The following is a 56,586-nucleotide window of genomic DNA, read 5'->3' as shown; positions in this document are numbered from 1 at the left end:
TCTTCGGGCAGCGATTCGGCGTCGCTGAGACCCAGAATGCGCTTGTCCCCGGTGTCCGCGATCGCGGCGGTCACCGATCCCCGAGAGTCACCCTCGGGGCTCTCGACGGTCACGGTCGTCGTCTCGTAGTCGGCGTACGTTCCGGTGGGCCATGCGGTGTCGCCGCCGCCGCCGTCGCCGGTCCCGAGGCAGCCCGCGGCGGCGCCGAGCGTGGCGGCCGCGGTCAGCCCGAGGAGTCGCCGCCGTCTCATGGCCGCGACGAGGGACGCCGGGTACATAAGCGACCGCGTCGGGGTCGCGCCGGGGCGGACCTCGCGGGCGCCCGGCTCGGTCTCTCCGACGCGGCGCGGCGCAGCTGTCGCCCTCGTGCCGGGAAGGACGCGCTTTTATCGCCGCCGGAGCGTAGCCTGGGACATGGCGAAAGTGAGCATCGGCCTCCGCGGGTGGCGCTTCGAGGAGGACGAGATATTCACCGACGACGAGGAGCTGAAGCCCCTCGACGAGATCCCGGAGGACCCGCGAGAGCGACTCCTGCGGCTCGTCGGCCTCGTCGAGGAGCCCTGCGACGTCTGTTACCTCGACTACGGCGAAGACGAGATCCACCGCTGTAACGAGGCCGAAATCGTCTACGGCGAGCCGGACGGCGAGGTACTCCTCTGTCCCGAGCACGAGCGCGAGCTGCTCTACTGGTTCCGCGAGGCGGGCGGCAGCGACCACAAGGGATCGGTCGAGTTCGCGGACCGCTTCCACGAGTGGGTCGCCGCCGGCAACGAGGCGCCCGAGGGGTACGGCTCCGTCGAGCACGTCGAGGAAGACCCGGACGGGCTGCCGGACCTCCCGGACCAACAGGAGGTCCAGGACCGGCTCGAGGAGGGGTTCGACGGCGACCGGATCGACATCCTCGAACTCGCCGGCGAGGAGGACCCCGAGCGCGAGGAACTGACCGAGGCGGACCTCACGGAGTCCGACCTCGACCTCTCGACCGACTACCCGTCGGACCGATGAGCGACGGCGAGGACGGAGACGCGGGCGAGGAAGCGACCGAGGCCGCGGCGGCAGCGAGAGCCGCGGAAACCGCAGAGACGGTGGCCGATCGCCGCAAGCCCGTCGTCGTCGTCGTCGAACCGGAGACGCCGGGGAACGTCGGCACGATCGCACGAGCGATGAAGAACTTCGGCCTCACGGACCTCAAGCTCGTGGATCCGCCCGAGATCGAGGAGGACGGCGAGGCGTACGGCTTCGCCGGCCACGCCCGCGAGGACGTGCTCCCGAACGCCGAGGAGGTCACCTTCGAGGAGGTGGTCGCGAACTACCACACCGTCGGCACCACGGCGATCACCGGCGAGGACGACCGCAGCCACGAGCGGTTCCCGTTCAAGACGCCCGTCGAACTGCGCGAGTCGCTGAAGGCGGTCGACGCCCCCACCGCCATCGTCTTCGGCCGCGAGGGGCGCGGGCTCAACAACGAGGAGCTCTCGCGGCTCGACGAAGTGTGCTCGATCCCGGCCGACGACGACTACCCCGTCTTGAACCTCGGGCAGGCCGCGACGGTCCTCCTGTACGAACTGCGCGATCTCACCGTCGACGAGACCCAGTTACCCGACACCGAGGTGACCCGCGCCCCCGAGGCCGACGTCGAGCGCTTCCACGACTTTTTCGACGAGTTCCTCGCGGCGACCGGGCAACGGGAACACGTCCGCGAGAAGAACGCGCTGCTGATGCGCCGGCTGCTCGGCCGCGCGCACCCCACGGAACGCGAGGTCCACTCGCTGCTCGGCACCTTCCGCAAGGCGAACGCGAAGCTGGAGCACGCCGACCACCTCGCGGCGAAGTACGACGAGCCCCCGTATCCGAAGGAGCAATAGCCGTGTCCCGGTCCGTTCTCGACGAGGACCTGCTGGCCGGCGTACGGGACGTGTCGCCGCTAATGTTAGGGATCGCGCCGTTCGCGCTCGTCGCCGGTATCGCGACGGTCGACGCCGGACTCGGCCTCGCGGAGGCCGTCGGGATGTCCGTGATCGTGTTCGCGGGCGCCTCCCAGCTGGCGGCGCTGGACCTGCTCGGCGAGAACGCGCCCCTCGCGGTCGTCGTCGGCACGGCCGTCGTGATCAACCTCAGAATGCTGATGTACTCGGCGTCTATCGCGCCGCACTTCGCGGAGTACGGGCGGCGGCTCCGAGCGGGGCTCGCGTACCTCCTCACCGACCAGGCGTACGCGCTCTCGGTCGCCGAGTTCGACGAGAACCCCGAGCGCAGTCGGTGGCGCTACTACCTCGGCGCGGCCGCGTCGCTGTGGGTCGTCTGGCAGATCGGCACCGTCGCGGGCGTCGTCCTCGGCGCCGGCGTTCCGGACGCGTGGGGTCTCACCTTCGCGGTCCCGCTCGTGTTCCTCGCGCTACTCGTCCCCGCGATGAAGGATCGCCCGACGACCGTCGCGGGCGTCGCCGGCGGCGCGACGGCGGTCGTCGCAGTCGGCCTCCCGCTCAACCTCGGCCTGCTCGTCGGGGCGCTGTCCGGGATCGCGGCCGGGCTCGTGACGGAGGTGACGGCCTCGTGACCGACGCGGTCGACTCGGGGGCGGTCGCGTCGTGACGGGCGCCCTCGGCGCGGCCGTCGCCTCCCCGCGCGCCTGGGTTGCCATCGTCGCGATCGGCGTCGTCACCTACGCGATCCGGCTCTCCTTCATCCACCTGTTCGGGCGGATCGACGGGGTCCCGGCGCGCGTCCAGCGACCGCTACGGTACGTCCCGCCCGCGGTCCTCGCTGCGCTCGTCCTCCCCGACCTCGTGACGCTGCGCCCGTCGGTCGCCGCGACCCTCCTCGACGAGCGGCTGATCGCCGGCGCCGTCGCCGGCGCGGTCGCGTGGCGGACGGAGAACGTGTTCGCGACCATCGCGACCGGGATGGGAACGCTGTGGCTGTTCCGGTTCGTCGTGTTCGCGTGAGGTGCTGCGGGGCTTCCGACCTCTGGTCAGTCGAACCGGTCCGGTCGGCGCCTCGCGATCGCGAAGGCGGCGACGCCGACGAGGAGCGCGACGGCGAGGGCGCTCTCGACGCTCACGAACCCCCGGACCGACGAGATCGCGTACGAGGCGGCCGCGAGGGCGACGACGGCGTAGCCGACCGCCGCGGCGCCGAGCAGCGCGGGGCGAGCGCCCGGAGCGTTCCAGAGTCGGAGCCACGTCGCCGTCGCGGACGCGCCGCCGACGAGGATGCCGACCGGGAGCCCGACGAGCGCCGAGAACTCGATCCGCAGCGCGAGTAGTTCCGTGACGGCGGCGACCGTGAGCAGGAACGCGCTCACGCCGACACCCACCGTCGCGACGAGTCGCCAGTTCATGCCCTCCTATCGCAGCGCGCGGAGATAAAGCGTCGCGCCGAGACTCGCGGGAGCCGAGATCGGTCGGCTTCGCCGTCGACCCGGGCGGTTCGGTCAGCGCTCGCGCTCGGTCGCCCGCTCTCCGGAGCGCTCGCGCGTCTCGGCGGCGTCGCGGTCGACGGGACGGTCGAACCGCGCCTCGCCGTCGCCTCGGGCCTCGCGCTCGCGGGCGTCCGCCATCCGCTGAGCGCCGTCGGCGAGCGAGTCGAGCGCGGCGAACAGCCGGTACGAGAGGTACGGCCCGACCGAGAGCGCGAGGACGACGACGACGCCGAGCAGGATCTGCGCGGCGATCACGAGCGAGTAAACGAACACGAGCAGGCTCACCGCCGCGAGGACGGCACCGAGCGGCGTGCGGAGGGCCTCGGAGGGCGAGAGCGGGTCGTGCGGCATGGGCCACGCTACCGGCGGCGTTCACTTAAAAATAAACGGACCGTGCGGATGGGCCGCGAGCGCGAACCGGGTCGCGCCCGCGACGCAGGACCGATCAGTCGTCGGCCGGGGCCGCGGAATCGCCGGACGAGACGCCGGTTCCGGGCCCGATATCGATGCCGAGTTCGCCGAGCTTCTCGTCGGGCACGACGCCGTCGACCCAGTCGCGGGTCTCGTAGTACTCGGCCTTCAGCTGGTCGAGCTCGACGAGTTCGCCCTCGCTGGCACCCGTGCCGGGAACCGCGTCCGGGTGCCCCTCGACGAACCGGTTCGGCAGCGTGTCGTCCGCGCCGTCGAAGCCGACGAGGTTGTTGTAGTAGCGTTCGAGGTTGTAGACGCGCTCGCCGGCCTCGAAGAGGTCGTCCTCCGAGAGGTCGCGGCCGGTCATGCCGTTGTACTGGAGCACGTACTCCTCGATCCCCTCCGCGAACGCGCTGAACTTACAGATGTCGAACGAGTCCGACACCGCGTGGAGGTTCTGGAAGGTGGCGGTGAGCTCGCCTTTGCCCTCCCACTCGTACGGGTCGACCTTCTCCGGGATCCCGAGGATCTCGGCGGCCGGCGTGTAGCCGCGCAGGTGGCAGGCGCCGCGGTTGGAGGTCGCGTACGCGATCCCCATGCCCTTCATACAGCGCGGGTCGTACGCGGCCATCGTCTGGCCCTTCACGGAGAGCTTGTTGCCGTGCGCGTCCTTCGCGTCGGCGACGCGCTCCGGCCCCTCCGCGAGGAGGTCGCCGAGGTCCGACGAGCGGTGACCGATCTCGTCGATGAGGTCGATCATCGTCTCGGAGTCGCCCCAGTCGAGGTGGCCGACGCCGTCGAGTTTGCCCTCCTCGCTCATCTCCATCGCCATCGCCATCATGTTGCCGGCCTCGATGGTGTCGATGCCGAGATCGTTACACCGCTGGAGCATCACGGCGATCTCGTCGCGGTCGGAGTGACCCGAGTTCGGGCCCAGCGCCCACGCGGACTCGTACTCGTACGACTCCGTGCGGACGTTCATGTCCTGACCCTTGTGGGTGACGTCGACCTCGACCTCCTTCTTACACGCCACCGGGCAGGAGTGACACGTCGGCTCGTCGACGAGGATGTTCTCGCGGACGTTCTCGCCGGAGACGCGCTCGGCCTCGATGTCGACGCCCTCGGTCTCGTTGTACGCCTCCGTCGAGGTGTACTTCGCGTTCTTCGTCGGGAGCCCGTCCATCTCCTCGGTCGCGTTCATCAGGACGTTGGTCCCGTACATCGAGAGCCCGCCCTCGTTGGGCGCGGTGACGTCGGACTCGCGGATGACCTCCATCGCCTGCTGGTAGCCCTCCTGGAACGTCTCGGGGTCGGCGGGCTTGGGCATGTCGGTGCCCGACTTCACGACGACCGCCTTCACGTTCTTCGCGCCCATCACGGCGCCGGTGCCGCCGCGGCCCGAGGCGCGGTCGTCCTCGTTGATCACGCAGCCGTACCGCACCTGGTTCTCGCCGCCCTGTCCGATCGCCATCACGGAGACGTTGCGACCGACCTTCCCGTCGACCTCCTCGCCGATCTGGTCGATCGTGTCGTGGACGCCCTGGCCCCAGAGGTGGGAGGCGTCGCGTACCTCGACGTCGCCGTCCTCGACGAACAGGTAGACCGGCTCGTCGCTCTCGCCGTCGAGCAGGATACCGTCGAGCCCGGCCCACTTGAGCCGCGCGCCGGACCAGCCGCCGTGGTGCGAGTCGGTGACGGTCCCCGTCAGCGGGGACTTCGTCACTAAGGCGATCCGGCCGCTCATCACGGTCTGGGTCCCCGTGAGCGGCCCGGTCATGAACGCGAGTCTGTTCTCCGGTCCCAGCGGGTCCACGTCGGGCCCCTTGTCGAAGACGTACTTGACGCCAAGCCCGCGCGCGCCGATGTACTTCTCCGCGTCCTCGTCGTCGATCCCGCGGTAGCTGACCTCGCCACCGCCGAGATCGACTTGTGCCACTCGGTCTCTGTAGCCGCCCATTTCAGTCATGTAATGCTCGTTCATTATAGAGGGACCACAGCGTGTTATGTGTTCACCTCTCGATGAAACCGATACCCATTACGCGATCGGACGAGGTCGGCGGCGACGTTCGGCCGCGGAACGACCTGGGCGGCACCGGGTTCTCAACGCGGTCGATACTCGATACCCGTTGACCCGCCGGCCGGTTAGACGATCCGAACGCCTCCGGTCACCGTGCCCGTCTCGGCGCGTCGGATCGGGGACGGGTCGACCTCGAGTGACCGCCGAAGCCGCCCGTCTGTGACCGGATCCGCTTGATCGGCGAGCCCGATCGCGGTCGGCGTCTCGTGTCGAGCGCGCCGCCGTCACCCGAGGCAATCGGCCCCGTCGGAGTCACCGAACCGGGGTAATCGGCACCGCCGAGATGGCCGGTTAGCCCGACGCGCGAAAGGTCCGCGTGGTGTCCCTGTCGCCCCGGACGATGTCGACCTCGACGAGGCCGAGCGAGGTGAAGATGCGGCTCCAGTCCCGGTAGTACAGCGGCGTGTCGCCGTCGACGTAGTTCACGTCCGGTTCGGACGACGACCCGCGGACCGGCCCCTCGATCTCGGCCGTGACGAGGATGTCGTCGGTGATTCGGGCGATCTCCTCGAACGCCCACTCGACGTCGGGATGGAGGTGTTGAAGCGTTTCGACCGAGTAGACCGCGTCGAACTGTCCGTCGTCGAACTCCCCGACGAGGTCCTCTATCGGGGCGCAGTAGAAGGTTCCGTCGGCGGCGAGGTCGGGGTAGGTCTCCCGCATCGTGTCGAACGCCTCGGCGTTGATGTCGACGCCCGAGAGGTCCTCGAAGCCGTGGTCGGCCAAGTGTTCGAGGTGGCGACCGGAACCGCACCCGAGTTCGAGGATCGCCGCGTCGCGGTCGAGGAACTCGTCGAGGCTCTCGCGGATCACCGCGCTCGTCTCGTTCGGCCCGTAATGGGCGTAGTACGCCGGTGAGTATTCGCCCGCCCGGTTCGTCCACGTGTCTCGGACGGAGTCTGGTTCCACGTGTGTGAACGGACGCAAAGATGTAAAACGCCGTCGACAGCCTCCGATCGGAGAACTGACATCTCCCTCTCGGTCCTGCCGCCTCGCGTCGGCCGGTCAGGACGTGGACCGACGTATCGCTGAAGCCGGCGTCTGTCGGGGAGAGACGCCTTCGAAGACGTCTCCACCCGATCTTCGAATTCCCCGGAGTCGTGACGCATAATTGCCCGCGAGTCGAACCGACGGCGTGAGCGATCCGAACGGTCGAAGCCGACCGACCCGACGCGACCGGGGGATCCGACGCGACCGGGAGATCCGACGCGACCGAGCGAGAGCGCTCGCGGTGTCGCTCGCGCTGTTCGTCGGATCGGTGGTCCCGGTCCCTCTGGAATCGCCCGGGGGAGGCGGAGGCGCTTTCGACCGGATTCTCGACGCTCTCCCCGCCGGAGTCGGCCTCACCGATCCGTTTCACCTCGTCGGGTACGCGGTCCTCGCCGTCCTGCTCGTTCCGGTGACGCGAGGGAGGCGGCTCGGGGGTGTCCTCGCGGTGGTCGGCGCGGTCGCGTTCGGCTTCGGGATCGAACTCGTTCAGGCGCCGATCCCGTGGCGCTCGTTCGCGTGGCGCGACGCCGGTGTCAACGCGGTCGGGGCGATGGGCGGGGGAGTGATCGCGGTCGTTCGCCGGAGCGTGTCATCGACGAACGACCGCGACGGCGATCGCTAGCGGGGTCGGTGTGTACTCCTCGCCGGCGTCAGTTGCCCGGCGGACCGACACGACCGCGACCGCGCCCTCGGCCACGTTCTCGCACGGTCGCCGTCACGTCGGCGTTGAGCCGAGAGCGCTCGAAGTAGATGTGGTCGAACTCGCTCGACTCGTACTCGGCGTAGAGGTTAAGCGGGATCTCGTCGCCGTCGTCCGCGTCTTCGATCGTGTCCGCCAAGTCGCCGTCGTCGACACGGACGACGAGGGTCTCGTCGCCCTCGCCGAAGGCGACGTGCTCCGCGTCGAGGTGGTCACCCTCCGGCGTCCACACGGCGACGGTGTCCTCGGCGACCGACCGGACGTCGTCGGGCGCGTCGAACTGCGTGACCACCTTGCCGTTCCCGTCGACGGTCACCGACGCGTCGGGGAGGTCTCGGTCGACGCGCTGCATCCGGCCTTCGACGGTCGGCGCGATCGTCTCCCGGGGTTCCAGGTAGTCGACGACGGTCGTCGCCTGAAGTTCGCCCGTGTCGTCGATCACGGGCTTGTCCTCCAGCGGGTACCCGCTCCCGCCGTTGGCGATGAAGCTGTTGACGGCGACCTCGTACGTCTCGTCGAGGTCGAGCGGCTCGCCGCCGACGTACACGTCACGGATCAGTTCGTCGGCGTCCTCGTGGGGCACCCACTCGAAGCGAAGGCCGCTGGTCTGCTGGGAGATCTCCTCGCCGAAGCTCTGTCCGGTGGCGCTCTCCAGCGTGACGACCTGGCTCTCCAGCGTCTCGACGAGCTCCTCGCCGGTGAGCTCCAGCGAAACGACAGTGTTCGGGAACGGAAGGGTGTTGAAGATGTCCCCGCCGGTAATCTCGCCGGGGCCGTACACCGAGTCCGAGCGGATGCCGCCCGCGTTCGTGATCGCGACGTCGGCGTCGGTCCGCTCGCGCATCGCGTCGGTGATCAGGTTGCCGTAGTTGGTCTCGCGGTGGTAGTTCGAGGAGAACGTGGCGTCGAGTGGCACCGCCGATTCCACGACCGGCGAGTCGAGGCTCACCTCCGCGCGGTACTCGTTGATGATCCGCGAGGCGTCGGGGTCCTTCTCGATGTCGTCCGTGACCTCGAGTAGATCCCCCTCCCACGAGGTCACCGACCCGTCTTCGACCGTCAGCTCGATCTCGCTGAGGTAGTTCGCCCGTGCCTCCGCCTCCGAGACGATCGTCCCGCTCTGTTCCGTGGGCCGGTACACGATTTCGTCGTCCCCGACCACGAGGACGTCGATGTCGTCGTCGGTGTCGGCCTCGGCAAGCGCCTCGGCGTCGGGGACGCCCGTGTGCGCGAGCGCGACGACGACATCGACGCCCTCCTCCTCTCTGAGTCGCTTCGCCTCGGCCGGACCGGTCTCGGTGTAGTCCTCGATGGTGATACCCTCTGCCTCGAAGTCGATGTTCGTCTTGCCGGTCGTCGCGCCCTTGTCGGCGAGTCCGATGATACCGACCCTGACGCCGCCGCGCTCAACGATGTGATTCGACTTCGTCCCGTCGAAGGCCTCGCCAGTCTCGCTGTCCACGAGGTTCGTCGCCAGCCAGGGGAACTTAGAGTCGGCCGTGACGTCCGAGATGGCGTCGAGCCCGTAGTCGAACTCGTGGTTACCGATCACGTCCGCGTCGGGCTGAACGCCGTTGAGTACGTCGACCGGCGCGCGCCACTGCGAGATGGGGCTGAGAGCGTGCGGGCCGATCTGATCGCCGCCGCCGACCACGACGACCGGGCCGTCGGCCGCCGCCCGGCGCTGTTCGATGAGCGTCACCAGCCGCGGGAAGTCCTTGTCCTCTGCGGCGGCCGTCTGAACGTCGTTGTACGATAGCAGCGTCAGCGTCGTCGGTCCGTCGCCGTCTGCGGCCGTCGTAGACCCCGAGACCAGCGATCCGCCGAGAACGATTCCACCCGCACGCAGCACCTCACGCCGTCCGTAGTCACGGTCTCGTGACATCGATTTCTTTGACTTAGCGATACTTATAAAATCTTTCTGTGAATCGGTATGTATTTATCAATATATCTCTCTTGAGAAGGTTTCCCGAACGGTCGGTCCGGGTCCCGCGGGTGAGGCTCTGGCGTCCTAGTCGCCGGATCCCGCTGGCGAGCGACCCCGCGATGACGACACGGCTTTACGCGCTCGCCCGCTCCTCTCGACAATGAGCCGGACGAGCCCCGAGGCGTACGAGCAGGGGCGCGGGATGGACGCGCACAACGCCGTGATGCGCGACATCCGCGCCGAGCGCTCGGAGACGTACGACCCGACGGAGCCCACCCGCGTCTGGATCGACGAGGACAACACGCCCGACGGCGTCGTGAACTCCCTCACGATCATCCTGAACACCGGCGGCTGCCGGTGGGCCCGCGCCGGCGGCTGTACGATGTGCGGCTACGTCGCCGAGTCGGTCGAGGGCGGCAGCGTCGCCCACGAGGACCTCATGACGCAGGTCGACGCGTGTCTCGACCACGAGGCCGAGGAGACCGACGAGCCGGCCGATCTGATCAAGATCTACACGTCCGGCTCCTTCCTCGACGAGCGCGAGGTGCCGGCGGAGACCCGCCGGGCGATCGCGGAGACGTTCGCGGACCGCGACCGGATCGTCGTCGAGTCCCTGCCGGACTTCGTCGACCGCGAGAAGGTCGCGGACTTCGCGGACCACGGGATCGCCACCGACGTGGCGGTCGGGTTAGAGACCGCGACCGACCGCGTCCGTCACGACTGCGTGAACAAGTACTTCGACTTCGCAGACTTCGAGGACGCCTGCGCCGAGGCGGCCGCCGCGGACGACGAGTTCGACGCCGACGTGGGGATCAAGGCGTACCTGCTCATGAAGCCGCCCTTCCTCGCGGAGCCGGAGGCGGCCGCCGACATGGTCGACTCGATCCGCCGCTGCGCCGACGTCGACGGCTGCCACACCGTCTCGATGAACCCCACGAACGTCCAGCGGTACACGATGGTCGACGAGCTGTTCTTCGAGGGGGGCTACCGCCCGCCGTGGCTCTGGTCGGTCGCCCACGTCCTGGAATCGACCGCCGACGTCGACGCCATCGTCGTCTCCGACCCCGTCGGCCACGGCTCCGACCGCGGCGCGCACAACTGCGGCGAGTGCGACGACCGCGTCCAGACCGCGATCAAGGACTTCGATAAACGGCAGGACCCGAGCGTCTTCGAGCAGGTGTCCTGCGAGTGCGAGGCCACCTGGGAGCACGTGATGGACGAGGAGACGAGCTACAACATGCCGCTGGCGCGGTAGCTCCCGTTCGACGGAAACGCCGAGGAAAACAGCCGGATCCACCGGAAACGATCCAGCCGAATTCCGATCACCATTTTTCTACTTTTAGAAACGAATGATCCGTTTTGTCCCGATTCGCGTGACGAGTACGCGTGACACTCCCGAACATACTGAACGATCAGGTCGAAAAAGACCCTTATAGCTCCGGGCCCTCCCTTCGAACATGAACGCAGACGCCAGCGGTTCCCCGCCCTCCCGCGGGAAGTCGGTCCTCTTCTGTGCGGAGTGTCGCTTCGAGAGCGCCCTGTCGGACGGGTGGCTCGTCGTCAGCGACGGCGACGAGCGCACCGTCGTCTGTCCGGAGTGCGGCCACGTGGCCGACCACCGACCCGAGCGGTCCGCGCCGGCGCCGCAGCACGCCGACTAGTCGCCGTCGACCACGCGGACCGACCCGCCCCGTCACGTCTATCCGGCCCAATTACCACCTGTCGCGGCGATATCGGGCCGCCGTCCCCTGCTGACCGTAGACGATACAACTTTCACTCGAGACTGAATCATATCCGTCATAATGGGTCACGGGACGAGAGTCGGATTTGTCTGTCGCGGTGCGCCGTCGGACGAACAGCGGGCGGCGCTGGCGTGGCTAGAGGCGCAGTCGTTCGAGACGGTGCGGGTCTCTCCCGCCGAGGTCGGCGCGGCGACGGACGGATGCGACGTGCTGTGGTGGCACCGCGACGCGCCGCTCGGGGACGACGTCCTCTCACCGGGTTCCGTGGAGGCCTTCGAAGCCTTTCTCGAAGACGGCGGCGGGCTACTGCTCACGCTTCGGGCGATGGGCGCCGTCGATGACCTCGGGATCGATCCCGTCGCGCCGGACGTGGTCGGGACCCAGAGCGTCGCCGAGCCGACCGGCGTGCTCTGGCGGACGCTCTACGACGACCATCCCGCGATAGCGGCGTTCGATTCGATCCGGATCCCGATCTGCGACAGGGGAGCGGTTCCGACGGCCCGTTACGAGAGCGCGGTGCCGACGCACGGCGAGGTGCTCGCGTCGACCGTCCGCGGTGGTCGGGACGTGCCGAACGAAATGACCGTCGTTTCGTGGGACCGTGGCGGCGGCGTCATCGGTATCGGTGCGCCGTTAGCGTTCGACGAGCCCGCGGACGAGTCCGTCGCCGACGCGCGCTCCGACCTGGCTTCGGGGTGTCTGTCCGCGGTCGGCAGCGGCGACCAGCCCGCCCGGCCGAAAACGGCCGACGAGTTGTCAGCGATGCGAGAGGCGTTCGCGGGCGATCCCGCTCGGCCACGCTATCACTTCACCCCGCCGGCGAACTGGCTGAACGATCCGAACGGGCTGATCCGCTGGAACGGGCGGTATCATCTGTTCTACCAGTACAACCCCGCGGGGCCGTTTCACAACGCCATCCACTGGGGTCACGCCGTCAGCGACGACCTGCTTCACTGGACGGACGAACCGATCGCGCTTGCGCCGTCGCCGGACAGTCCCGACCGCGACGGGTGTTGGTCGGGGTGTGCGGTCGACGACGACGGGACGCCGACGATCCTCTACACGGGCGGCGACGGGCGCTGGCAGCTCCCGTGTCTCGCCACGAGCGCGGACCCGGACCTCCGAAGCTGGGAGAAGGACCCGGGCAATCCCGTCATCGAAGAGCCGCCCTCCGATCTCGATCTACTGTCCACGGAACACTGGGAGATAGAGTTCCGCGACCACGCGGTCTGGCGGGACGACGGCACGTGGTATCAGGTCATCGGCAGCGGCATCTCCGATCGAGGCGGGACGGCACTCCTGTACGCCTCACCGGATCTCCGCGAATGGGAGTACAGAGGCCCCCTGCTGACCGGTGACGACGGCCACGGGGCCGTCTGGGAGTGTCCGGAACTGTTGGATCTCGGCGATCGATCCCTCCTCCACGTCTCCAACTACGAGGACGTCGTGTATTTCATCGGTGGGGTCGACGACGGGGAGTTCGACGTCGCCCACCGGGGCGTGCTCGACCACGGCGATTTCTACGCCCCGCAGTCGCTCCGGGACGGCGATCGGTATCTGACCTGGGGGTGGCTTCCGGAAACACGCGGGACGGCCGCTCAGTGGGACGCCGGCTGGTCCGGAGCCCTGTCGCTACCGCGGGTGCTCTCGCTCGGTGCGGACGGGCGACTCCGGCAACGGCCCGCCGCGGAGGTGGATCGACTCCGCCAGCGCCGACTGTCGACCGCGGTCCCGTCCGTCCTCGACGAGGCCCGTCACGCGCTCGAGGCGGGCGGCCGAACGCTGGAGATCGAACTGGAGGTGTCGCTGGAGGACGCCTCGGCGTTCGAGCTCTCGGTGTTCGAGTCGGCCGACCGCGAGGAGCGGACCGCGGTCCGATACACGCGCGAGAACGAGCTGATAGTCGACCGCTCGGAGTCCAGTCGGGAGGGGGTCGGCGCGACGGACGCCCAGCGGATGCCCGTGACGCCGTACGACGAGCCGCTGTCCCTCCGGGCGTTCCTCGACGGGTCCGTGATCGAACTGTACGCCAACGACCGGCACTGCCTGACCAGCCGGGTGTATCCCGCCGCGAACAGCACGGGAGTATCGGTGGCGGCTGAAGGCGGACGAGCGACCGTCTCCGCCTTCGAGGCTCGGGAACTCGAATCCGCGATCACGCCCGCGACGCGACCCGCCTCGGCGGCGGCCGGCACGGAGTCTCAGTAGCCGCCCCGTCGGTCACCGACGACGGAAGCCGCAGGCTTCCGCCCTCGGGATCAGCGTGAGTACCCGCCGGTCTGGTGCCGGTCCATCCGGGAGTTCGGCCGGCCGTCGTAGCCGTCGTCGGAGCCGACGTCTTCGGGGGGCTGATACCCGTCAGTGTTCGGGAGCCCCTCTTCCGACGTGGGGATGTGCCAGTGAGCGAGCCGGCCGTGGATGCGCGTCCGATCGCCCCCCACGTCGAGTCTGAGCGTCGGACTCAGCGTCCCGCCGAACAGGTGGCGCTGTTCCGATTCGGAGAGGTCCGCGATGCCGTCGAGCGAATCGCCGGCAAACTCGCGGTAGTTGTAGAAGCTCTGAACGAGTATCTCGTCCCGGTAGGGAAACGCCATCCAGGAGTACGCCTGGAAGGGAACGCTCGCGGGGTTAGTCACGACCAGCCCGGAGCCGTTCAGCGGGTCGTACTCCCCGCGGAGCGAGTCGGCGACGAACCCGTAGAGACCGTCGAAACCGCGAAGGCCGGGCGAAAAGGTGTGCATATGGCTCGAGAAGAAGAGGTAGTATCGCTCGTCGTGGATCACGATGTGGGGACGTTCGAGTTCCTGGTTGACGCAGACGCCGTCGAGGAGCGGCGGTTCGAGTTCCCATTCGAGCGGGTCGCCGCTGTGTGACGTGGCGACGCCGACGCTCCCGTTGAACTCCTGTCGGGCCTCGTCGCCGTCACACCGGTCGCTGTCGGTCGAGACCGGCGTGTTCGCCTCGAACAGGAGGTTCGTCTCACCGGTCTCCGGATCCTCGAAGAACCAGGGATCGCGGAACGTGTAGATCATCCCGCGCGACTGGTCCTCGCTCTCGTACCACCTCCCGTCGGGTTCGAGGATGGTCTCGTGGGTCCAGGGCCCCTCGCTCCACACGCCGTCGTCGTCGGCCTCGAAACGGCCGCCGTGGGCGACCGCGATGCGTTGGGTGTAGTTCAGTTCGTCGACGGACTCGTCCCCGGCAGCGGTGTAGTACAGGTACAGGTCGCCGTCGTCGTACAGCGCGGAGCCGGCCCACTGGCGCTGACCGAGAGCCTCGGCTTCGAAGACGGGTTCGCCGCCGTGCCACTCGGTTCCGTTCCGGGAGTAAAAGAAGCGGATCTCCGCGACGTCGTGGCGCTTTCCCGGGAGCAGTTCCTCCGGAGCGGTCAGCGAGAAGAGCACCCGCCAGCCGTCGATCTCGGCGATCTCCCCGTGGCGGTCCCGGAGCAACCACGTGTCCCAGATGTGGAGATCCGCGGCGGGATCCTCGGAAGGCGGTTCGATGACCGGCGCCACGGTCTCGGGCGCGCGTTCGATCCGCATCGCCTGGGACCTCGTCCACCGCGGCGGGCGCCCGCCCTCCGGGTTCCGGCGGTCGCCGACGTTGTTCTCAGTCATTTTGGGTTACGGGCTCGTCTGTCGCAAATTCACTTATTCGTCCCGGTCCGCGTGTTGGCGGCCACGCGTCGGTCTCCCCCGGTTCGAAGTCGACTCTCTCACAACGGTTAGTACGGGACGGCAGTGAACACAACTTTCAGTCCAACTATGCGTGAACGCAATTGGTGGACCGAGACCGTCGTCTACCAGGTCTCCCCGCGGAGCTTCAGCGACTCGGACGGCGACGGTCTCGGAGCCGTCCCGGGCATTACGGAAGACCCGAGGCGAAAGCCTCGCCCTTCAGGGCGAGGACGAAGCCGACCGACGGTATTCGACCGCCGACGAACCGGGGAAGTCGCTGGATCCACGCCCCTACGAGACGCGCCTGTCCGCGCAGTCGCGCCGAGACTAATCGAAGGTGTATATCCGCGCCTCGCACTCTCGACAGACGAGCGTCTCGGACGGCTCGTCCCCGGAACCGGTGTGACCGCCGCAACACGACATGTCCGTCCCCCGTTCCAGCGGGGTCCCGCAGTCGGGACACGAGTCGAGGAACAGCCGATTCGTCCGCGCGGCCGCCAGCCGGGTCTCGTCGTCGGAGAGGAACGACTCGGCCGCGCGGTAGCCGGCGATCTCGGCGATCGCCACCGGACGGCTGAGCCAGGTCTCGTCCACCACGCCGGCGTCCTCGGGGGAGAGCGCGACCCACTCGTCTTCGATGGGCCTCGCCTCGGCCGCCGGCGAGACCGCGAGCGCGGCGCGGGCCAGTTCCCCCGTGGTGCTGTCCCGGAGGCGGTCCATCTCCGCGTGCCACCGTTCGTCGAACGCCGCCGTGGGAGCGACGGTGTCGCCGTCGACCTCGAGGACGCCGCTCTCGACGAGGCGGCCGAGCAGGTCCTCGGGGTCGCCGGGAGCGTTCTCGGTGCCCAGCGACCCGCCCCCGTCCGGCGGCCCGTTCTCACCCGCCGGGGGCTCGTCGAAGAGCGCCGCTCCACCGGGGACGGCGGCGACCAGCCCGGGGGCGAACCGCGGCGTGCCCGGGATCAGATACCCCCGGAGCCAGACCAGCGTTAGGCCGCCCACCGCGGCGGCGACGCCGATCGCCGGCGTGCTGACGGCTCCGAGCGCCACACTACCGGCACCGACGAGCGCGACGTTGACGAGCGTACACGGCCAACAGCGGTCGTCGCCGGTGTGTTCCGACCGGCGGAGTCCGGAACTGTATGACGGGGGCATCCCGACCAGATACCCGCTACCACGGCATCAACTTTCCGCCGACACCGTTCGGCGTCGGCGGTCGGAACCGACGGTCGTCCGCGCGATCCGCTCGGCGTAGTTTTTTGTCGCTCGCTTCGGTATCACGAGCGATGACCGAGATGGAGTACACCACGCTGGGCGAGACGGGGATGGAGGTGTCGCGGCTGGCGCTCGGGTGTATGAACTTCGGGACGGAAGCGCCCTGGATGATCCACGAGGAGTCGGATTCCCGGGCGATCATCGACCGTGCGTTGGAGCTCGGGATCAACTTCCTCGACACGGCCAACGTCTACTCGCGAGGTGAGAGCGAGGAGATCGTCGGTCGAGCGATCGAGGGGTACGACCGCTCGGAGCTGGTCATCGCGACGAAGGTGTACAACCGGATGCGCGAGGGGCCGAACGGGCAGGGGCTCTCGCGGAAGCATATCCTCGATCAGGCCGAGGCGTCGCTCGACCGGCTCGGGACCGACTACATCGACCTCTATCAGATCCACCGCTGGGACGACGACACGCCCGTCGAAGAGGTCCTCTCGGCGCTGGATCACCTCGTGACCGAGGGGGTAGTCCGCTACGTCGGGGCGAGCACGATGCCGGCTTGGAAGTTCACCCGGGCGCTGTACGCCGCCGACGTCGAGAACCGCGAGCGGTTCGTCTCGATGCAGCCGGAGTACAACGCCGTCGACAGGCACGAGGAGGCCAACGTGTTACCGGTGTGCGCCGCCGAGGGGATCGGCGTCCTTCCGTGGTCCCCGCTCGCGGGCGGGTTCCTGACGGGGAAGTACTCACGGGGCGAGGACCCCGAATCGGGGAGGGCAGCGAGCGACGACTACACCGCACAGCGGTTCACCGACGAGAACTGGGCGGTGCTAGAGGAGATCCGCGACATCGCCGACGCGAACGGGGCGACGCCCGCGCAGGTGAGTATCGCGTGGCTGCTCCACAAAGACGTCGTTGACGCGCCAATCATCGGACCGAGGAGCGTCGAGCACCTCGAGGAGAACGTCGGGGCGCTCGGCGTCGAGCTGACCGACGAGGAGCTGTCGCGGATCGAGGCTCCTCTCACGCCGCAGTGGCCCGCCCTCGGGAAAGACTGATAGAGGACCTCGGTGCGTTCCGGTACCCCGCGTGGGTTCGCGCGCGGTCGGGTAGACGGTCGGACCCCGATGCTTGCCGCCGATTCTCGCGAGAGATCTTATTTACAACACCGGTAGTACACTGCCGTAACTATATTAATGATTGTTCCTTATACCCGGATGATGTCAGAAGATAGCACACCGAACGGCGTCTCGAGACGGCAGTATCTCGCGGCAACGGGCGCAGTGGGGGCGGCCGGTCTCGCGGGCTGTTCCGGCGGGGGCGGAAACGGCGGGACCTCGTCGGGCTCGTCGGGCGACGGGGAGATCGGCGGTACGGTCACGGTCTTCTCCGGACCGCAGTTCGTGGATGCCGGGTTCCCCGAAGTCCTGCACGAGGCGGGCGTGCCCGACTCGATCACCATCGAGATGACTCGGCCCCCCCAAGACACCGGCAGCAAACAGCAGCAGCTCCGGACCGCGATCAACGCGGAGGAGTCCAACCCGGACCTGGTGTTGACCGACAACGGGTGGACGATCCCGTTCATCGTCCGCGGCGACCTGGTCAACCTCGAACAGGAGATGGACGACGCGTTCATCTCCCGGGTCAAAGAGGAGGGCGTCCAGTCGATGCTCAACACGGGGACACACCCGGAGACCGGCGACCTGTACTCGGTCCCGGTGTTCCCCGACTTCCCGACGATCACGTACCGCAAGGACCTGCTCCGGGACGCGGGCTACGGCGACTCGGACTTCGATACGTGGCGGGGAGACCCGCCGACGTGGGGCGAGTTCTCACAGATCGTCACCGAGGCCATGGGCGGGGCCGACGTCGAGTACGGTCACCTCTGGCAGGGGAACAACTACGCCGGGCTGGCGTGTTGTACGTTCAACGAGTTCCTCACGAGCATGGGCGGCGCCTTCTTCGGCGGCCGGGACAACCTCTTCGGGCCGATCGGTGACCGGCCCGTCACCCTCGATTCGGAGGAGTCCATCGACGGGATCGAGGCCGCGGTCGACACCATCCACGGCACGGGCAGCGCCCCGATGGATATCGCGAGCATCTCGCCTCAGGAGGTTGCCGGCTGGGCCGAACCGGACACGAAGAGCGTCTTCGAGGACGGCAGCGCGGTCACCCAGCGCAACTGGACCTACTCCATCGGCGGGGCCTTGACCGCCTTCGAAGGGACGGACATGGAACTCGGCGTGATGCCACTGCCGAAGGGACCGAACGGGTCCTGGCACGCGCAGGGCGGGTGGATCATGTCGATGAACCCCTACACCGACAACATGGCGTCCGCGAAGGAAGTGATCAAGGCGTGGTGGGAGGACTCGGTGCTCAAGTACCAGTTCGACACGGCGAACTTCATGCCGCCGAAGCCGTCGCTGTACAGCTACGTCGAGCAGAGCGACACGTACGGACCGTACTTCGAAGCGCTCCAGTACTCGGCGGAGAACCTGATCCCCCGTCCGACGACGTCGGTGTGGCCGAGTCAGCGTAGTATCGTCGCCGACGAGGTCAACGCGGCGCTCCGTCAGGAGCAGACGCCACAGGAGGCGGCGACGGCGATGCAACAGCAGATCTCCGCCATCGAGGAGCAGTCGGGGTGACGGAGTCCGACTGACGGTTCCTCCCTGAGGGCGTCTCGGGTCCACCGAATTCGAACGATATATAAAACAAACAATAATGATAAATATTCGTAACAAAAACACGTGGTCGATGTTCGTACCACAACAGCGGGCGGTCGCACAGGGAGGTGTCAGCCACCATGGCCGTTGAACAGGCGGGCCCGGAGGTGTCCGACGGGATACTGACACGGATCGCGACGCGGACGGAGAATTTGAGCGAGCAGGCGTACGCGTACCTGCTGTTGGTGCCGGCGTTCCTCGTCCTGCTTCTGTTCGCGTTCTGGCCGCTGGCGTCGGCGATCAGGATGTCGTTTTTCGCGGACGTGATCACCGGCGGTAACCTGGGAGGGTTCGTCGGGGTGGAAAACTACGTCCGGCTGCTCACGAACAGCAACGCGTTGGCACCGGCGGCGTTCATCGACCCGTCGTTCCAGACGCCGATCTTGGAACAGGCGCTGTTCATGACGATCCTGTTCGCCGTGTTGAGCGTCACGGGCGAGACGCTGCTCGGCTTCCTCTACGCCATGCTGATGAAAGCCGAGTACAAGGGGCGGCGGCTCGTTCGGTTGCTCATCATCCTGCCGTGGGCGATCCCCATCGTCATCCAGGGGATGATCTTCTTCCTGCTGTTCCGACCCGGTTACGGGCTGTTGACCGAGCCGCTTCAGCAGCTCGGGATCTTCTCTTCGCTTCCCCTCAACACGACGTTCGACAGCTTCGTCATCGTGACGGTCGCGGACATCTGGAAGACCTCGGCGTTCATGGCCCTGCTGATCCTCGCGGGCTTGGAGAGCGTCAACCAGGACCTCTACGAGGTGGCCGACGTGATGGGCGCCTCCCGGTGGCAGCGGTTCCGCTACATCACGTTCCCGCTGGTGTTCCCGGTGTTGATGGTCGCGATGCTGTTCCGGACGATGGGCGCGCTGCGGGTGTACGGCATCATCGAATCGACCTCTGTCGGCTGTTCGACGGTTCCGTCGATGACCTGTCTCGTCACCCAACTGATGTTCGGCTCCGCGACGCTGTACGGGTCCGCGGCCGCCGTGAGCGTACTCATCGCCATCGTCGTGGGGCTGTTCATCATGGTGTACCTCCTGTTCATCCGACAAAGCAACCAGAGCCTGGGGTTAGCCTGACATGAGCATCGACGCACGCAACCACGACGACGCGGAAACGTTCGACGGATCGGGCGACGACACCGGTGACGACGGGGAGAACAAGTCCCGCGTCGCGCGGTGGGCGGACGACTGGATCAGGAACCCGGAGAAGGCGTACGCCGTGATGTTAGTGTTCCTCGGCGGCGTCCTGTTGACCACGTCGCTGTTCCCGTTGTACTGGCTGTTCAACGTCGCGATGGCGCCGCCCGGACAGCCCGACATCCCGCTCGTTCCGGCGAGCATAGACCTGTCCGTGTTCGTTCAGGTGTTCCGGCAGGTCCCGTTCGCGCGGTTCATGTTCAACAGCCTGTTTTACGCGTTCACGGTGACGGTGTTCGTGCTCCTCGTCGGGAGCCTCGCCGGGTACGCGTTCGGTCGCCTGGAGTTCCGCGGGAAGACGCCGCTTCTGTTCTCGCTTCTGGTGCTCAGCTTCTTCCCCCCGGCGACGCTGTTCATCCCGCTGTTCCGGGCGTTCAACCAGCAGGTCCCGATGCTCGGCCTGTTCACCCTCCCGGTGGAGGTGTACGGGACGCCGGCCGCGGTCGTCACGCCGCTCAGCGCGTTCACTATGCCGTTGGCGATCTTCATACTGACCACGTTCTACGGCCAGATCCCGGACGGACTCGAAGACGCAGCGAGAGTCGAGGGGACGACCCGGATCGGCGCGCTGTTCCGCGTGATCATGCCGCTGTCGGCGCCCGGCGTCGCGACCGCCGGCATTCTCACTTTCATCACGGTGTACACGGAGTTCTTCTTCTCGTACCTGATGACCGGAAACAGCGCCGCGGACTGGGCGCCGGTGGTCGACGGCGTCCTCGCGTTCCAGACGCAGTACACCGTCCGGTACGACCTCCAAGCGGCGGCGAGCCTGATCGCGATCGTCCCGGTCGCGATCCTCGTCGTCATCGCACAGGACAAGATCATCAGCGGCCTCACGCAGGGTGCCCTCAAGGAGTAACCATGTCACGAGTCAAACTCACGGACGTCACGAAACAGTACGACGACGTAACGGCGGTCGACAACATGAACCTCGACCTGAACGACGGCGAGTTCATCTGCCTCGTCGGTCCGTCGGGCTGCGGGAAGTCCACGACGCTCGAAACGATCGCGGGACTCACCAAGCCCACCTCGGGCGAGATCCTGATCGGCGACCGAGAGGTGACGAACCTCCCGCCGAAGGACCGCGGGATCGCGATGGTGTTCCAGAACATCGCGCTGTTCCCGCACATGGACGTGTACGACAACATCTCCTTCGGGCTCCGGCTGCGGAGCTTCCCCCAAGACGAGATGGACGAGCGCGTCGAGGAGGCCGCGCGGATCGTCCGGATGGAGGGGATGCTCGACCGGATGCCGAGCGAGATGTCCGGCGGGCAGCGCCAGCGCGTCGCGATCGCGCGGGCCATCGTTCGCGACCCGGAGGTGTTCCTGATGGACGAGCCGCTGGCGAACTTGGACGCCAAGCTGCGCGTCAACATGCGGACCGAGCTACAGCGGCTCCACAAGCAGTTAGACACGACGATCATCTACGTCACGCACAACCAGGCGGAAGCGATGACGATGTCGGACCGCATCGCCGTGCTCAACAAGGGCGAACTCCAGCAGATCGCGCCGCCGCTGACCTGCTACAACCAGCCGGCGAACAGGTTCGTCGCCGGTTTCATCGGGTCGCCCTCGATGAACTTCTTCGACGCCACCGTCGGCGACGACACGCTCGACGCGAACGGCTACTCCATCTCCTTCGACGCCACGGCGATCGACGGCGTGGCGAGCGGCGACGCGGTAGACGTCGGCATCCGTCCGGAGGACCTCTACCTCACGACCAACAGCGCCGAGGCCAGGGACCCGAGCGCAACGTTCGCGGTCGAGACGGACGTGCTCGAGCCGATGGGCGACGAGATCTTCGTCTACCTGAAGCCGATTCTCGATCCCGACGACGGCGGGGAAGCGGCCGACTTCGAGGAGCGACAGGGGCTGCTGATGAGCGTCGACCCGGCGACCGACATCGGCGAGGACGAGGACGTCGAGATCGTCTTCGACCGCGCGCAGATTCACCTGTTCGACGACAGGACCGGCGACGCGATCTCGCACGGCGTCGTCGCAGACGCGAACGTCGAAGCCGTCGACGACGGCGTCCAAGCCGACTGAGCCGCTCGCCCGTCGCCGACTCTTTTCAGATTTGGTACACGGCGGCCTCGTACGGCCGGAACGCACTGCTCATCGGGTCGGTCGGCGACTCGTCGTAGTTCCCCGCGAGCGTCTCGACGTCGGCCGGTTCGATCGCTTCCGGTTCGATCGCTTCCGGTTCGAAAGTTGCGGCGGCGTCGGACCAGTTGAGCACGACCAACAGGCGCTCGCCGCCGAGGGTTCGGGTGTACGCGTAGACGCTGGGGTGGTCCGGCAGGAGGAGGTCGTACTCGCCGTACACGAGGGCGTCCGTATCGTGTCTGAGCTCGATCAGTCGGCGGTAGTAGTGCCAGACGGAGTCCTCGCGGCTCCGCTCTTTCTCGACGTTGATCTCGCCGTAGTTGTCGTTCACCGGGAACCACGGGTCGCCGTCCGTGAAGCCGGCGTGCGCCTCGTCGGACCACTGCATCGGCGTCCGGGCGTGGTCCCGGCTCCAGTAGTTCACGAGGTGCGCGACGTCCGCGAAGGAGTCGACGCCGTCGCGGCGGGTGAGCGCCTCGACCGCCCCGATCGTCTCGACGTCGTCGATCTCGTCCAGGCTCTCGAACGCCGCGTTCGTCATCCCGATCTCGTCGCCCTGGTACACGTACGGCGTGCCGCTCAGGGTCAACAGGAACGTCGCCAGGAGCGTCGCGCTCTCCCGTCGGTACTCGCCGTCGTCGCCGAACCGGGAGACGATCCGCGGCTGGTCGTGGTTCCCGAGGAAGACGGCGTTCCACCCGCGGCCCCGCAGCCCCTCCTGACAGCGGTCCATCACGCGCTTGAACGTCGGCAGATCGAACTCCCCCGGGCCGCTCGGGTCCCAGATCCCGTCCGGGCCGGCGTCGACCTCCATGTGCGCCGACTGGAAGAGCATCCCCAGCCCGACCCCGTCGTCGCCGAGGTAGCTCGCCGCGGTGTCGACGTCCGTGTGCGACATCTCGGCGACGGTCATCGCGTCGCGTCCGGACGTCGTCTCGACGATCTCGCTGAGGTACTCCTCCAGCCGCGGCCCGTTGAAGAACTGTTCCTCGCCGACGACGTCGCCGTCGGGGTCGCCGTCGGGATACCCCGCCGGCTTCGAGAGGGGGTTCAGGGCGTCCATCCGGAAGCCGTCGACGTCCTTGTCCAGCCACCACCGGATCAGCTCCGTGACGGACTCGCGGACCCGAGGGTTCCGCCAGTTCAGGTCCGGCTGGTTCCCGTGGAAGAGGTGGAGGTACCACGCGCCGCGGGTCTCGTCGTAGCTCCACGCCGAGCCGCCGAAGAACGACTCCCAGTTGTTCGGCGGTTCGTCGGGGGAGCCCTCCACCCAGTGGTAGTAGTCCTCGTACCCCGCTTCCTCGCGTCGCGACCGCTGGAACCACTCGTGTTCCGCGGAAGTGTGGTTGACGACGAGGTCCATCACGAGGCGGACGTCGCGGTCGTGAAGCGCGTCTCGAAGCGCTTCCCAGTCGGCCATCGTGCCGAACTCCGGGTCGATCGCGCGGTAGTCTCGAATGTCATAGCCGTTGTCCTCCTGCGGCGAGTCGTACACCGGACAGAGCCAGACGACGTCGATTCCCAGCTCGTCGAGGTAGTCGGCCTTCTGCGTGATCCCACGGAGGTCGCCGATCCCGTCGCCGTCGGAATCGTTGAAGCTCCGCGGGTAGATCTGGTAGACGACGCTCTCCTTCCACCAGGACCGATCCGGGTCTGCGGCGTCCCCTCCGGAGGTCATCGGCGGGGAGACGCGCCGCGATGACTCGGTGTGGATCGCTCCTCGCGCGAAGCCGGCGTGTGGTCGACGGTGCGACGTCGGAGAGAACACATACAACTCACATCCGAGTATATTTGTAAAAACATATCGGTCGCGGGGGGAGCGCCCCCGGACCGTCCCGATCGCGACCGTGCCCGAATTTTTATTATTTTCATACTCCTGACTCCGAGTATGGTGGCGCATGACGCGTGACGTCCTTGTCGCCGGCGAGACCCTGATCGATTTCATTCCTGACCGCCCCGGACCGCTCGCGGACGTGGAGTCGTTCTCCAAGCGAGCGGGCGGAGCGCCGGCCAACGTGGCGGTCGGGCTGGCGCGGCTCGACCGGACGCCGTGGTTCTGTACCGCGCTCGCCGACGACCCGTTCGGCTCGCATCTCGCGCGGGTGCTCGACCGCGAGGGCGTTCCGGACGACTTCGTCACGGAGGTTCCGGACAGCCGGACGGCGCTGGCGTTCGTCTCGCACGGTCCCGACGCCGATCGAGAGTTCACCTTTTATCGCTCGAACACGGCGGACAGACACCTCGACACGAGCGTCGTCGGCGACGACACCCTCGAGTCAGTCGATATCGTCGTCGTGGGAGGCGTCACTCTGACCGTCGAGCCGGCGCGGTCAGCGACCTTCGATCTCGTCGAGCGGGCCCGCGACCGCGGCTGCCGCGTCGTTCTCGATCCGAACGTTCGCCCCGAACTGTGGGAGACGGAGCCGACACCCACGATCGAGCGGATGCTCTCCGAGACGGACGTTCTCAAGGCCACCCGCGAGGACCTCGAGGGGGCCGGCCTCCCGACGACGCCACCGGACATCCTCGCGGCCGGACCGGACGCGATCCTCCTGACCGAGGGGAGTTCCGGCGCGCGTCTGATCACCGACAGCGACGCCCGATGGGGGGCCGGTGAGTGGCACCACCCCGGATACGACGTCGACGACGTCGTCGATACGACCGGCGCCGGTGACGCCTTCGCCGCGGGGGCGGTCGCGGGGCTCGTCGCCGGCGACGAACCGAACGCCATCCTCGCGTTTGCCAACGCCGTCGCCGCCGCGTCGACGACGCGCCGCGGCGCGATGGCTGCGCTCCCCGACCGGCGGACCGTCGCGAACGTACGCGACGGGTCGTGACCCGTTCCGGGCAGCGGGTCCGCGGAACGCTCGTGGTTCGTGATCACTCGGCGGGTTCCGTCCCCGCGCGCAACGACGGATAGCTATCGACGTCCGCGACGTCGGTAACGACGATCCGCGTCGCCTCCACGTCTTCGACCACGGCGTTCCATCCGCCGATACGGACCCGTTCGTGACCGGTATCGACGATCAGCGTCACCTGTCCGGCGATCTGCGGATCCGATTCTTCACCCCCCACGACGGACTGGACGCCCTCGACGGTGCCCGTGACCGTCCGCGGTTCGCCGGTGGCGAGATCGGTCCCTTCGACCCGGACCGTCACCGTCGCCTCGGACTCGAACAGCGGTCGTGCCTCGCGTATGAACTGCCGGATATCGACGTACTCGATCGGCAGGGTCTCCTGCCGCTCGGAATATATCGGCGTTCCGTGCGCCCATAGACACGTCATAAAGAACCAGTGGAAGACGAAGGTGTACTCCTCATCGTTGACGAGGACGCCGTACTGGTTGACCGCGTCCGGGTGGTGGGAAAAGCAGGCGCTCTGTCGGTCGACCGACGCGACGAACGGGGCCGGAAGTCCGCGGTACCGGGCCTCGTGACAGATTCCGGACACCGATTCGGCCGTCGGCGGATCGCCGGCCGATTCCGTGTAGACGAGTACGTGGACGGCGACGCCGCGCTCGTGTGCCCGTTTCAGCGGTTCACGGAGCTGTTCGAGCTGTTCGGGCGTCACGGAGACGTACACGCGTGTCTCCGCCTGTTCGATGAACAGCTGCGCGCGGTCGATGACCGTCTGGAACTGCTTGACGATGCTGGCCGTGGATTTTTCGAGCGGCGGCTGTTCCCACCGGTCTTCGATTTCGTCGGCCGCCGATTCGAGTCGATCGGCCCTGTCTCGGAGGTCGTCGAGCACCACGGCAGGGCTGTGTGCCCGCGCTTTGAGCGTGCCCTGCTCGTACTTCTCGATGTACTCTCGTTCGGCTAAGGCGTCAATCACGTCATAGACGCGCGCATTCGGGATGTCGCTCGCGTCGGCGACCGAGGTCGCCGACGCGGTCCCCAGATCGAGGAGCGCGACGTACACCGCCGCTTGGTACGGCGACAGGCCCGCGTCTTCGAGCGTACTTATCAGAGCGTCCGTCTCCATAGCCGCCCCTTACGCAGGTAGTGAATAAGTATTGTCGTGCCGGAACGGCCCGGTGGGCGGGCGCTTCACGACTGCCGCCAGCGCCGCGGCCACGCCTTATCGGACTGAGACGCCGATCTCCGCGACGATGTCACGCGCAGAGCGGCCGACGAAGAGCGCGTTCTCCCCCGATGCGAGAGTCCAGCCGGTCTGTTCGTCGTAGTACTCGAACTCCGAACGCGCAACCGACACCTCCGGCGTCCGCCGTTCGCCCGCTTCAAGCGTCGTCGCCTCGAACCCGACGAGTTCGCGCTCCGGCGTTGGGACCGGCGCAGCGGCCTTCTGAGCGTACACCTGTACGACGGTTTTGCCCCGACGATCCCCCGTGTTCTCCACCGGGACTGCCACGGCGAATCCGTCGCCGTCCTCGGTCACCGACGGCTGCCCGTACGCGAACGAGGTGTAAGAGAGGCCGTGTCCGAAGGGGAACGCGGGGCGAACGTCGCGTTCGTCGAAGTACCGATAGCCGACGAAGACGCCCTCGTCGTATCGGGCCACGTCGTTGACCCCGGGGAACGCCGTCTCATCGCTCGCGGGATAGTCGGCCGCACTGCGTCCGAAGGTCGTCGGGAGGCGCCCGCCGGGCTCGGCGTCACCGAAGAGCAGGTCGGCGAGCGCGTCGCCGTCGGCCTGCCCGGGGTACCACGTTTCGAGCACGGCGTCGACCGCGTCCAGCCACGGCATCTCGACGGGTCCGCTCGTCCGGAGTACGACGACTGTCCGGTCGGCGACACCGGCAACCGCTTCGACCAGATCGTCCTGCCGGCCGGGGAGGCCGAGATCCGGGCGGTCCCGGAACTCCGTCGCGTCGTCTTGGACGACAACGACGGCGCAGTCAGCGGCTGCGGCCGCGTCGACTGCGTCGTCGATGCTCGGATCGGGGCCCTCCTCGTCCGACTCCGCGCCGAACATCCGCGACTCCGAGACGGGGGGGACCCCGCGTTCGACGGTGACGGAAACCTCCCTCGCCTCGAGCCCCTCGACGGGCGAGGTCCGGGTGAACGGCGAGACCTCCGAGGAGCCGCCACCGCCCAGTTTGGCGCGGTCCGCGTTCGGGCCGATCACCGCGAGTGAACCGACGTCCCCCAGCGGGAGCGTGCCGTCGTTCCGCAGGAGGACCGCGCCCTCCGTGGCGATTTCCCGTGCGAGTTCCCGGTGTGCCGCCGCGTCGAGTTCGCCCGCCGGCTCCTCGTCGAAACGGCCGATCGAAGCCGTGCCCCGCAGGACGCGCGCGACCTTCTCGTCGACGACGGCCTCGTCGAGTTCGCCGGACTCGACCGCCTCTCGGAGGGGGTCACCGAACAACGCCGGAACGTCCGGAACCGGTGGCATCGCCTCGGGAACGTCGTCGACGTCGATGTCGGTGGGGACGAACTCCTCGGGGTCGATCCCGGGCATTTCGACGTCGAGACCGGCACGGGCCGCCGCGACGGTGCTACGAGTGCCCCACCAGTCCGAGACGACGAAGCCGTCGAAGCCCCACTCGCCCTTCAGAACGTCCGAGAGGAGGTACCCGTGGTCGCTCATATGCGTCCCGTTGACCCGGTTGTAGGCGGTCATCACCGACGTCACGTCCGCCTCCTCGACCGCCGCGCGGAACGCCGGCAGGTAGATCTCGCGGAGCGCTCGCTCGCTGACCGCCGCGCTGACGTCGTAGCGGTTCGTCTCCTGATTGTTCGCGACGAAGTGTTTGACCGTCGCGGCGACGCCTTCCGACTCGAGGCCGTCGATCACGGCGACGCCGGTTCGCGCGGTCAGATAGGGGTCCTCGCCGTAGTATTCGAAGTTACGCCCGCCGTGCGGCACTCGGGCGATGTTGACTCCCGGCGCTAAGACGATGTCTTGGCCGTGGGCGGCCGCCTCCCCGGCGAGGGCTCGTCCGAACCGTCGAGCGAGCGAGGGCCGCCACGACGCTGCGAGCGCCACCGAAGCGGGGAACGCCGTCGCGCGCTCTCCGCTCGCTCGGACGCCGAGCGGCCCGTCGACGAGCGACAGCGGCGGGACGCCGACGCGATCGACGCCCGGGAGGTACCCCGTCGCCTTCCCGTCCGGATCGACGGCGCCGTGGACGAGTCGGAGCTTCTCATCGAGCGTTAGCCCGCCGGTAATCTCGCTGATGTCTCCGTCCATGGCGACCACGTTCTCCGCGGATCGCCTTCGGTGTTTCTCCGGTCGTCCCCGCACGGACGGACCGCTCCCGACGAGTAGCCGCCGTCGCGACGCGCCTTTTAACCCGTTCAGGCGCGCACGGTCGGACATGTTCGAAGACCGGCCGGACCGCGACGCCGAGGTCGTCCTCGTGGGGCGCTCGAACGTCGGCAAGTCCACGCTGATGCGCGAGCTGACGGGCCACGACTTCTCGACCGGCGGGAAGCCCGGAGTCACCCGTCAGCCGAACCACTTCGACTGGGCCAGCGAGGGCTTCATGTTCACGGACCTCCCCGGCTTCGGCTTCATGTCCGGCGTCGAGGAGGAACAGCGCGAGCAGATCAAGACCGACATCGTCCGCTACCTAGAGGACAACGCCGACTCGATCCTGGCGGGCGTCGTCGTGATGGACGGGAAGGCGGCCGTCGACATCATCGACCGCCACGCCGAGCGCGGGAACGTCCCCCACGACGTGGAGATGTTCGGCTTCCTCGAGGACGTCGGCGTCGAACCCATCGTCGCCGTCAACAAGACCGACAAGATCGACGACCTCGACGAGCGGCTCGACGCGATCTGCGACCGGCTCGGGCTGTACCCGCCGTGGCAGCAGTGGTCCGACCGCGTGGCGCCCGTCTGCGCGAAGCGCGGTGACGTCGAGGCGTTGGAGGACTGCCTCCGGACGCGCTTCCACGACCACAACCGCGACGACCTGCTGAAGTTCGTCTCCTGACGCCCGTCCGAGGCCTCACCCTCGCTTGACGCCCCTCCGAGGCCTCACCCTCGCTTGACGCACCTCCGAGGCCTCACGCTTCTCCGACATCGCCGGTCGCTCCGCTCCGGGTCCCGGGCCGAATCGCCGGCGAGCGCGTCGGGTACTCGCCCCGTTTATGTCGCTCGCGCCCGTGGGGATCGTATGCGAAACGTGGACGCCGCGGGGCTCGGGATCGGCGACGACCACCCGCCCCGGATCATGGGCGTGCTCAACGTCTCGGAGGAGTCGCCGTACGACCCGAGCGTGTACGACGACCCGGGCGAGGCCGCCGCGTACGTGGACGAGGAGCTGATCGGCGAGGGGGCCGACATCGTCGACGTGGGCCTCGAATCGGCCAACAAGGACCTCGACGTGCTCTCGGCCGAACAGGAACTCGATCGCCTCGACACCGCCGTCGAGACGCTGGAGTCGACCTCGGGCGACGCCGTCTGGTCGATCGAGACGCGCTACCACGAGGTCGCGGACGAGGCGCTCTCGCGCGGCTTCGACATGGTCAACGACATCTGCGGGTTCGCGGACCCCGAGATGCCCCGCGTCTGCCGCGAGCACGACGTCGCCGTCTCGAAGATGGCCTCGCCGCCGGACCTGGAGCGACCGGGGGCCGTCGAGGCCGTGGACGACATCTACGAGGCGCTCTCGATGAACGGCTTCACCGACAAGACGATCCTCGACCCCGCCTTCGGCGGCTGGTCCGAGGCGAAGACCCACGACGACGACCGCGAGACGCTCCGTCGCCTCCGGGAGTTCCGCGGCTACGGCCGCCCCCTGCTCGTCTCGATCAACCGCAAGAGCTTCCTCAAGACCATCGCGGGCCGCGGTACCGAGGAGGCGCTGCCGGTCTCGCTGGCTGCGACGTCGATGGCGGTCGAGCGCGGCGCCCACGTGATCCGGACCCACGACGTGGCCGAGACGCGCGACGCCGCCCTCGTCGGCGCCGAGTTCGCCCGCGACCGCTACCGGTTCGGCCCCGCGTCCGACGCCGTCGCCGTCGAGGAGCTCGACGTGACGACGGTCCGGGAGGCGGAGCGCCACCTCGACCGGATCGGTGCGGCGGAGGTAACCCAGGGCGATCGGCCGGTCGCCGACGGCGCCGTCGTTCGCACCTACGAGCTCTCCGGGCTCGACGAGCCCGCGGTCGGCGCCCTGCGCGCCGCGACCGTCGGCGGCGACGCGGGCGCCGCGGCGTTCGCGCTGGGCGACCCGAACCGAGCGGAGGCCGTCGCGGCCCGCTCGGCGACCGACGGGGGTGCCGGGGTCGACGGTGACACCGGTAACACGGCCGGGAGCGACCGACGCGGACTGCTGATCGGGACGCCCGCCGCGATCGCCTCCGTCAGAGACGCGGTATCCGGCGTTTCAGACGCGCTCGACCACGCGCTCGACGGTATCGGCCGACACGTGAGTTAAGAGAAAGTTTATGCCCTCGTGTAGACAACCGATCGACCGGACGCCGGAGGGGCACGCGGGTAGGGGTACTCTGTGCCACTCCGGTCCATACCATATCTTGACCGCCGAGCGGCGCCGCCGCTCCGCGGCGCGTGTGGCGACCCCGCGGGGCGTGATCCGCGCGTGAACTTCGCGACGTTCGAACCCGTCTACGAGGCGGTCATCGCGGACTTCGGCTTCGACCGTGCGGCCGACGAGCGCGCCCGCGACGCAGCCGCCGACCTCGCGACGCCGTTCCCGCTCGACCGCCTCGGCGACTGGCGAGGGGAAACGGTCGCCGTCGCTGGCGCGGCGCCGTGCCTCGCGGACGAGGTCGCGCTCGCCCGCGACGCCGACGTCGTCGTCGCCGCATCCACGGCCGCCGACGTCCTCGCGGACCGCGGCGTCGCCGTCGACTGTCTGGTGACGGACCTCGACAAGAACCCCGAGACCGCCGCGGAACTCACCCGCGACGGGGTCCCGGTCGCCGCCCACGCCCACGGCGACAACCTCCCGGCGGTCCGCGAGTGGCTCCCGCGCTTCGCCGACGAGTGGACGCTGGCGACGACGCAGGCGGCTCCCGTCGGTCCCGTCCGTAACACGGGCGGGTTCACCGACGGCGACCGCGCCGCGTTCCTCGCCGACCACGTCGGGGCCGCCGAACTCGTCTTCCCGGGCTGGGAGTTCGACGATCCCGCCGTCGACCCGATGAAGGCGCGGAAGCTCGACTGGGCCGCCCGGCTGCTGAGATGGCTCGAACGGCGTCGCGACGAGCGGTTCGCGGTCTTGGACGGTCGTCGAGAGGCGGCCGACGCGGCGCTCCGGGAGACCCTCGGCGACCGGTTCGACGACTAATTCGACCCCTGCTCTACGCGCGGTTCCGGGAACAGCTCGCCCTCATCGCGCTCGCCGATCCACTCCGCCAGCCCGACGAGCTGGTCCGCGGCGGCCTCGAACAGGCGCTCGCTCTTCTCCGGGGTCACGTCGGTCGGGTCGCCGAACGCGCCGTTCGCGGAGTTGTCGATCGAGTCGTAGAACGTCCGGGCGCCGTGGACGGTCGTCTCCGCGCTCTCGAGGTCGACGAGCCCGCCGTCGCGGGCGTCTTCGAGCCGGTCCTCGCGGACGAGCTCGGGCGCGAGGTGAGTGATCATCGCGGTCTCCTTCGGGCCGGCGTGGGGGCCGTTGCGCTCGAAGAGCTCGTCGACCAGCTCCGGGATCGACTCGTCCCACATCCACTCAACCGCGTAGGCGACCTCGTCCTCGTGGAGCCGGCGGCCCACCTCTCGGAGGTGCTGGACGTTGCCGCCGTGGGCGTTCACGAACACGATACGGTCGATGCCGTGGTACGCGAGGTTCCGCGCGAACGACTCGACGTAGTCGCGGAACTCGGGCGGGTCGACCCACATCGTCCCCGGGAACTGCCGGTGGTGAGGGCTGACGCCGACGTTGATCGTCGGCGTGCGGAACGCGTCCGAGCGGTCCGCGGCCGCCGTCGCGAGCCCCTCGGCGATCAGGTGGTCGGTCGCCAGCGGGAGGTGCGGGCCGTGCTGTTCGGTCGAGCCGAGCGGGATGAGCGCGACGGAACCGGGGGACAGCGCGTCGCCCAGCTCCGGCCAGGTGTGGTCCGCGAGGTACATACCGCCGACTCGCGCGCGACACGTATCAACCCCGTCGTCTCGGTCGGGTTCGCCGGGATCGCGTTGGGCGGACGCCGCCGGGATCGCGTTGGGCGGACGCCGCCGGGATCGAACGCGTCGCCCGTCGCCGCCGCGCCGGCCCTGCGGCCCGTGTCGACACCCTTTTTGTGTCGTCCGGCCGAACCGAGGACCATGTTCGGAGGCGGCGGCATGAACCCGCGGAAGATGAAACAGATGATGAAACAGATGGGGATCGACGTCGAGGAGCTCGACGCCGAGCGGGTCGTCATCGAGACGGCCGACGGCGACGACCTCGTCTTCGACGGCGCCCAGGTCACCAAGATGGACGCTCAAGGGCAGGAGACCTACCAGATCGTCGGCTCCCCCGACGCGGTGGCCGACGCTGGCGCGGGCGGCGGCGCGACGGCGGTCGAAGGGGGCGACGAGCCCGCGCTCGACGACGCTGACGACGCGGACGACGGAGACGACGGCATCCCCGAGGAGGACGTGAAACTGGTCGCCCAGCAGGCCGGCGTTTCGAGAGAGGCCGCCCGCGACGCCTTGGAGGCGGCCAACGGCGAGCCGGCCCGGGCGATCTCGGACCTCCAGTGACGGACGCCGCGTACCTGCTCGTCCACGAGGACCGCGAGTACTTACTGGAGCCCGGCGAGGAGTTCGGCACCGACCTCGGCGTGCTCGAGGTCCCCGACGACGTCGCGGCCGGCGACACCGTCGAGACCCATCTCGGCACCGTCTTCGAGGTCCGCGCGCTCCGCGGCCCCGACCTGTTCAACCACCTCGAACGCACCGGCGCGCCGATGATGCCGCGCGACGTGGGCCTCGTGATGGGCCACACGGGCGCCTCGGGCGGCGACCGCGTCCTCGACGCCGGCACCGGGACGGGGATCCTCGCGGCGTACCTCGGCCGCGCGGGCGCCGACGTGACGACCTACGAGGTCGACCCCGAGTTCGCCGAGGTCGCCCGCGGGAACATGGCGACCGCGGGCGTCGCCGACCGCGTCGAAGTCCGGACCGGCGACCTCACCGAAGAGCTGGACGCGCTCGCCGAGGGCGAGCCGTTCGACGTCCTGACGCTCGACACGGGAGACGCCCCGGCGGTCGTCGAACGCGCCGCCGACCTGCTCGCGCCCGGCGGTCACCTGGCCGTCTACTCCCCGTTCGTCGAGGGGACCCGCGACGCGGTCCTCGCCGCCCGCGAGGCGGGCCTCTCGGAGGTCGAGACGCTCGAAACGATCCAGCGCGAGATGGACTTCTCCGACCGCGGCTCCCGCCCCTCCACGGCGGGCGTGGGGCACACGGGGTACCTCGTGTTCGCGCGAGCGCCCTGAGTTCGGCGCTCACGACGTTTCTCTCCCGTCGCTTTCTCTCCCAGTGCTTTCCTCCCTCAGCGGCGCGCCCCCGTGACCGGCGCAACGCTCATCCGGATCGCGGTAGTCACCGATCGGTGTGACCGCGGACGACGCCGGAACCGAGGCCGACTCCGAGGCCGCGAGCGACGACTTCGACGGGGCGTCCGAGGTCTCCGACGTCCTTCCGCGTCCCGACGACCCGCTCGCCGAGGCGGTCGAGGCCGCGCTGGCGGGGCGGTCCGCGGTCGTCGCGGTCGGCGTGCCGATCCGGCTGCTCCCGGCAGTGCTCGCGGCCCGAGAGCGCTCGTCGGGGGACCCGTGGCGGATCGCGTGCCGCCCCGGCGTCGTCGACGCGCTCTCACGGGCGCTCGTCCTCGGCAGCGCGGTCGCCGAGGCGGTCGAGGGCGGCGAAATCCGGATTCGGACCGGCGAGCCGCTCGGACACGGGACGGGCGGGACGCTGTTCGCGAGCCCGGACCGCGTCGACGCCCTCGTCGGCCCCCGGGGAGGTCGGACGCTCGCGACGACGGCGGCCGACGCTCAGGTAGCGGCGGCCGGTTCGGAGGCTGTCGACGGCACCCGCGCGACGGCTGAGTCGCGGTTCGACGCGGCGTCGGCGGCGACCGTCGGGATGCCCTCGCGGACTCGGCTTCTCGCCCATGCGCGCGAGGTCCTCGACGACCGGTTCGCGGACGACCTGGCGGCCCTACTGGCGTCGCTCGCTCCCGGCGAGTTCGGCCGCACGACCGGGGTGACGGACCGGACGCTCCTCGTCGCGCTCGCGGCGCGCCACGACCACCTCTTCCGAGACCTCCGCGCCTGGGTCGGGACCGACGGCGTCGGGATCGCCCCGGCACAGGAGTTCACCCGGGACCGCCGGGCCCTCGTCGACCGGGAGCTGATCGAGTCGATCAAGGTCCCGATGGGACCGGGTCGGCCGATGTTCCGGCTCCGCGCGGTCGACGACGCCCTGTTGCGCGCGCGACCGGAGGAGGTGCCGAGCATCCTCGACGGGCGATTCGCGCTGCCGACCGACGCGGACGGGCGGATCAGAGACGACGCGAGCCGCGGGGGGCGACGACCCGTCTGGGAGCGTCGGCGGTGGTGACTTCGCGATCCCGGTCGGAGGGTCCGGACCGTCGGCCGACCCGACGTGGCAAGAACTAACTCGCGGCGGCGCCCCCACACGGATATGACGACGTTCTCCGACAGGGTCGAACGGATCTCGATAAGCGGGATCCGCGAGGTGTTCGAGGCGGCCGGCGACGACGCGATCAACCTCGGGCTGGGCCAGCCCGACTTCCCGACGCCGGACCACGCCCGGCGGGCCGCGGTCGACGCCATCGAGGCAGGGAAGGCCGACGCCTACACCGAGAACAAGGGGACTCGGTCGCTGCGCGAGGCGATCGCCGAGAAGCACCGCGCCGACCAGGGAATCGACCTCGACCCCGGGAACGTCATCGCGACCGCGGGCGGCAGCGAGGCGCTTCACGTCGCCCTCGAAGCGCACGTCGACGCCGGCGACGAGGTGTTGATCCCCGACCCGGGATTCGTCTCCTACGACGCGCTGACGAAGCTGACCGGCGGCGAACCGGTCCCGGTGCCGCTCCGCGACGACCTCACTATCGACCCGGCCGCCATCGAGGACGCGATCACCGAGGACACGGCGGCGTTCGTCGTCAACTCCCCCGGCAACCCCACGGGCGCGGTCTCCTCCGAGGAAGACGTCCGGGAGTTCGCCCGCATCGCCGACGAGCACGACGTGCTCTGTGTCTCCGACGAGGTGTACGAGTACACCGTCTTCGACGGGGAACACTACTCCCCGATCGAGTTTGCCGAGACGGACAACGTCGTGGTCGTCAACTCCGCCTCGAAGCTGTTCTCGATGACGGGCTGGCGGCTCGGCTGGGTGTACGGCGCCGACGAGCGCGTCGAGCGCATGCTGCGCGTCCACCAGTACGCGCAGGCGTGCGCCTCGGCCCCGGCGCAGTACGCCGCGGAGGCCGCGCTGCGGGGGGACCGCGGCGTGGTCGACGAGATGACCGCCTCCTTCGAGCGCCGCCGCGACATCCTCCTGGAGGGGTTCGCGGAGATCGGCATCGACTGTCCGACGCCGCAGGGGGCGTTCTACGCGATGCCGCGCGTCCCGGACGGATTCGTCGAGGCGTGTATCGACCGCGGCGTGGTCGTCGTGCCCGGCGAGGCGTTCGGCGAGGGCGGCGCCGGCCACGCGCGGATCTCGTACGCCACCGACGAGGCGGAGCTGCGCGAGGCCCTCGACGTCATGGCCGAGGCGTACGCGGCGACGCGCTGACGGCGGGGAACCGCGACGCGGCCGCAACATCTGCCGAGCCATAACCCGAGAGCATTACCCCGGCCCGGGAGGTTTCCGCAAGTTATACCGTCGCCCGCGGAGTATCCGGCGGCAATGGACCGGAACATACAGGTCAGTCGCCTCGACCGGCAGGCGGTCGAGGACCAGGAGGTCGAAATCGTCGAGCGAAAGGGGATCGGTCATCCCGACTCCATCTGTGACGGCGTCGCGGAGTCGGTCTCGCGGGCGCTCTCGCAGCTCTACTTAGACCGCGTCGGGAAGGTGCTCCACTACAACACCGACGAGACGCAGCTGGTCGCCGGCCGCGCGGCCCCGGCGTTCGGCGGCGGCGAGGTCGTCGAGCCCATCTACATCCTCATCGTCGGCCGCGCCACGAAGGAGTACGAGGGCGAGCAGCTCCCCGTCGACTCGACCGCGCTCGCGGCCGCCCGCGACTACCTCTCCGAGGCGATCCCGGAGCTGGAGTACGGCACCGACGTCGTCGTCGACGTCAAGCTGGGCGAGGGCTCGGGCGACCTCCAGGACGTCTTCGGCGAGGAGACCCAGCAGGTGCCGATGGCCAACGACACCTCCTTCGGCGTCGGCCACGCCCCGCTCACCGAGACGGAGACGATCGTCTACGAGGCCGAGCGCGCGCTCAACACGACGTACCACGACGACCACCCCGAGCTCGGGCCCGACGTGAAGATCATGGGCAAACGCGAGGGCGACCGGATCGATATCACCGTCGCCGCCGCGATGGTCGATCGGTACGTCGACGGCCTCGACGAGTACGACGACGCGGTCGAGAGCGTCCGCGAGTACGTCGACGACCTCGCCCGCGGGTACACCGACCGCGAGGTGGGCGTCGATGTCAACACCGCCGACGACTACGACGAGGGCTCCGTCTACCTCACCGTCACCGGCACCTCCGGCGAGCAGGGCGACGACGGTTCGGTCGGGCGCGGCAACCGCGCGAACGGCCTCATCACGCCGAACCGACCGATGTCGATGGAGGCGACCTCCGGGAAGAACCCCGTCAACCACATCGGGAAGATCTACAACCTCCTCTCGACGCGGGTCGCCGAGTCGGTCACCGAGGAGGTCGACGGGATCAGGGACCTCCAGGTCCGGCTGCTCTCGCAGATCGGCCGCCCGATCGACGAGCCGCACGTCGCGGACGCCCAGATCGTCACCGAGGGCGACGTGACGTTGGCCGACATCGAGGCCGATGTCCTCGAAATCGTCGACCGCGAGCTGGCCGATGTGACGGACGTGACCCGCAGCGTCATCGAGGGCGACGTCTCGACGTTCTGAGCGCGGACACGGTCGGACCGTGAACCGGGGCGAGCCACACCGGCCCGAGGTTTCTACAGACGAGGCGCCGTACCGGACGGCATGGCAGACACGCCGACGGACGTCGAGCTCAAGGCCGACCTGACCGACGACGCCGCGCTCGTCACCGGCGCGACGCGCGGGATCGGCGCCGAGATCGCCGCGGAACTCGCCGATCTGGGAGCGACCGTCTACGCCGGGGCGCGCGACCCCGACGACGTGACCGCGGCGGACCAGCGCGCGGTCCGGTTGGACGTGACTGACGACGCCGAGGTTCGCGCCGCGGTCGACCGGATCGAGCGCGAGGCGGGCTCGCTCGACGTCCTCGTGAACAACGCGGGCGTGTTCCCGCGGTCGGGACCGCTCCACGAGATGGACGTCGCGGACTTCGACCGCACGACGGCCGTGAACCTCCGCGGGCCGGTCGTCCTGACCAAGCACGCGCTGCCGCTGCTCTTAGAGGGGACCGGGGGTCGCGTCGTGAGCCTCTCGTCGGGGCTGGGCCAGTTCACCGAGGGGGAGATGGGCGGCGGGTATCCTGCCTACCGGCTCTCGAAGGTCGGCGTCGGCGGGCTGACGGCGTACCTCGACGGCGAGTACGGCGAGCGGGGGCTCATCGCGAACGCCGTCTCGCCGGGCTGGGTCCGGACCGACATGGGCGGCGACGAGGCGCCCCGAACCCCCTCGAAGGGCGCCGAAACGCCGGTCTGGCTCGCGCGGTTCGCGCCGGGGAGCCCCGCGGGGCACCTCTGGAAGGACCGCGAGCGGATCTCGTGGTAGGGCCGACCGCAACCGATTTCACCGCTCCCCGCGACCGCCGAGGTGTGACGCGGGTGTGTCTCCTCGGCGACCCCGACGTGGAGCTCTCCTACGAGCTGCTCTCCCGCGAGACCGCGCGGGACGCGCTCGCCACCTACCGGATCGAGGAGCCCTTCGAGAACAGCGTCGCCGTCGACACCGTGAGCCTCGGCGCCGCCGTCTCCCTGCTCAACGACCTCGACTGGTACCTCGTCCGCTTCGTCGCGGAGGCGCTCGTCCTGGAGCCCTCGGTCGCGACCGACGAGTGGCTCTCGCGCGACCTCGCCCGCGAGGTCCGCGACGGCGACGTGCCCCCCGAGGAGACCGACCAGCGACTGAAGGTGTTCGGGCTCGTCGACGGGCGCCCGGTCGAGCCCCTCTTCGTCCGGCGGCGACAGGGCGAGAGGCCAGAGTACGACCTCCGCGACGTGGACGAGACCCTCGTCGTCCGCGTGAGCGAGTCGGAGTTCTCCGGATGAAAGCGGAGACCCCTCCTCACTCGTCGACTTCCGCGAGGATCCGCGTCCGGACCGGGTCGACGTCGACCGGCGCCCACGCCTCCACGTCGTAGGTCACGTCCGCGAGCGTCTCCAAGCGGTCGTCGTCGCCTTCCCCTATCGCCTCGATCGCCTCCTCGCGGAGCCGGTCGAGCACCGCGTCCGCGAGTGCCTCGCGGTCGACGCCGCGGTCGGGCACGTCGAGGATGTGCGGGAGGTCCTCGGCGCCCTCCGGGAGCGTCGAGAACGCCGCCGGACCGACCGCGAGGGCGGTCGACTCCTCGGCGTGCTCGGTTTCGGCGTCCGCTAGGTCGCCCGCGTCGCCCCCCGAGAGCGCGTCGGCCGGCGCCGGCACGAGCGCGTACTCGGCGACCGCGAGGTCGATGGCGGCGTCGATGGCGTCCTCGTCGACCTCGGCGCGCTGCTTGAACGCAAGCTCGGAGAGCGCCCGCGACAGCTCCGTGCGGGTGAGCCACCCGAACAGGTCGACGACGCCGGCGAGGTCGTCGCGCGCGGCGACGCTCGGCCCGCTTCCGTCCGCCATCTCAGTCCTCCCCCGGAGCGGGCTCCGCCTGCCCGTCGTCGGTCGCCTGAGCGCCGGCGGCGTCGATCCCGCCGGTCGCCCCGTCGCCGCGAACCGCGTCGAGGTCCGCGCGCGCGGCCTCCCGGACCTCATCGGGGTCGACCGGCGCGTCCTCCCACGCCGGGAGCCGGGTGTCGGGACCGGGCTCGCCGAGCGCCTCGGCATAGGTCGCCACCTGCGACCGCTCGTCGGCCGCGTCGTACGAGAGGCCGTTGAACCCCGCGTCGGTCGCGTAGCCGTCGACCAGCGTCTCCGCGGCGTCGCGGTACCGCTCGGCGAGGCCGTCGTAGTCGACGTCGACGCCGGCGTCCTCGACCGCGCGCAGCGTCGCCGCGCCGACCGCCCGGCTCATGTCCGCGAGGCCCGTCGGCCCCTCGACGGAGCGGTGGTCGTGCTCGTAGCGCCCGAGGTCGACCTGCGCGCTGTCCGCGAAGCCCGCGTGGCCGAACGCCTCGCCCAGCGTCCCGACCTCCAGCCCCCAGCCGCGCTGGACGCGGAGCCGGGAGACGAGGTCGCTCGTCGCCGCGAATTCGCCCGCGAGCGCGTAGCGGAACGCGGAGAGGTACTCTAAGACGTCGGGCATTCGGCCGGGCGCGGCATCGGCGAGCGCGCGGACGAGCGGTCGGAAGAAGAGCCTGAACAGCCGCCCGTACAGCGAGCCGTCCTCGACGCGGGCGTAGTACCCCTTCGAGAAGTCGTAGCCGCGCCCCAGCGGGAACAGCAGCCGGTTCACGAACGCCGGCGAGTACGTCTTCGTGTCGGCGTCGTGGACGACGACGAACTCCTCGTCGAGCGCGCGACCGAGGGCGAGCCACACGTCGCGCCCCTTCCCGCGGTCGCCGTCGAGTCCCCGCGCCTCCAGCAGCGACGCGAGCCGGGGGCCGTCGCACCACAGCGTCTCGACGTCGAGGTCGAACCCGTCGAGCCACTCCGCGAACGCCCCGGCGCGGTCGGCCGACGCTCGCAGCGGGACGATCACCCGAGCGGGGTCGACGGTCTCCAGCGACGAGAGCACACGCTCGGCCGCGAGCGTCCCGTACTCGCGCTCGGTCATCGGCACGACGACCGCGGCCCGGTCCGTGGGGGCGTCGGGCCGGTGGTCGGTCAACGCGTGAAGGGTCGTCACGCGCTCCTGAACGTACTCCATTTACCGATCACACGGGCGGGACGCCCAAAACAGGTGCGGTACCGTAGGCGCGTGCCGGTCCCGACCGGCCGCGCTCCGCCCGCGCGGCCTCAGACCGCACGCGTCGCGCCCGCGGCGCCGCCGGGAACGCGCCCGAGGCGGTACAGCGCCGCGTACGCGACGACGAGAGCCGCGAGCCCGCCGGCGAGCGCGAGGAAGACGGCGTCGTACGTCGCGCCCGCCTCGACGGCCTCGCCGACGACCCAGGAGCCGGCCGCCTGCGTCGACATCATCCCGGCGGAGAACATCGCGTACGCCGACGCGCGCGACTCGTCGGGGAGGGACCCGAGGAGGTACGTGTCGCCCGCCGGAAACAGCATGTGGATGGCGAAGCCGACGACGACGCTCGCGGCGATCACCGCCGCCAGCCCCTCTGCGACGACGACGAGGACGACCCCGCCGACGAACGCCGTGACGATACCGAGCAGGTACGGCACGTGGGGAAGCCGGTCCGCGAGGTCGCCCGACACGAGGAACGCGGGCACGCCGGCGGCGAAGATCACCGTCAGGAGGTTCCGCGCGGTCGCCGGCGGCAGCCCCTTGTCGATCATGTACAGCTCGTAGAAGTTGAACAGGCCCTGCCAGACGAAGCTCGTGAGCCCCATCAGCACGACCCCGGCGAGGATCAGCTTCCACTCGCCGCGGGCGGCCGCGAGGAAGTCGGTGTCTCCCGCGCCGGCGTCCGGGAGATTGGTCCGCGCCGCGAGCGCGGCGAACACGAGCGTGCTGGCGGCCGCGGCGGCCGCGAGCCCGTAGAAGGCGTACCGCCAGTCGTACCACAGCGCGACGGTGACCGCGGGCGCGGCGATGACGGCGGCGAGCTGGCTCGCGGTGCCGTGAACGCCCATCGCCCGCCCGACGCGCCGGGGGAACAGCTCCGCGATGAAGGGGTTCGCGGCCACGAAGTAGACGCCCGAGGCCAAGCCGATCGCGAAGGCGGCGACCATGAGCGCGAGCACGCTCGGCGCGAGCGCGACGCCGAGCCCCCCCGCGGTCAGCATCGCGCCGGAGACGAGTATCACCCGTCGCCGCGTGAAGCGCGTGAGCGCCCAGCCGGCGGGGATCCGCGGAGCCGCGGAGCCGAGCCACGCGAGCGTGACGATGAGGCCCGCGGTCCCCTCTTGGATCCCGAACGCGTCGATGAACTCGCCCACGAGGGGCGCGAACACGACCCGCGCGAAGTTGACGAGGAAGACCAGCGCGCAGAGCGATCCGAACAGCCGGGTCCGTGACACGGCGGCGATTCCCCGCGCCCGGACACAAGGGTTGCGAAAGCGGCCGAGCGCGGACGTTACGGACGCGGCCGAGCGCGGACGCCACGGACGCGGCCGAGCGCGGACGCCACGGACGCGGCCGAGTGCGGCGCCGTGAAACCGGGTATCGGTCTCGCCGCCCGACCCGTCTCGGCGTCGGTATCGGCAGACGCGTCAGACCGCTGTCGTACGGGGTTTTTATCCGCCCCGCCGACGAACGGCGGGGTATGAAATCCACGCGCAAGGGGCTCCGCGACGGCGACCTCGTCAAGGACACCTACGAGCGGCTCAACTGCGCCGACTGCGACAAGGTATTAAAAAAGGAGAACGACCCCGACGAGGTGTTCGCGGTCCGGATCTGTCCGGAGTGCGGAAGCCGGTTCAAGGAGCTTCGCTGACGGTCTCCCCTCGCTGCTTCCGACGTCTCTCTTTCCCCCTCGCGCACCGCGATCGAATCCGATCAGGAGTCGAACGCGGCCGCGACCGACTCGGTCACCGCTCGCGCCTCGCCCGTGACCGTCTCTATCCACCGGTACGCGGTGTACGCCTCGACCACCCGATGAGCGTCCCGCTCGGCCGCTGTGAGGGCCCCGTCGGGCTCCTCGAACAACGGACGGAACTGCGTCGCCAGCCACCGGTCCAGCGGATTCGCGCTCGACGCGAGCGACGCGGTCGACTCGATCGCCGCGTCGCGCGCCGCGCCGACCGCGGCGGCGTCCGCGGGAAACATCGTCTCGCCCGCCTCTATCCGGGACGCGACGACGTCGAGTCCCCGGAGTCGAACGCGGAGCAGGAGCGTCCGTACGAGCGCGGTCGCAGGGTGTTCCGGCTCGTAGTTCCCGACCGGAATCGGTGCGAACCAGAGGTTCTCGAACGCCCGGTAGCCGGCGGTCGAGAGCAGCGAGACGCTCGGCGCGTCCCGCGGGACGGGTCGTTCGTCGAGCAACGACTCGGTTCCGGGGTTCGATCGGATCTCCTCCACGTCCTCGCCGTGGAGCGCCTCGAGCCGTTCGCCGACCTCGCGGCCGAGCCGTTTCGCCTCGCGGCGGAGGGCCGCTTCGACCGGTTCCGGGGCAGCGAGCGACGCCCGATACCGGTCGCGGAGGTACCGCCCCGCCTCGACGGACGACTGGACCCGCTCGACGTCACCGACGGACTCGCCCGTCCGAATCGGATTCGCGCGGCGATCGGGGTCGGCGCCCCCGCCGACCAGCGTCCGCCGCTGCGCCTCGTCGTACCAGCGCTCGATCGGCCCGTAGATCGCGGCGCCGGCCGGCGGGTCCGCTGCGGGCCCGGGTAGCGCGTCCAGCGTCTCGGCCACGCGTCGGCGGACCGTCCCGACGTCGGCGGCCACTTGCGACGGATCGCCCTCGACTGTCACGGCGGCCCACGTGCCGACGGCGGTCGCGGCGTGATCTCGCGCCGCGGTGTACCGCTCTGCGGTCCGCAGCGGTGGCAGCGACTCGTCCGAGCCCGGGACCGACTTCCGAGCCGCCGTCCGCTCCGCTTCGATCCGCTCGCGGATCTCGCCGTTCGGAAGCGTCTCGGCGGTCAGCGGCTCCGGTATCGGACTGAGCAGGCGGTCGACGCGGTCCGCGAACGCCGCCGCCACCCCGGGCTCGAAATCGACCGGAACGAGCCGCGGGGGCTCCGGGACCGGCTCGTCGAACTCGCTCGGGACGCGCTCGACGTCGAGCGACGGCGGGTCGTCCCAGAACTCGGGCTCGCTCCCCCCGCCGGAACAGCCGGCGAGCGACCCGAGCGCGACCGCCCCGGCGGCGGCGAGCGCGTCGCGTCGGGTCAGGCGTTCCGTCACGAGGCGTCACCTCCCTCGTCGATCGCCGTCTCGTTCCCGGGCACGGTCGCGTTCCCGTCGATCACCGCGTACTCCGTCTCCGTGGTCCGACACGGGGTGCGCCCGCTGGAGCCGGAGCCGGTGAGCCGCCCGTCGAGCGCGACCGGCAGCCGGAAGAGCAACGCGAGGGCGACCCCCGCGTCCGCCTCGCACGCCTCGTCGGGTGGCCTGAGCTCGCGGCAGTACTCGTACTCGACGTGTCCGGGCCGCCACGAAACCGAGTGGATCACGAGGCGCTGACACGACCGGACGCCCCCCTGCGAGACGTACACCGTCTCCGCGTCGTAGTCGGTCTCGTCGAGGAAGGTCCGGGTCCGCTCGCGGTCCGCGTCACCGACGCCCTCGGCGACCAACAGCTCGTTCGCCCGGCTCGCGCTCGTGACGAGCTCTCGCCCGATCGGGACCGGCTCGCCCGCGCCGTTCGTCTCGCTCCCGTCGAGAAGGACGCTCTCGCCGTCGGGGTTCCGCGGCTTCACCACGGTCGGGTCCGAGTCCGTCCCCGACGTCTGTCGCCGGTCGGACTCCGCCTCCGGATCGTTCGCGTCGCCCGCGCCGCCGCCGAGGCAGCCGGCGAGCGCGCCGGCGACCCCGAGCGCCGCGCTACCGAGGAGGGCTCGTCGCGTGGGGGACATGCGCCCGGCTTGGGCCGGTCCCGACAAACGTTTTTTGCTCGCGCGGTCGCGGCCGCCCGCTCACTCGAAGACGGCGTCGAACGCCGACGCGCCGAGCGGGTCGAAGGTGCCGGCGGCGACGTTCTCGCGGACGTGGTCGGGATCGGTCGTCCCGACGAGCGACGAGGTGACGCCCGGGGCGCTCCGCGCGAAGTTGAGCGCGCGCTGGGCCGGCGTCTCCCCGGCGAGCGTCGCGTCGACGTCGGCGGGGATCGCGCCCTCGACCGCCAGCTCGCCCTGCCCGATGCTCGCGCTCGTCACGACGGAGAGTCCGGCCTCGTGGGCGAATTCGAGGGTCGAGACGGGACCGTCGCCGTCCGAACCCGGCGGTGCGGGCTGGTTCCGCCGCGTGAACGCGTCCGCCATCGCGACGTTGAAGGGGAGCTGAATCGCCTCGAACCCGTGGTCGTCGTCGGGGCCGACCGCCTCGCCGGCGGCCTCGGCCCGCGAGAGGACGTCGGCGAGCGAGAGGTAGCCGTCGTCGCCGTCCGGGACGCGGAACGCGCTCCACGTGGCGACGCCGTACGCGCCGACGTCGCCCGCGGCCCGTCGGCGTTCGAGGGCCTCGAAGGCGGCTTCGAGCGCGTCGTACACGTCGTCTCGCGAGCGGGCGGCGAGCTGGGTCTCCGGGTTGTGGACGTAGTAGCAGTCGACGGATTCGAGGCCGAGCCGGTCGAGCGAGCGGTCGAGCGACCACTCCAGGTAGTCCGGCGTCATCGCGTGCGCGCCGTTCGCGAGGTCCTCAGGGCCGACGATCCCGGGCTCGACGAACCGCTCGCGGACGTACGCGCTCGGATCGGCCGGGCGCTCGCCGTCGAACGGGAGGAAGCCGCCCTTCGTCGCGACGACCACTGACTCGCGGTCGACCGGCGCGCCTCGGAGCGCCTCCCCGACCACGCGCTCGGCGCGGCCGCAGCGGTAGTTGACAGCGGTGTCGACGTGGTTCACGCCCGACCGGAGGGCCAGTTCGACCGACTCGCGCGAGGCCTCGTCGACGGCGGGCGTCGGCTCGCCGAGGTAGGTGCCGAGCCCGACGCTGGAGACGACGCCCGCCCCGAACCGCCGGAAGTACGTCCGTCCGAAGGCGTCGCCGAACCGGTTCCGGTACTCCCAGAGGGCCTCGCGAGTCGCCATGTACGCCCGGGTAGTCGACTCGCGGATAAAAGTCGCGCGGGAATCCGGTCCGCGGTGCTCCGTCGGACCTCCGAACGGGCGTCAGACGCCCGCACGACGCAACGACTATACGGACTCCACCTGTCTCCCGTGATAATGGCCTCGCTCACCGACCACCTGGCGGACCTCGTCTCGGACGTGGACGCCGCGCTGCTGTTCTCCCCGACGAGTTCCTTCTACGACCGGTTCGCGGACGACGGGGTCGAGGTCGTCGTCGTCGCGCCCGACAACGACGTCGACGCCGAGACGTTCGTCGAGCTCCCGCTCCCGTTCGACAACGTCAAAGACCGGATCCGGTTCGGTATCGAGGGCGCGATGGACGAGGGCCTGCTCGCCGAGGGCGACGAGGTGGCCTGCGTCGCCTCGGTGTTCGACGGCGGCTCGGACGCGGTGATCCGCGTCACCGTCGACGAGGGGATCCACACCGGTATCTACGACCTGTTCGCCAACTCCCGGGCGGAGCCGAGCGTCATCCGCGACGTGTTCGAGGTCGCGATCGAACTCGGGCAGAAGGGACAGAAGGGGAAGCCGGTGGGCGCCCTGTTCGTCGTCGGGGACGCGGGGAAGGTGATGAACAAGTCGCGGCCGCTGTCGTACAACCCCTTCGAGAAGAGTCACGTCCACGTCGGCGACCCCATCGTGAACGTGATGTTAAAGGAGTTCTCGCGGCTCGACGGCGCGTTCGTCGTCTCCGATTCCGGGAAGATCGTCTCCGCGTACCGATACCTCGAACCCGCCGCCGAGGGCGTCGACATCCCGAAGGGGCTCGGCGCGCGCCACATGTCCGGCGCGGCGATCACCCGCGACACCAACTCGACTTCGATCGTGCTCTCCGAGTCCGACGGGCTCGTCCGCGCGTTCAAGGCGGGCGAACTCGTCTTGGAGATCGATCCGGAGGAGTACTGACCCATGTCCGCGGCCCAGATCACCGTCCCCGAGTTCCTCGCAAACGTCCCGTACCGGATCTGGCTGGCGCTCGGCGTCCTCCTGTTGGGACTCGTGTTAGCGTACCTCACTGGGGTGATCAACCGCCGACTGCTCCGCCGCGCCGGCGTCCCCGAAGTCATCGAGGGGACCGCCTTCGAGCGGACGGCCCGCGAGTTCGACACCTCGACGGTGCGGATCTTAGCGCAGCTGTCCAGCTACTTCATCGTCGCCGTCACCGTCATCGTCGCTCTGACCGTCGCGGACGTGAACTACCTCGACCGGTTCTGGTCCGGCGTCGCGGCGTTCCTCCCGCGGCTGTTCGTCGCCGTGATCGTCCTCATCGTCGGGATCGTCGTCGGCGATAAGACCGAGCTGCTCGTCGCCGAGCGGCTTCGCGGGATCAAACTCCCGGAACTCGGGGTGCTCCCCACGCTCGTGAAGTACAGCGTGGTGTACGTCGCGGCGCTCGTCGCGCTCGGACAGGTCGGCGTCCAGACGCTCGCGCTCGTCGTGCTGCTCGCGGCGTACGCGTTCGCGGTCGTGCTGTTCACCGCGCTCGCGACGAAGGACCTCGTCGCCTCGGCCGCGGCCGGCGTCTTCCTCCTCCTGCGACAGCCGTACGGTATCGGCGACGAGGTGCGGGTCGCCGGCGAGCGCGGCATCGTTCAGGAGGTCGACCTGTTCGTCACCCACATCGAGACGGACGGCGAGGAACACGTCGTCCCGAACCACGCGGTGTTCCGCGAAGGGATCGTGCTGATCCGAGAGTAGCCGCTCTGTCCCTTCCGGATCGTGGCTCGTCGGAGGCGGTCGTCACCCGTTCTCACTCCGTGAAAGTCGTTGTCTCCCTATAACCCGACGCGCCGCTAACGCGGAGACATGACCTCGGATACCGCCATCGCCGCCTGCGACGGGTGGGACGGCAGCGAGTGCGAGGGGACGCCGCACTGCCCGCCGCGCTGTCCGCGGTTCGTCGACAAGGAGGGCGCGCGCTGGACGATTCGTCCCGCGGTCGAGGGGGACGAACCGTTCCTCGCCGAGATGTACGAGCGGTTCGACCGGACGGACCGCGCGCAGGGGCTCCCGCCCGTGAGCCGGCGGCGCTGCGCCGACTGGATCCGATCGATGCTGACCGAGGGGAACAACGTCGTCGCGGAGCGGGACGGCGAGCTCTTCGGCCACGCCATGTACACGCCGACCGGCGCGGCGGTCCCCGAACTCGCCGTCTTCGTTCATCCGGACGCGCAGGACCGCGGCGTGGGGACGGAGCTGTGCCGCCACGTGATCGCAAACGCCGCCGCTGCCGGCCGCGAGGGGATCGAACTCCACGTCGAGACCGGCAACCGCGTCGCCCGGAACGTCTACCGGACGGTCGGGTTCGAGGTCGTCGAGCGCCGCGGAGACCTCCGGATGCGGCTCGACCTCGACGATCCGATCGCGACCGAGGTCCGCTGGCCGCCGCTCGCCCGCGAGGGACCGACGGAGCCGCTCTCCGGGGCCCTTTCCGTCGACGCCGCGCCGTCACCGTCACCGGCGGACGACTGAGGGTCGGCACCCTCGCACCCGCCGCGTCGCCACCGCAACCGTTAGGCCCCGCCGACCCCAGGGTTCCGTAACCGTGGACGACGCCATCGAGTGGCTGCGGGACCGCCCCTTCTACGAGGGACAGATCGCCGACCACCGACGGATCCCGGCGCGCGAACCCGATTTCGCGGACGTCGACCTCGAACCGCGGCTCGACGACGCGCTCGCGTCGCGGGGGATCGACCGGCTCTACCGCCACCAGGCGGACGCGATCGAGGCGGTCCGCGACGGCGACGACGTCGTCCTCGCGACCGAGACGGCCAGCGGGAAGTCGCTCGCGTACACCGTTCCCGCTTTCGAGGCGGCGATGGACCGCGGCGGGCGGACGCTGTACGTCGGCCCGCAGAACGCGCTGATCGCGGACCAGGAGGAGTCGCTGTCGGCGCTCGCCGCCGACCTCGGCTTCGGCAGCCGGGTCTCCGTCGACTCGTACACCGGGCGGCTCTCGCGGTCGGAGAAGCGGGACGTGCGCGACCGCCGGCCGACCGTCCTCCTCTCGAACCCGGACATGCTCCACTACGCGCTGCTGCCGTACGCCGGGCGCCTCTGGGACTGGTTCTTTTCGTCGCTGGAGTACGTCGTGATCGACGAGGTCCACAGCTACCGGGGGGTGTTCGGCTCGCAGGTCGCGCTGACCCTGCGCCGGCTCGCGCGGACGTGCGAGCGGTTCGGATCCTCGCCGCAGTTCGTCTGCTGTTCGGCGACGATCAACAACCCCGTCGACCACGTCGCGACCGTCACCGGCCGCGACCCGGACGGGATTACCCTGGTCGACGAGGACGCCTCCGGTCGGGGGCCGCGCGACTGGGTGCTGTGGAACCCGCCGGAGTACGACGACGACTGGCGGGAGCGCGGCAGCGGGCGCCGGAAGTCGAGCCACACGGAGTCGAAGCGGCTGTTCGTCGACCTCGTGACGGCGGGCCAGCAGACGCTTGCGTTCACCCGCGCCCGGCAGACCGCCGAGCAGTACGCCACCGACAGCGCGAGCGACCTCCGCGAGCGGGGCGAGCGCGACCTCGCCGGCAAGGTCGGCGCGTACCAGGCCGCGCTCACGGACGACCGGCGCCGCGAGATCGAGGCGGACCTCCACGCCGGCGACCTGCGCGGCGTCTGGTCGACGAGCGCCCTCGAACTCGGCGTCGACGTGGGCGGGCTCGACGCCGTGATTCTGGACGGCTACCCCGGCACGCGGATGTCCGCCCACCAGCGCGCGGGCCGCGCCGGCCGCGGCGACGACCCTGCCCTCGTGGTGATGGTCGGCGGCGAGGACCAGCTCGACCAGTACCTCATGCGCAACCCGAACGACTTCTTCGACGCGCCGCCGGAGGACGCGATCTGCGACCCGGAGAACGGCCAGCTCATGCCCGGCCACGTCGCCTGCGCGGCCGACGAGAACTGGCTCTCGCCCGAGGACGAGCGCTTCTTCGGCGACTCCTTCCCGGGCGTGGTGGCGGACCTCACCGACGAGGGCGTGCTGAACCGGCGCGAGGCGACCGCGGGGACGCGGTGGGTCCACGCCGGGGGGTCGAGCCCGCAGCAGTCCGTGAACCTCCGCACCGCCGAGGAGCGCGAGATATCGCTCGTCGAGCGGTCGAGCGGCGACACGGTCGCGACGCTCGGCGTCGCAGACGCGCTCCGGGACGCCCACCCCGGCGCCATCTACCACCAGCAGGGCCGCACCTACGAGGTGACGGAGCTGGACCTCGACCGCGACGTGGCCGAACTCCAGCAGTCGTGGGCCGACTACTACACGCAGGTGCGCTCCGACAAGGACGTCGTCGTGAACGACGATCTCGACGAGCGCGCGCTCTCGGCGCGCCCCGACGTGCCGGTCCGATTCGCGGACGTGACGGTTACCGAGCAGATCACCGGGTTCGTCCGGAAGGACGCCGCGACGGGGGAGTCGCTCGGCGAGTCGACGCTCGACCTCCCGGAGACGACGCTGCGGACGAAGGCGCTGTACTTCCCCGTGCCCGAGGACCTCGAACGCGAGATGCGGCGCCTCGGCGACGCGCTCGGGGACGAGGCCGCCGGCGACCCCGAGGTCAGCGCCGACGGCGGCGCGCCCGACCCCGACGCCGGCGGCGAGAGCGACGCAGGCGACGGAGCGGACGCCGGCGGCATCGACGACGGCGAACCGATCCCGGGCGGCGAGTACGCGTTCAACGGCGGCATCCACGCGGCCGAACACGGGATCATCTCGCTGTTCCCGTTCCACCTGCTGTGCGACCGGGCCGACGTAGGCGGGATCTCCACGCCCTACCACCCGCACACCGAGGGGCCGGCGGTGTTCGTCTACGACGGGTACCCGGGCGGCGTCGGGCTCACCCGGCGCGGCCACGGGCGGATCGAGGAGCTGATGATCCGGACGGCGCGGCTCATCGACTCCTGCGACTGCGAGGGCGGGTGCCCGGCCTGCGTCCAGTCGCCCCACTGCGGTAACGGGAACGACCCGCTCGCGAAGGCGCCCGCGGTCCACCTGCTCGAGTCGCTGACGGGCGAGGCCGACGGCTGACGCGACCGGCTCGACCGAGGCCACCAAAACTGACTTCTCCTCGGCTGTCGAGCGTTCCTTCGATGGGTGTCGACCTGGACGACGCGGCGGACCCCGCGGCGCGAGCGATGGAGTGGCTCGTCCTCGGCGCGGCGTACTTCCTCCTCCTCCTGTTCCTCATCGGCGTCTTCGACCTGTTCGTCTCCCTGTACCGCCTGCTCGTCGCGGGCAACTTCACCGATCCCGAGGAGGTCGTCCAGCTGCTCGACAGCGTCCTCCTGCTGCTGATCATCGTCGAGGTCCACCGCACGCTCGTCGCGTACGCCCGGGGGCAGCCGGTCCTCCGGATCGTCGTGAGCGCCGCGATCATCGCGGTCTCCCGCCGCGTGATCAGCTTCCGGCTGGAGGACTACGGCGGGGGAACCGAGGCGCTGTTCGCGGCCGCGGCCCTCGGCGGGTTGACCCTCACGCTCACGGTCGGCTACTTCCTCCTCGACCGCGTGAGCGTTCCGGGACGGCTGGAGCTCTGAACCCGGGGCGAGCCGGAACGCCCCGGTCTTCGCCCGCGCGGAGTCCGCCGCCGGTCCCGGTGGTTTCACGGTGGACGCGTCCGTGGCGATCCCATGGAGCTGTTCTGGCACCGACGGGACCTCAGGGCCGCCGACAACGTCGGGCTCGCGGCCGCGACGGGGGCCGGTGACGACGGCGCGGACGGCGACGCTCCCGACCGCGGGCCCGCCGCCCCCGCCTTCGTCTTCGATCCGAACGTCCTCGACCACGCGAGCGACGTGCGCGTGCGCCGCCTGCTCGACGGGCTCGCCGCGCTCCGCGAGGCGTACCGCGAGCGCGGGAGCGACCTGCTCGTCGCCCGCGGCGACCCCCGGACCGCGATCCCGCGGCTCGCCGACGCGCTCGACGCGGAGCGCGTCGTCTGGAACCGCGACTACTCCGGGCTCGCCCGCGAGCGCGACGCCGGCGTCCGGCGCGCGCTCGACGCGGTCGACATCGAACGGGAGGCCCACCACGACGCGGTCCTCCACGACCCCGACGCGATCCGGACGAACGCCGGCGACCCGTACTCGGTGTACAGCTACTACTGGAAGAAGTGGACCGACCGCGCGAAGGACGATCCGGCGCCGACGCCGACCGCCGAAGGGCTCGTCTCCGCCGACCGGCTCGCGACGGCCGCCGACGCCCTCGACGCGCCCGGCGCGGACGACGAAACGGTCACCGACGGCGGCGTCGGGGCGCTTCCGACCCCCGGCGACCTCGGCTTCGCGGAGCCGGACGCCGAGGTCGGGCCCGCGGGGACGGCCGCCGCCCGCGAGCGCCTCGACGACTTCCTCGACGAGGCGGTGTTCGGCTACGAGGCCGAGCGCGACTACCCCGCCAAGGAAGCGACCTCCCGGCTCTCGGCGTTCCTGAAGTACGGCGAGATCGGCGTTCGGGAGGCGTACGCGGCGACCAAGGCGGCGATGGCCGAGGCGGAGTCCGACGACCGCCCCGACGACGCACCGGAGCAGGTCGAGGAGTACCAGCAGCAGCTGGCGTGGCGCGAGTTCTACGCGCAGGTCCTCTTCCACAACCCCGAGGTCGTCACCGAGAACTACAAGACGTACGAGGAGGGGATCGAGTGGCGCGACGACCCCGAGGAGATCGCCGCGTGGAAGCGCGGCGAGACGGGCTACCCCATCGTCGACGCCGGGATGCGCCAGCTGCGCGAGGAGGCGTTCATGCACAACCGCGTGCGGATGATCGTCGCCTCCTTCCTGACGAAGGACCTCCTCGCCGACTGGCGCCACGGCTACGACCACTTCCGGGAGCACCTGGCCGACCACGACACCGCCAACGACAACGGCGGGTGGCAGTGGGCGGCCTCGACGGGGACCGACGCGCAGCCGTACTTCCGCATCTTCAACCCGATGACGCAGGGGGAGCGATACGACCCCGACGCGGCGTACATAACGCAGTACGTCCCCGAACTGCGCAGCCTCGACGCCGACCTGATCCACGAGTGGCACGAGCTGTCGCCCACCCAGCGCGCGAACGCGGCGCCCGACTACCCCGCGCCGATCGTCGACCACTCCGAACGGCGCGAGGAGGCGCTCGCGATGTACAAGCGGGCGCGGGGCGAGGACCCGGAGGAGTGAGCGGGGCATCCCACCGCGCTGACGCTCGATCGCCTCCCGACCGCGCTGACGCTCGATCGCCTCCCGACCGCGCTGACGCTCGATCGCCTCCCGACCGCGCTGACGCTCGATCGCCCCCCGGCCGAGTCCCCTGACCGCGCGAGCCGTTCGCAATGTCAAACGACGGTGACGTGGATTCGGCGGAATCGAGGCGTATGGCCGGCGTCGGTCCCGGGGTTAGAACAGCGCCTCGTTCTCGTCGAGGATCCGCGCCGGGCCCCCGACCTCCCAGACGTCGGTGTCGACGCCGATCTCCGCGATCCGGCCTTCGACCTCGTCGACGTGGTCCGCGAGGGTGTTCACGTACACCGACGCGCCGGTGTCCGTCGAGAAGTAGACGGGGACGCCCGACTCCCGGAGCTCTCGGACCGCGTTGAACACGGCGATCGTCTCGGGCTGCCAGTACACCCACCCCGCGGGCCCGGTCATCGTGGTGGCCGTCAGCGACAGCGAGTCGTGTTCGGCCGTCTCGAAGATCCGGTCGAACTCGCCCGCGCGGAGCGCGTCGGTCATCTCCACCAGCTGGTCTTGGACGTGGGCGGTCCGCGCCTGCATCATGTGGCTCGCGGCGGCCTCGCGGTGGGCCTCCTCCGTCTCCTTGTACGCGGGGACGTGCGCGGCGACGATCCGCAGGTCCGCCTCGGGGTCGAACCCGTCCTCGCTCACGCCGGTGTCGAGGCGGTACGAGCGGCAGTCCTCGTCGTTGAGCCCGGCGTCGAGCCGCGAGTACGCGCCCGTCACCGAGCGGGCGGCCGAGGAGGAGCCGCGGCGGGCGACCGTGGAGACCTCCGGGAGCGACATGTCGAGTCCGGCGGCCTCGGTCAGGGCCAGCGCGGCGGCCGCGAAGCCGGACGACGAGGAGCCGAAGCCGATGTTCGACGGGAAGGAGTTCTCGCTCTCCAGCCGAACCGCGGCGTCGACCCCGGCCAGCTCGCGGACGTGGTCGACGACCATGTCGATGCGCTCGGCGGCGCGCCCGTCGACTTCCTCGCCGCCGATGACGTAGGCGTCCTCGCTCGCGTCGGGCTGCCACTCGGCGGTCGTGGTCGTCGCGGTCGGGGCGGTACAGAGGCTGATGCTGTCGTGGTACGGGAGCCGAAGCTCCTCGTCGCGCATCCCGTGGTACTTGACGAGCCCCTGGATCGGGTGGGCTCGCGCGGTGGCCTTGCCGGTCATACCTCGGGAAGCGTCCGGCGGGGGATTAGTCGTTGCGATGGGCGGAGAACCGAGTCGGTGGTCCCCTCAGTTCCGTCCCCGCGACGGCGACGCGATCGAGGGGAACCCTTTTTGACCGGTCGGCGGGTACTCGGCGCCATGACCGAGTACACCGTCGAATTCGTCGGCACCGGCGAGACGATCGAGGTGGCCGACACGGAGACGATCCTCAGCTCCTGTTTCGACGCGGGGATCGCACAGGAGTACTCCTGCCGCGTCGGGATGTGTCTCGCCTGTTCCGCCGAAATCGTCGAGGGCGAGGTGACCCAGCCGGCCGCTCGCGGCCTCACCGACGAGGAGGCCGAGGAGTTCGCGCTCACCTGTATGGCGCGCCCGCAGTCCGACCTCAAGCTCGACCGCGGGAAGTACCCGCCGAGCATCGAGGACGACGCCGCGGTCTCCGCGGCGGACGGCGACGGCGCGGCCGCGGACGACGACTGAGTCGCCTCGTTCCCTCCATTCGCTACTCGTCGACCAGTTCGCTACTCGTCGACCGGTTCGCTACTCGTCGACCCGCTCGAAGCGGTGTCGCACCACGTCCGCGTCGTCGTCCCAGTCGAAGTTCCCGCCGTGCGCGCGGACCATTCGCTCCTTGTACGCCTCTAGCGACGGCGACCCCTCGCGCTTCGCGTCCTCATCGGTCATGTCGCCGAGCGTGCGCTCGCTGACCTCGGTGAGTTCGAACGTCACGCCGTCGACCTCGAACGTGTCGCCCTCCTCGCCGTACCGGTTCCCGCGGTGGAGCTGCGTCACGTCGCCGTCGAGGGCCGCCCGCTTCACGCGGTCGTTCGGAAGCAGGTCGGCCGGATCGGTCTCGGACATGGCCGACCTTTCGGCGCGGATCGGTTTATAAGCGCGGACGCGGGCCGGCGCTCCCGAAGCGTGCGAACCACTCCCGCGTACTACGAATCTCGAAACCGGCGGTCGCAGGGATCCGCACGGACGTGAACACCCGTTACGACGGCCGAGCCGAGGGATTCAAGATACTGCCGAGTCCCATATCAGACGATGCGACAGGACCACCTCATCACCGCGACGCAGCTCTCGCGGGATGACATCGAGGCCGTACTCGACCGGGCTCGGGCGGTCGCGGACGCCCCCGCCGCCTACGCGGACCGGCACGCCGGCCGCGTGCTCGCGCTCTGTTTCTTCGAGCCGAGCACTCGGACCCGGATGAGCTTCGACAGCGCGGCCAAGCGCCTCGGGATGGACACCATCGACATGGGCGACGTGGACTCCTCGTCGGTGTCGAAGGGGGAGTCGCTTTCCGATACCGTCCGCGTCATCGAGGGGTACGCCGACGCCCTCGTCCTCCGGCACCCGAGCGAGGGCGCCGCGACGCTGGCCGGCGAGCGCGTCGACGTCCCCGTGGTCAACGCGGGTGACGGCGCCGGACAACACCCCTCTCAGACCCTCCTCGACCTCCACACGATTCGCGAGGACCACGGGCTCGACGACCTCACCATCGGTATCATGGGCGACCTGAAGTACGGGCGGACGGTCCACTCGCTGGCGGCCGCGCTCACGGAGTTCGACGCCAGCCAGCACTTCATCAGCCCGGAGTCGCTGCGACTCCCGCGGTCCGTCCGGTTCGACCTCCACGAAACGGGCGCGCAGATCCGCGAGGACGACGAACTCGAACCGGTCCTCGACGAGCTCGACGTGCTGTACGTCACCCGGATCCAGAAGGAGCGGTTCCCCGACGAGAACGAGTACCACCGCGTCGCCGGCGAGTATCAGATCGACGCCGAGACGCTGGAGACCGCCGCGGACGACCTCACCGTGATGCACCCGCTCCCGCGGGTCGACGAGATCGCGCCCGACGTCGACGAGACCGACCACGCGCGCTACTTCGAGCAGGCACACAACGGGATCCCCGTGCGGATGGCGCTGCTCGACACCCTCTTGGAGAACGCGACTCCCGACGGCGACGGGGGGGCGGAGGTGGACCGATGAGCGAGCACGAGCTCCGCGTCTCGAAGATCCGCGACGGCACCGTCATCGACCACGTCGAGGGCGGGCAGGCGCTGAACGTCCTCGCCATCCTGGGTATCGACGGCTCGGAGGGGTTCGGCGTCTCGGTCGGGATGAACGTCCCCTCCGACCGGCTCGGCCGCAAGGACATCGTGAAGGTCGAGGACCGCGAGCTGTCCCAGTCGGAGGTCGACGTCCTCTCGCTCATCGCCCCCGAGGCGACGATCAACATCGTCCGCGACTTCGAGGTCGTCGAGAAGAACCGCGTCACCCGCCCCGACAGCGTGACGGGCGTGCTCTCCTGTCCGAATCGCAACTGTATCACCAACGCCGACGAGCCGATCGAGACCCGGTTCGACGTCGTCGCCGACGGCGTGCGCTGCGACTACTGCGCGACGATCCTACGGACGGACATCGCCGACCATATCGACGTTTGAACCCTCGACCGGCCCTCGGGGTGCGACTCCCTCTCGCGATCGCCCTCCGGTAAGTTTTAGCGCCCGTACCACGAAACGTCAGATATGAGCAAGAAAGCCAAGCTCGTCCTCGTGCTGTCGCTCGTCGCGCTCGCGTACTTCCTGTTCGCCGGCGACAAGCAGCCCGTCGAAGTCGAGTGACGCCGAGACATCGCGCCCGCGCCCTCCGCGGGCCGAACCGACTACATCTTGTGCCGCTCGGCGAGTCGCATCGCGCGCCGACCACCGCGATACCGTCCGTTTTTACCGGCCAGTCCCGTAGCCGGCCCCATGTACGGGGTCGTCACGCGCAACGCCGACGAGGTCGAGATGGAGCCGTTCGACCTCGGCTTCTACGAGGTCAAAGACGTCACAGGGCGGTCGGCCGAGCCGCTGCCGAACGCCGTGAACATGGTGTCGTGTTTCGGCGACAACGCCGCCGCGAGCGAGAACGACGACCTCGTCCCGGTCGACGAGCGCGGCGAGCCGGCGACCCGCGACCGCGAGTACTTCGACTGGG

55 protein-coding genes (2 of these 55 running past the window's edge) are annotated in these 56,586 nt (G+C 69.7%); 35 read left to right on the top strand and 20 right to left on the bottom strand.

Going from position 1 to position 56,586, the window contains the following annotated elements:
- Window positions 1-251 carry the 5' portion of a DUF192 domain-containing protein gene (locus BM286_RS12835; RefSeq protein WP_092922999.1) on the bottom strand. Its footprint begins 262 nt before the window's first position, so 251 of the gene's 513 nt are visible here — the first part of the coding sequence; the start codon lies at window positions 249-251; the stop codon falls past the left edge of the window.
- 163 nt (window positions 252-414) lie between these two features.
- Here BM286_RS12835 and BM286_RS12830 point away from each other — a divergent pair, with 163 nt between their 5' ends.
- From BM286_RS12830 to BM286_RS12815, 4 genes are read left to right on the top strand one after another with little or no spacing between them, the layout of a single operon-like run.
- Complete coding sequence (locus tag BM286_RS12830) at window positions 415-1,005, top strand: hypothetical protein (RefSeq protein ID WP_092922996.1); 591 nt, start codon at window positions 415-417, stop codon at window positions 1,003-1,005.
- Window positions 1,002-1,865 (top strand): RNA methyltransferase, encoded by an 864-nt coding sequence (locus BM286_RS12825; protein WP_092922993.1) that lies wholly within the window; start codon window positions 1,002-1,004, stop codon window positions 1,863-1,865. The genes BM286_RS12830 and BM286_RS12825 overlap by 4 nt, the downstream gene beginning before the upstream one ends.
- 2 nt (window positions 1,866-1,867) lie before the next feature.
- Window positions 1,868-2,557: an AzlC family ABC transporter permease gene (locus BM286_RS12820; protein ID WP_092922990.1), complete on the top strand. Its 690-nt coding sequence runs from the start codon at window positions 1,868-1,870 to the stop codon at window positions 2,555-2,557.
- Window positions 2,558-2,588: 31 nt separating this feature from the next.
- Window positions 2,589-2,945 (top strand): AzlD domain-containing protein, encoded by a 357-nt coding sequence (locus BM286_RS12815; protein WP_092922987.1) that lies wholly within the window; start codon window positions 2,589-2,591, stop codon window positions 2,943-2,945.
- A gap of 26 nt (window positions 2,946-2,971) precedes the next feature.
- On the opposite strand, the gene BM286_RS12810 is transcribed toward BM286_RS12815, so the two are convergent.
- The 4 genes from BM286_RS12810 to BM286_RS12795 all read right to left on the bottom strand — a co-directional run bounded on the left by BM286_RS12810 (window position 2,972) and on the right by BM286_RS12795 (window position 6,818).
- Window positions 2,972-3,340, bottom strand: coding sequence for a hypothetical protein (locus BM286_RS12810; RefSeq protein ID WP_092922984.1), 369 nt, complete (start codon window positions 3,338-3,340; stop codon window positions 2,972-2,974).
- A gap of 93 nt (window positions 3,341-3,433) precedes the next feature.
- Window positions 3,434-3,772 carry a hypothetical protein gene (locus BM286_RS12805; RefSeq protein ID WP_092922981.1) on the bottom strand — a complete coding sequence of 113 codons (339 nt, stop codon included), beginning with the start codon at window positions 3,770-3,772 and terminating at the stop codon, window positions 3,434-3,436.
- Between the two features lie 94 nt (window positions 3,773-3,866).
- Window positions 3,867-5,798 (bottom strand): aldehyde ferredoxin oxidoreductase family protein, encoded by a 1,932-nt coding sequence (locus BM286_RS12800; protein WP_092922978.1) that lies wholly within the window; start codon window positions 5,796-5,798, stop codon window positions 3,867-3,869.
- Between the two features lie 402 nt (window positions 5,799-6,200).
- A complete protein-coding gene (locus tag BM286_RS12795) occupies window positions 6,201-6,818 on the bottom strand; it encodes a class I SAM-dependent methyltransferase (protein WP_092922975.1) in 618 nt (205 codons plus the stop codon).
- 226 nt (window positions 6,819-7,044) lie between these two features.
- On the opposite strand from BM286_RS12795, the gene BM286_RS12790 reads away from it, so the two are divergent.
- Window positions 7,045-7,521: a VanZ family protein gene (locus BM286_RS12790; RefSeq protein WP_394327281.1), complete on the top strand. Its 477-nt coding sequence runs from the start codon at window positions 7,045-7,047 to the stop codon at window positions 7,519-7,521.
- Window positions 7,522-7,549: 28 nt separating this feature from the next.
- On the opposite strand, the gene BM286_RS12785 is transcribed toward BM286_RS12790, so the two are convergent.
- A complete protein-coding gene (locus tag BM286_RS12785) occupies window positions 7,550-9,451 on the bottom strand; it encodes a 5'-nucleotidase C-terminal domain-containing protein (RefSeq protein WP_092923304.1) in 1,902 nt (633 codons plus the stop codon).
- 235 nt (window positions 9,452-9,686) lie between these two features.
- Here BM286_RS12785 and BM286_RS12780 point away from each other — a divergent pair, with 235 nt between their 5' ends.
- The 3 genes from BM286_RS12780 to BM286_RS12770 all read left to right on the top strand — a co-directional run bounded on the left by BM286_RS12780 (window position 9,687) and on the right by BM286_RS12770 (window position 13,476).
- Window positions 9,687-10,781, top strand: coding sequence for an archaeosine biosynthesis radical SAM protein RaSEA (locus BM286_RS12780; RefSeq protein ID WP_092922972.1), 1,095 nt, complete (start codon window positions 9,687-9,689; stop codon window positions 10,779-10,781).
- A 202-nt stretch (window positions 10,782-10,983) separates the two neighbouring features.
- On the top strand, window positions 10,984-11,187 hold the full coding sequence (locus BM286_RS12775; RefSeq protein ID WP_092922969.1) for a hypothetical protein: 204 nt from the start codon (window positions 10,984-10,986) through the stop codon (window positions 11,185-11,187).
- Window positions 11,188-11,328: 141 nt separating this feature from the next.
- A complete protein-coding gene (locus BM286_RS12770) occupies window positions 11,329-13,476 on the top strand; it encodes a GH32 C-terminal domain-containing protein (RefSeq protein ID WP_092922966.1) in 2,148 nt (715 codons plus the stop codon).
- A gap of 50 nt (window positions 13,477-13,526) precedes the next feature.
- Here BM286_RS12770 and BM286_RS12765 read toward each other — a convergent pair whose 3' ends face one another.
- Complete coding sequence (locus tag BM286_RS12765) at window positions 13,527-14,888, bottom strand: glycoside hydrolase family 68 protein (protein ID WP_092922963.1); 1,362 nt, start codon at window positions 14,886-14,888, stop codon at window positions 13,527-13,529.
- Window positions 14,889-15,275: 387 nt separating this feature from the next.
- Entirely contained in the window at window positions 15,276-16,103 is an 828-nt protein-coding gene (locus BM286_RS15670) for a hypothetical protein (protein WP_092922960.1), read from the bottom strand.
- 131 nt (window positions 16,104-16,234) lie between these two features.
- Here BM286_RS15670 and BM286_RS12755 point away from each other — a divergent pair, with 131 nt between their 5' ends.
- From BM286_RS12755 to BM286_RS12735, 5 genes are all read left to right on the top strand, one after another.
- On the top strand, window positions 16,235-17,218 hold the full coding sequence (locus BM286_RS12755) for an aldo/keto reductase (protein ID WP_092922957.1): 984 nt from the start codon (window positions 16,235-16,237) through the stop codon (window positions 17,216-17,218).
- A gap of 162 nt (window positions 17,219-17,380) precedes the next feature.
- Complete coding sequence (locus BM286_RS12750) at window positions 17,381-18,808, top strand: extracellular solute-binding protein (protein ID WP_137705810.1); 1,428 nt, start codon at window positions 17,381-17,383, stop codon at window positions 18,806-18,808.
- A gap of 158 nt (window positions 18,809-18,966) precedes the next feature.
- A complete protein-coding gene (locus BM286_RS12745; RefSeq protein WP_174549012.1) occupies window positions 18,967-19,962 on the top strand; it encodes a carbohydrate ABC transporter permease in 996 nt (331 codons plus the stop codon).
- Window position 19,963: 1 nt separating this feature from the next.
- Complete coding sequence (locus tag BM286_RS12740) at window positions 19,964-20,941, top strand: carbohydrate ABC transporter permease (RefSeq protein WP_092922952.1); 978 nt, start codon at window positions 19,964-19,966, stop codon at window positions 20,939-20,941.
- Window positions 20,942-20,943: 2 nt separating this feature from the next.
- A complete protein-coding gene (locus tag BM286_RS12735) occupies window positions 20,944-22,128 on the top strand; it encodes an ABC transporter ATP-binding protein (protein ID WP_092922949.1) in 1,185 nt (394 codons plus the stop codon).
- A gap of 25 nt (window positions 22,129-22,153) precedes the next feature.
- On the opposite strand, the gene BM286_RS12730 is transcribed toward BM286_RS12735, so the two are convergent.
- Window positions 22,154-23,866, bottom strand: coding sequence for a glycoside hydrolase family 13 protein (locus BM286_RS12730; RefSeq protein WP_092923298.1), 1,713 nt, complete (start codon window positions 23,864-23,866; stop codon window positions 22,154-22,156).
- 220 nt (window positions 23,867-24,086) lie between these two features.
- On the opposite strand from BM286_RS12730, the gene BM286_RS12725 reads away from it, so the two are divergent.
- A complete protein-coding gene (locus BM286_RS12725; RefSeq protein WP_092922946.1) occupies window positions 24,087-25,025 on the top strand; it encodes a carbohydrate kinase family protein in 939 nt (312 codons plus the stop codon).
- Window positions 25,026-25,068: 43 nt separating this feature from the next.
- Here BM286_RS12725 and BM286_RS12720 read toward each other — a convergent pair whose 3' ends face one another.
- Window positions 25,069-26,172, bottom strand: a complete 1,104-nt coding sequence (locus BM286_RS12720) for a TrmB family transcriptional regulator (protein ID WP_092922943.1) — start codon at window positions 26,170-26,172, stop codon at window positions 25,069-25,071.
- A gap of 96 nt (window positions 26,173-26,268) precedes the next feature.
- Complete coding sequence (locus tag BM286_RS12715; RefSeq protein ID WP_092922940.1) at window positions 26,269-28,341, bottom strand: beta-glucosidase; 2,073 nt, start codon at window positions 28,339-28,341, stop codon at window positions 26,269-26,271.
- A 127-nt stretch (window positions 28,342-28,468) separates the two neighbouring features.
- Here BM286_RS12715 and engB point away from each other — a divergent pair, with 127 nt between their 5' ends.
- The 3 genes from engB (at window position 28,469) to BM286_RS12700 (ending at window position 31,411) form a co-directional block, all read left to right on the top strand.
- The gene (gene engB, locus BM286_RS12710; RefSeq protein WP_092922937.1) at window positions 28,469-29,089 is read left to right on the top strand and encodes a GTP-binding protein EngB; all 621 of its coding nucleotides are present in this window, start codon (window positions 28,469-28,471) and stop codon (window positions 29,087-29,089) included.
- Window positions 29,090-29,272: 183 nt separating this feature from the next.
- Window positions 29,273-30,538 carry a dihydropteroate synthase gene (folP, locus tag BM286_RS12705; protein ID WP_174549011.1) on the top strand — a complete coding sequence of 422 codons (1,266 nt, stop codon included), beginning with the start codon at window positions 29,273-29,275 and terminating at the stop codon, window positions 30,536-30,538.
- A gap of 162 nt (window positions 30,539-30,700) precedes the next feature.
- Window positions 30,701-31,411, top strand: coding sequence for a 6-hydroxymethylpterin diphosphokinase MptE-like protein (locus tag BM286_RS12700; RefSeq protein WP_092922934.1), 711 nt, complete (start codon window positions 30,701-30,703; stop codon window positions 31,409-31,411).
- Here BM286_RS12700 and BM286_RS12695 read toward each other — a convergent pair.
- Entirely contained in the window at window positions 31,408-32,193 is a 786-nt protein-coding gene (locus BM286_RS12695; protein ID WP_092922931.1) for a creatininase family protein, read from the bottom strand. The two genes, BM286_RS12700 and BM286_RS12695, sit on opposite strands and share 4 nt — an antisense overlap.
- A gap of 192 nt (window positions 32,194-32,385) precedes the next feature.
- Between BM286_RS12695 and BM286_RS12690 the strand changes: the two genes are divergently transcribed.
- From BM286_RS12690 to BM286_RS12660, 7 genes are all read left to right on the top strand, one after another.
- The gene (locus tag BM286_RS12690) at window positions 32,386-32,805 is read left to right on the top strand and encodes a nascent polypeptide-associated complex protein (protein ID WP_092922928.1); all 420 of its coding nucleotides are present in this window, start codon (window positions 32,386-32,388) and stop codon (window positions 32,803-32,805) included.
- The gene (locus BM286_RS12685; protein WP_092922925.1) at window positions 32,802-33,542 is read left to right on the top strand and encodes a tRNA (adenine-N1)-methyltransferase; all 741 of its coding nucleotides are present in this window, start codon (window positions 32,802-32,804) and stop codon (window positions 33,540-33,542) included. The genes BM286_RS12690 and BM286_RS12685 overlap by 4 nt, the downstream gene beginning before the upstream one ends.
- Before the next feature lie 118 nt (window positions 33,543-33,660).
- Window positions 33,661-34,671 (top strand): transcriptional regulator TbsP domain-containing protein, encoded by a 1,011-nt coding sequence (locus tag BM286_RS12680; RefSeq protein ID WP_092922923.1) that lies wholly within the window; start codon window positions 33,661-33,663, stop codon window positions 34,669-34,671.
- Window positions 34,672-34,755: 84 nt separating this feature from the next.
- Window positions 34,756-35,877 (top strand): pyridoxal phosphate-dependent aminotransferase, encoded by a 1,122-nt coding sequence (locus tag BM286_RS12675; RefSeq protein WP_092922920.1) that lies wholly within the window; start codon window positions 34,756-34,758, stop codon window positions 35,875-35,877.
- A gap of 114 nt (window positions 35,878-35,991) precedes the next feature.
- The gene (locus BM286_RS12670) at window positions 35,992-37,194 is read left to right on the top strand and encodes a methionine adenosyltransferase (RefSeq protein WP_092922917.1); all 1,203 of its coding nucleotides are present in this window, start codon (window positions 35,992-35,994) and stop codon (window positions 37,192-37,194) included.
- An 81-nt stretch (window positions 37,195-37,275) separates the two neighbouring features.
- On the top strand, window positions 37,276-37,992 hold the full coding sequence (locus BM286_RS12665; RefSeq protein ID WP_092922914.1) for an SDR family NAD(P)-dependent oxidoreductase: 717 nt from the start codon (window positions 37,276-37,278) through the stop codon (window positions 37,990-37,992).
- A gap of 44 nt (window positions 37,993-38,036) precedes the next feature.
- Entirely contained in the window at window positions 38,037-38,489 is a 453-nt protein-coding gene (locus BM286_RS12660) for a DUF5804 family protein (protein ID WP_092922911.1), read from the top strand.
- A gap of 16 nt (window positions 38,490-38,505) precedes the next feature.
- Here BM286_RS12660 and BM286_RS12655 read toward each other — a convergent pair whose 3' ends face one another.
- The 3 genes from BM286_RS12655 to BM286_RS12645 form a co-directional block, all read right to left on the bottom strand.
- Window positions 38,506-39,051: a DUF7109 family protein gene (locus BM286_RS12655; protein ID WP_092922908.1), complete on the bottom strand. Its 546-nt coding sequence runs from the start codon at window positions 39,049-39,051 to the stop codon at window positions 38,506-38,508.
- Between the two features lies 1 nt (window position 39,052).
- Window positions 39,053-40,237: a glycosyltransferase family protein gene (locus BM286_RS12650; RefSeq protein ID WP_092922905.1), complete on the bottom strand. Its 1,185-nt coding sequence runs from the start codon at window positions 40,235-40,237 to the stop codon at window positions 39,053-39,055.
- Window positions 40,238-40,326: 89 nt separating this feature from the next.
- Window positions 40,327-41,511: an MFS transporter gene (locus BM286_RS12645; RefSeq protein ID WP_092922902.1), complete on the bottom strand. Its 1,185-nt coding sequence runs from the start codon at window positions 41,509-41,511 to the stop codon at window positions 40,327-40,329.
- A 245-nt stretch (window positions 41,512-41,756) separates the two neighbouring features.
- Between BM286_RS12645 and BM286_RS15665 the strand changes: the two genes are divergently transcribed.
- On the top strand, window positions 41,757-41,927 hold the full coding sequence (locus BM286_RS15665; protein WP_167603403.1) for an HVO_0758 family zinc finger protein: 171 nt from the start codon (window positions 41,757-41,759) through the stop codon (window positions 41,925-41,927).
- A gap of 62 nt (window positions 41,928-41,989) precedes the next feature.
- Here BM286_RS15665 and BM286_RS12640 read toward each other — a convergent pair whose 3' ends face one another.
- The 3 genes from BM286_RS12640 to BM286_RS12630 are packed head-to-tail and all read right to left on the bottom strand — an operon-like array spanning window position 41,990 to window position 45,189.
- Window positions 41,990-43,345: a hypothetical protein gene (locus BM286_RS12640; protein ID WP_092922898.1), complete on the bottom strand. Its 1,356-nt coding sequence runs from the start codon at window positions 43,343-43,345 to the stop codon at window positions 41,990-41,992.
- Window positions 43,342-44,016 (bottom strand): hypothetical protein, encoded by a 675-nt coding sequence (locus tag BM286_RS12635; RefSeq protein ID WP_092922895.1) that lies wholly within the window; start codon window positions 44,014-44,016, stop codon window positions 43,342-43,344. Before BM286_RS12635 ends, BM286_RS12640 begins: the two co-directional genes overlap by 4 nt.
- A gap of 60 nt (window positions 44,017-44,076) precedes the next feature.
- On the bottom strand, window positions 44,077-45,189 hold the full coding sequence (locus BM286_RS12630; RefSeq protein WP_092922892.1) for an aldo/keto reductase: 1,113 nt from the start codon (window positions 45,187-45,189) through the stop codon (window positions 44,077-44,079).
- 135 nt (window positions 45,190-45,324) lie between these two features.
- Between BM286_RS12630 and dacZ the strand changes: the two genes are divergently transcribed.
- The 6 genes from dacZ to BM286_RS12600 all read left to right on the top strand — a co-directional run bounded on the left by dacZ (window position 45,325) and on the right by BM286_RS12600 (window position 52,383).
- Window positions 45,325-46,134, top strand: a complete 810-nt coding sequence (dacZ, locus tag BM286_RS12625) for a diadenylate cyclase DacZ (RefSeq protein WP_092922889.1) — start codon at window positions 45,325-45,327, stop codon at window positions 46,132-46,134.
- A 3-nt stretch (window positions 46,135-46,137) separates the two neighbouring features.
- Window positions 46,138-46,926 (top strand): mechanosensitive ion channel family protein, encoded by a 789-nt coding sequence (locus BM286_RS12620; RefSeq protein WP_092922886.1) that lies wholly within the window; start codon window positions 46,138-46,140, stop codon window positions 46,924-46,926.
- Between the two features lie 108 nt (window positions 46,927-47,034).
- On the top strand, window positions 47,035-47,700 hold the full coding sequence (locus tag BM286_RS12615) for a GNAT family N-acetyltransferase (protein ID WP_092922883.1): 666 nt from the start codon (window positions 47,035-47,037) through the stop codon (window positions 47,698-47,700).
- 73 nt (window positions 47,701-47,773) lie between these two features.
- Window positions 47,774-50,254 carry a DEAD/DEAH box helicase gene (locus tag BM286_RS12610; RefSeq protein ID WP_092922880.1) on the top strand — a complete coding sequence of 827 codons (2,481 nt, stop codon included), beginning with the start codon at window positions 47,774-47,776 and terminating at the stop codon, window positions 50,252-50,254.
- A gap of 62 nt (window positions 50,255-50,316) precedes the next feature.
- Entirely contained in the window at window positions 50,317-50,763 is a 447-nt protein-coding gene (locus BM286_RS12605) for a phosphate-starvation-inducible PsiE family protein (protein WP_092922877.1), read from the top strand.
- 93 nt (window positions 50,764-50,856) lie between these two features.
- Entirely contained in the window at window positions 50,857-52,383 is a 1,527-nt protein-coding gene (locus tag BM286_RS12600; protein WP_092922874.1) for a cryptochrome/photolyase family protein, read from the top strand.
- A gap of 216 nt (window positions 52,384-52,599) precedes the next feature.
- Here the strand turns inward: BM286_RS12600 and mvaD are convergent, their stop codons facing one another.
- Entirely contained in the window at window positions 52,600-53,598 is a 999-nt protein-coding gene (mvaD, locus tag BM286_RS12595; RefSeq protein ID WP_092922871.1) for a phosphomevalonate decarboxylase MvaD, read from the bottom strand.
- 138 nt (window positions 53,599-53,736) lie between these two features.
- Here mvaD and BM286_RS12590 point away from each other — a divergent pair, with 138 nt between their 5' ends.
- Window positions 53,737-54,078: a 2Fe-2S iron-sulfur cluster-binding protein gene (locus tag BM286_RS12590; RefSeq protein ID WP_092922868.1), complete on the top strand. Its 342-nt coding sequence runs from the start codon at window positions 53,737-53,739 to the stop codon at window positions 54,076-54,078.
- A 60-nt stretch (window positions 54,079-54,138) separates the two neighbouring features.
- Here BM286_RS12590 and BM286_RS12585 read toward each other — a convergent pair whose 3' ends face one another.
- The gene (locus BM286_RS12585) at window positions 54,139-54,459 is read right to left on the bottom strand and encodes an ASCH domain-containing protein (protein ID WP_092922865.1); all 321 of its coding nucleotides are present in this window, start codon (window positions 54,457-54,459) and stop codon (window positions 54,139-54,141) included.
- Window positions 54,460-54,645: 186 nt separating this feature from the next.
- On the opposite strand from BM286_RS12585, the gene pyrB reads away from it, so the two are divergent.
- The 3 genes from pyrB to BM286_RS12570 all read left to right on the top strand — a co-directional run.
- On the top strand, window positions 54,646-55,593 hold the full coding sequence (gene pyrB, locus BM286_RS12580) for an aspartate carbamoyltransferase (RefSeq protein WP_092922862.1): 948 nt from the start codon (window positions 54,646-54,648) through the stop codon (window positions 55,591-55,593).
- Entirely contained in the window at window positions 55,590-56,048 is a 459-nt protein-coding gene (gene pyrI, locus BM286_RS12575; protein ID WP_092922859.1) for an aspartate carbamoyltransferase regulatory subunit, read from the top strand. The genes pyrB and pyrI overlap by 4 nt, the downstream gene beginning before the upstream one ends.
- A 309-nt stretch (window positions 56,049-56,357) precedes the next feature.
- On the top strand, window positions 56,358-56,586 hold the 5' end (the start) of the coding sequence (locus BM286_RS12570) for a glycoside hydrolase family 10 protein (protein ID WP_092922856.1). The gene runs 632 nt beyond the window's last position; only the first 229 of its 861 coding nucleotides appear in the window; it begins with the start codon at window positions 56,358-56,360; the stop codon falls past the right edge of the window.

Origin of the sequence: Halorubrum sodomense (genome assembly GCF_900111935.1) — an archaeon.
GTDB classification, from domain to species: domain Archaea; phylum Halobacteriota; class Halobacteria; order Halobacteriales; family Haloferacaceae; genus Halorubrum; species Halorubrum sodomense.
Note: the sequence above shows the minus strand (reverse complement) of the source record. Positions and strands in the feature narration are given on the sequence as shown.

Bases quoted from the DNA above. Each gene is read 5' to 3' on its own strand.
- BM286_RS12715 (WP_092922940.1), bottom strand. From the start codon at position 28,341: ATGGACGGAGACATCAGCGAGATTACCGGCGGGCTAACGCTCGATGAG.
- BM286_RS12745 (WP_174549012.1), top strand. From the start codon at position 18,967: ATGGCCGTTGAACAGGCGGGCCCGGAGGTGTCCGACGGGATACTGACA.
- BM286_RS12615 (WP_092922883.1), top strand. From the start codon at position 47,035: ATGACCTCGGATACCGCCATCGCCGCCTGCGACGGGTGGGACGGCAGC.
- BM286_RS12600 (WP_092922874.1), top strand. From the start codon at position 50,857: ATGGAGCTGTTCTGGCACCGACGGGACCTCAGGGCCGCCGACAACGTC.
- BM286_RS12620 (WP_092922886.1), top strand. From the start codon at position 46,138: ATGTCCGCGGCCCAGATCACCGTCCCCGAGTTCCTCGCAAACGTCCCG.
- BM286_RS12740 (WP_092922952.1), top strand. From the start codon at position 19,964: ATGAGCATCGACGCACGCAACCACGACGACGCGGAAACGTTCGACGGA.
- folP (WP_174549011.1), top strand. From the start codon at position 29,273: ATGCGAAACGTGGACGCCGCGGGGCTCGGGATCGGCGACGACCACCCG.
- BM286_RS12720 (WP_092922943.1), bottom strand. From the start codon at position 26,172: ATGGAGACGGACGCTCTGATAAGTACGCTCGAAGACGCGGGCCTGTCG.
- BM286_RS12650 (WP_092922905.1), bottom strand. From the start codon at position 40,237: ATGGAGTACGTTCAGGAGCGCGTGACGACCCTTCACGCGTTGACCGAC.
- BM286_RS12635 (WP_092922895.1), bottom strand. From the start codon at position 44,016: ATGTCCCCCACGCGACGAGCCCTCCTCGGTAGCGCGGCGCTCGGGGTC.
- BM286_RS12805 (WP_092922981.1), bottom strand. From the start codon at position 3,772: ATGCCGCACGACCCGCTCTCGCCCTCCGAGGCCCTCCGCACGCCGCTC.
- BM286_RS12630 (WP_092922892.1), bottom strand. From the start codon at position 45,189: ATGGCGACTCGCGAGGCCCTCTGGGAGTACCGGAACCGGTTCGGCGAC.
- BM286_RS15665 (WP_167603403.1), top strand. From the start codon at position 41,757: ATGAAATCCACGCGCAAGGGGCTCCGCGACGGCGACCTCGTCAAGGAC.
- BM286_RS12655 (WP_092922908.1), bottom strand. From the start codon at position 39,051: ATGGCGGACGGAAGCGGGCCGAGCGTCGCCGCGCGCGACGACCTCGCC.
- BM286_RS12590 (WP_092922868.1), top strand. From the start codon at position 53,737: ATGACCGAGTACACCGTCGAATTCGTCGGCACCGGCGAGACGATCGAG.
- BM286_RS12800 (WP_092922978.1), bottom strand. From the start codon at position 5,798: ATGACTGAAATGGGCGGCTACAGAGACCGAGTGGCACAAGTCGATCTC.
- BM286_RS12780 (WP_092922972.1), top strand. From the start codon at position 9,687: ATGAGCCGGACGAGCCCCGAGGCGTACGAGCAGGGGCGCGGGATGGAC.
- BM286_RS12810 (WP_092922984.1), bottom strand. From the start codon at position 3,340: ATGAACTGGCGACTCGTCGCGACGGTGGGTGTCGGCGTGAGCGCGTTC.
- engB (WP_092922937.1), top strand. From the start codon at position 28,469: ATGTTCGAAGACCGGCCGGACCGCGACGCCGAGGTCGTCCTCGTGGGG.
- BM286_RS12675 (WP_092922920.1), top strand. From the start codon at position 34,756: ATGACGACGTTCTCCGACAGGGTCGAACGGATCTCGATAAGCGGGATC.
- BM286_RS12725 (WP_092922946.1), top strand. From the start codon at position 24,087: ATGACGCGTGACGTCCTTGTCGCCGGCGAGACCCTGATCGATTTCATT.
- BM286_RS15670 (WP_092922960.1), bottom strand. From the start codon at position 16,103: ATGCCCCCGTCATACAGTTCCGGACTCCGCCGGTCGGAACACACCGGC.
- BM286_RS12690 (WP_092922928.1), top strand. From the start codon at position 32,386: ATGTTCGGAGGCGGCGGCATGAACCCGCGGAAGATGAAACAGATGATG.
- BM286_RS12770 (WP_092922966.1), top strand. From the start codon at position 11,329: ATGGGTCACGGGACGAGAGTCGGATTTGTCTGTCGCGGTGCGCCGTCG.
- BM286_RS12755 (WP_092922957.1), top strand. From the start codon at position 16,235: ATGACCGAGATGGAGTACACCACGCTGGGCGAGACGGGGATGGAGGTG.
- BM286_RS12750 (WP_137705810.1), top strand. From the start codon at position 17,381: ATGTCAGAAGATAGCACACCGAACGGCGTCTCGAGACGGCAGTATCTC.
- BM286_RS12670 (WP_092922917.1), top strand. From the start codon at position 35,992: ATGGACCGGAACATACAGGTCAGTCGCCTCGACCGGCAGGCGGTCGAG.
- BM286_RS12665 (WP_092922914.1), top strand. From the start codon at position 37,276: ATGGCAGACACGCCGACGGACGTCGAGCTCAAGGCCGACCTGACCGAC.
- BM286_RS12605 (WP_092922877.1), top strand. From the start codon at position 50,317: ATGGGTGTCGACCTGGACGACGCGGCGGACCCCGCGGCGCGAGCGATG.
- BM286_RS12695 (WP_092922931.1), bottom strand. From the start codon at position 32,193: ATGTACCTCGCGGACCACACCTGGCCGGAGCTGGGCGACGCGCTGTCC.
- BM286_RS12735 (WP_092922949.1), top strand. From the start codon at position 20,944: ATGTCACGAGTCAAACTCACGGACGTCACGAAACAGTACGACGACGTA.
- BM286_RS12775 (WP_092922969.1), top strand. From the start codon at position 10,984: ATGAACGCAGACGCCAGCGGTTCCCCGCCCTCCCGCGGGAAGTCGGTC.
- mvaD (WP_092922871.1), bottom strand. From the start codon at position 53,598: ATGACCGGCAAGGCCACCGCGCGAGCCCACCCGATCCAGGGGCTCGTC.
- pyrI (WP_092922859.1), top strand. From the start codon at position 55,590: ATGAGCGAGCACGAGCTCCGCGTCTCGAAGATCCGCGACGGCACCGTC.
- BM286_RS12585 (WP_092922865.1), bottom strand. From the start codon at position 54,459: ATGTCCGAGACCGATCCGGCCGACCTGCTTCCGAACGACCGCGTGAAG.
- BM286_RS12730 (WP_092923298.1), bottom strand. From the start codon at position 23,866: ATGACCTCCGGAGGGGACGCCGCAGACCCGGATCGGTCCTGGTGGAAG.
- dacZ (WP_092922889.1), top strand. From the start codon at position 45,325: ATGGCCTCGCTCACCGACCACCTGGCGGACCTCGTCTCGGACGTGGAC.
- BM286_RS12825 (WP_092922993.1), top strand. From the start codon at position 1,002: ATGAGCGACGGCGAGGACGGAGACGCGGGCGAGGAAGCGACCGAGGCC.
- BM286_RS12830 (WP_092922996.1), top strand. From the start codon at position 415: ATGGCGAAAGTGAGCATCGGCCTCCGCGGGTGGCGCTTCGAGGAGGAC.
- BM286_RS12765 (WP_092922963.1), bottom strand. From the start codon at position 14,888: ATGACTGAGAACAACGTCGGCGACCGCCGGAACCCGGAGGGCGGGCGC.
- pyrB (WP_092922862.1), top strand. From the start codon at position 54,646: ATGCGACAGGACCACCTCATCACCGCGACGCAGCTCTCGCGGGATGAC.